Consider the following 42,664-nt stretch of genomic DNA (forward strand, 5'->3'; position numbering starts at 1 on the left):
CCACTACTGGTCATCGCCTTATCAGATCGAGCCGCTGCTGCCGGGCGCATGGGAGGCGCGGTTTGAGACACCGCTGGTGGAGGCGGCGCTGAAGCTGCTCACGCATGAGTCGGAGGCGGTGGTGCAGCTTGCCGGACAGCTCCTGGAAACGCGGGGGAAACCTGAGCATGCGCCCAAGCTGCTCGCGGTGTTGCAGCAGTCGCTGGACAAATACACACCGCCGCAGTCGGGCACCAAAGCGAACACGCTGGATTTGCCAAAGCCACAGCAAGCCTTGATGGGGACGCTGGACAGCCTGCGAAAGCGAGGCTGGCGGCTGGAAGAGGGTGCCGGTGGCACGGCGCATCTGGTGGTATGGTTCCGCCAGTTGGCCGACCCGGAGGTGCCGAAACCCAAGGAGGACAAATGGAAAACCAGCATGCTGACCTGGGTGGAGAACGGCCCTAAAGCGCTGAAGATCGCCGCCCTGCAGGCCATCCCGCAGCCGATGGGGGATGCGGCGGCGAAGGCTGTGATGCATGCGCTCGAAGATGCGGACTGGGGCGTGGTGAGCGTGGCCTGTGAGGTGGCTGGGGAATCGAAACGGCACGAGTTTGCGGCGCCGCTGGCGCACATCGTGGAAACGCTGCACGAGAACTTCGTCCAATACGCCGCACGAGACGCGGCCCAGGCCTGCGGAGCGCGGCTGGTGCTGTGGGAAGCGCTGGCGAGCACGATCCCTTTTCCTGAACGGCTGTCGGACGCGGTGGGCGTGTTGGTGAGCGGGACGATCCAACTGCCACCCTCCGACGGCGGAAGCGGCAACAGCAATTTCACCCGTGAACAAAGGTTCGCCATTCGCGATGCTTGGCGTGCCTTTTTGCAAAAGCACCGCGACGAACTCGCCGCCGGAAAGAAAATCGCGCCACCAGGCGACCTCACCACCGCAAAGCTGACGGGCATGAATTTTCGCCCCGGTGAACCCGTGATCGAGATTCACTTCAAAGACGGCACCCACTGGCCTGCACGACAAGGCAAATGACATGAATAGTCATGTTGCACCGTTTGAAGCCCACCACCATGAAACGCACGCTCTCCCTGCTCCTCACCCTTTGCCCTCTGCTCTCCGCCTTTGCTGACAACTGGCCCATGTGGCGTGGTGCCAACGGCGATGGCACCACTGCGGAATCCAATCTGCCGCAGACCTGGAGTCAGACGGAGAATGTGGTGTGGAAGGTGGCGCTGCCGGAGCGGGGGAACTCGACGCCGGTGGTGTGGGGAGACAAGGTGTTCGTGACGCAGGCGATTGAGAAGGAAGGGAAGCGGCTGCTGCTGTGCTTTGACCGCAAGACTGGCAAACAGCTCTGGGATGCGGGCACGATCTACAAGGAGCCGGAACTGACGCATGGCACGAATCCATATTGTTCGGCCTCACCGGCGACGGATGGCGAACGCGTGATCGTGTTTCACGCATCAGCGGGCGTGTTTTGCTACGACATGAACGGCAAGGAACTGTGGAAGCGGACCGATTTGGGCAAGCAGCAGCACATCTGGGGCAACGGCACCTCGCCGGTGCTCGCGGGGGATCGCGTGTTCCTGAACTTCGGTCCCGGCCCGACGGTGATGCTGCATTGCTTCGACAAAAAGACCGGCAAGACCCTCTGGCGGCACGAGGAGCCTGCCGGTGCCAGTGGTGATGCCGCTGTGAAAGCTTATCGCGGTTCCTGGAGTGATCCGCTGCTGCGGAAAATCGATACGCATTACGAACTGCTCATGAGCTATCCCACGCGAGCTTGCGCCTTTGATCCGCTCAATGGCAAAGAGCTGTGGACCTGCGCTGGCCTGACCGATCTCGTTTATAACTCACCGCTGTATGCCGATGGCGTGATGATCGCGATGAGCGGCTACGGCGGCGCGGCGCTGGCGGTGAAAACCGGCGGCAAGGGCGATGTGACCGAGAAAAACCGCGTCTGGCATCTGCCGAAGGTCAGCCAGCGCATCGGCAGTGGTGTCGTGCATGGCGGTTATCACTACATCCTGAGCGATGGCGGCATCGTCGAGTGCCGTGACCTTAAAACGGGCGAGATGGTCTTCAATGAACGCCTCAAAGGCAACAACTGGTCCTCGCTCGTGCTCAGCGCTGATGGCAAGTGCTATGCGGCCAATCAAATCGGTGACTGCTTTGTCTTCAAAGCGAGTCCGAAGTTCGAACTGCTGGCTACGAACTCGCTCGGCGAGAAAATCATCGGCTCCATCGCCGTGAGCGACGGGCAGTTGTTTATTCGTGGGTATCAGAACCTGTGGTGCATTGGGAAGAAGTAGCGTCGCGCCTCAACGCGGCCGTTCGTCCCCCGCCCGCAACGCTTCGCGTAGCGTTGCGGGCGGGTCGTCCTCCTACTCGAACTCGTCCTCGTCCTCGTTCTCGTTCTCGTTCTCGTTCTCGTTCTCGTCCTCGTTCTCGATCATGGCGGGTGTTGATGGCGAGAGACGGCCGAGTAACTGAGAAGCGGTCTCGGTGGCGGTTTGGAGACGTTGGCAGGAGCGGCGCTGAAGGATCGAGGACGAGTAGGAGTAGGAGGACGAGGACGAGGACGATCTTGGGGCTGTCCGCCTCTCGCATTTCCCTTTGACCCCACCGTGGCGAGACGCTAACGAAAGCGCCCCGTACCGCCTATGGCAGCCTCCGACCGTCAACACACCCTCGCCAAAGCCGTCTCGATGACGGGCACCTCGCTGCATACCGGCGAGCAGGTCACGCTGACCTTGCAGCCAGCGCCTGAAAATTTCGGCTTCAAATTCCGCCGCATCGACCTGGAGGACAAGCCGTTCATCCCGGCGTTGGTCGAAAAGGTGCAGAAGGTCGAGCGCGCCACCACCATCGCCGAAGGCGGCGTCAATGTTCACACCGTCGAGCACGTCATCTCCGCGCTCGCCGGCATGGGCGTGGACAATGCGATCATCGAGATGGACGCGAACGAGCCGCCCATCGCCGACGGCAGCTCGATGCCCTTTGTGCAGTTGATCAAATCCGCCGGACTGCAGGAGCAGAAGGAAGCGCGCAAAGTTTTCGAGGTGCGTGAGCCGATCTACCAGGAAACCCGTGACGGGACCATCCTCACCATCGTCCCCGACAAGAAATTCCGCATTTCCTGCACCAACGTCGGCCCCGGCGGACGCTTCACCCAGTATTTTAGCACGGAGATCAACCCCGAAACCTACGAGAAGGACATCGCCGCCGCCCGCACCTTCGTGTACTACGAGGACATCGCGCCGCTGATGGAGAAGGGCCTGATCAAAGGCGGCACGCTGGAAGCGGCGGTCGTGATTCGTGGTGACACGCTGCTTTCCAAGCAGCCGCTGCGGTTTGCCGACGAATTCGTGCGCCACAAGATTCTCGACATCGTCGGCGACCTGATGCTGTCCGGCAAACGCATCCTCGGCCACGTCATCGCCGTGCGGCCTGGCCACGGGCCGAACACCGAGCTGGCCCGTGCCATCGTGCAGCAGTACAACCAGATGCGCAGCATGGTGCCGGCCCCGGTGCATATTCCAGGTGGTGAGTCGGTGCTCGACATCAACGAGGTGATGAGCATCCTGCCGCACCGCTATCCCTTCCTGCTGGTGGACCGCATCATCGGCTTCGAGGGCGAAACGAAATGCACTGGCATCAAGAACGTCACCATCAACGAGCCGTACTTCCAAGGCCACTTCCCCGGCCATCCGATCATGCCCGGCGTGCTGCAGCTTGAGGCGATGGCGCAGGTCGCCAGCATCGTGCTGCTGCGCATGCCCGGCAACCAGGGCAAGATCGGCTACTTTATGAGTGCCAATAATGTGAAATGGCGCCGCCCCGTGCTGCCTGGTGACACGCTCGTCATCGAAACCGAAATCCTCAAGACCAAGCGCAGCATCGCCAGCGGCATTGGTCGTTGCAGCGTCAACGGCCAGGTCGTCTCCGAGGCCGAACTCATGTTCAGCGTGGTGGATCGGTGATGAACGCTGAACATTGAACATTGAACGCTGAACATTGAACGTCCAACTGCGAAACTTGAACTTGATTCACCCTACCGCCATCATTGATCCATCTGCTAAAATCGGGGCAGATGTGCAGATTGGGCCGTATTGCATCATTGGTGAGGGCGTGGAACTCGGCGACGGTTGCTGGTTGCAACATCATGTCACGATCATGGGGCCGTCGAAGATCGGGAAGAACAACAAATTCTTCGCCTACGGCTCCATCGGGCAGCAGACGCAGGATTTGAAGTACAAGACCGAGCCGACGTGGCTCGAAGTCGGCGACGACAACACTTTCCGCGAATTTTGCAGCGTGCATCGTGCCACTTCGCCCGGCGACAAGACGATCATCGGCAGCCACAACCACTTCCTGAGCTATGTCCACATCGCGCATGATTGCATCGTGGGGAATCACGTCATCTTCTCCAACAACGGCACGCTTGCCGGGCATGTCGTTGTCGAAGATCACGTCATCGTCGGCGGTCTCACCGCCGTGCATCAGTTCTGCCGCATCGGCACGCGCTCGATCATCGGTGGCTGCGCCAAAGTGGTGCAGGACATCCCGCCTTTCTGCACGGCGGATGGCAACCCGGCACGTGCGCGTGGCTTAAATATCGTCGGCCTGCGCCGTGCTGGATTTACTCGCGAGCAGATTCGCGCGCTGCGTGACGCATTCCGCAAAGTCTATCGCAGTGGTTTGAACAACGCGCAGGCGGTTGAAGAACTCCGCGCCGGCGAACTCACGCCCGAAGCGGCCGCGTTTACTGATTTCGTTGCCACCACGAAGCGCGGCATCATTCCCGGCGGCAAAGCGGCGGCGGACGAGGAGGAGTAGCCACGTTCACCACCTGCCCGCAGTTGCTACAGCGTTGCAGGCGGGGAAACGTGGAGCGTGCCGCTCACGCCTGCCCCACCACGTTCTGGTGAACGTGGCTGCGATCAACGGCCTGCAATGAGCGCAGCGTGAACTGATACCGCTTCGGCCACAGCACGCAGGCGGCGGTGATCATCGCGAGGCTGAAATGCGGCACCTCGATGCGGCCTTGACCGAACGGCGTGTAGGCGATGAGGGCGAAGATGAGGTAACCGGCTTGCCCACCCGTCAGCACGCTGCGCGTGATGAGCCACAGCCATGTTCCCGCAAACAAGACCAGTCCTGGGATGCCTAGCTCCAGCCAGAGGGACACGTATTCGTTGTGCGGCGCAAAGATCGTCCCAGAAATGCCCGTGCCATGGCCCAGCAGTGGTTTTTTTGCCGCCATCTCCCAGGCATCGTTCAGATCCTTGACGCGCTCGGGTGACTTCAGCTTGTCGAAATCGAGGTTGTAGATGGCTTCCAGGCGGTCAGCGGTGTTTTTGTCCTTCATCACGCCTTGCTGTGTGCCGCTTTGCAGCACCGCCACGCCGATGCCGAGCAGTGGGACGGCGATGATGGTCACAAGAAGCAGAAAGCCGAAATTGCGGCGCGCATTCAGCAGCACATAGGCACCGCACAGCAACGCAAGGATGACCATGCCACTGCGACCGTAGGTAAGGGCCACGCCCGGCACCGCCACGGCGATCATGAGGCAGTTGAAGCGAAAATTCTTCGAGAGAGCAAAGATGATGCCCAGCATTTCGCAGAGCAGCACCGGCGGGAAATTGGGATGGCTGTTGAAGCCGGCGAAGCGGCCCGGAATGCTGGTGAACTTCACCATGCCGAGCATTTCGCAGATTTCCGAGCCGGTGGTGAGCAGCATCGCGCTCACGGCGGCCCACAGCGCCGTTTTCTGCCACTTCTCCGTCGATAGCACGGCCACGATGGCGATGAACACGAGCAGCATGCGCATGAGATCCATCGCGATTTGATCCTGATACGAGGAGTCAAAGCGCCGCAGCACCGCTGCATCAAACAAACGCACTGCTGGCAGCAATGCCACGCCAAGCACCGCCAGACAGAGGCGTGGCTTGTTGACGAGCGAAACGCAGATGCACACGAACACCGCCGCGAGTGTGAACAGGATCGGTTTGATCGGTGAAATGCCCGCTTCGTAGCTGCCGATGGCCGCATCCGCCGCCAGGGCGCCCAGCATGCCACCACACACCCACACCAGCACCCACTCGCGCAAGCGGGTCCAGCCGGTGGGACGAAGCATGGGGTGTGGATAGTTCATGCGCGGTTGTGTTGCAGCCAGGCCTGGAACATGAGCACGTCCCACAGATAGAAATGCCAGTTTCGTGTGCCGCTGAGATGCTCCTGCCACTTCTGGCGGATCGGGGCGGCGTGGAAGAAGCCTTCGCGCTTCAAACGTGACTCGCTGAGCAAATCCTCCGCCCACTCGCGCAGCGGACCGCGCAGCCAGACATCGAGCGGGATGCCGAAGCCGCGCTTCGGGCGGTCGATGAGCGTCTTTGGCACATGGCGGTAGAGCGTCTCGCGCATCAGCCACTTGCCTTTGCCATCGCGCACCTTCATCGAGAACGGCACACGCCACGCGAACTCGATCAAATCGTGGTCCAGCAGCGGAATGCGGCCTTCAAGGCTCACCCCCATCGCCGCACGGTCCACTTTGGTCAAAATATCGCCCGGCAGGTAGGTCTCCATGTCGAGATGCATCATGCGATGGGTGAAATCACTCACCCGCGGCCATGCCGCCGTGTCGGTGATGGCCGTGACGGGATCTTTGCCGTCGATGACGATCTCCTGCGGCCTTTTCCAATGGGACATGAGATTGAGGTAAAGCGTCTCCATGCCCGGCGCGGCCACGACTTCGGCCAGCTTGTGCAGTTTGTCACCGAGCGGGATGTGGCGCAGGCGTTTGGGCAGTACTTTGGCTCCCAGGCCGTTCAGCATCTTCGGCGGCAATGCCGTGAGTGCCGCAGCGGTCATTTTCTTCATCACTGGCGGCATCCAGGAAAATTTGTTCCAGAGGCTGCGACCGACGAAGTAGCGCTCGTAGCCGCCAAACAGCTCATCACCCGCGTCACCGCTCAGCGCGACGGTGACATGCTGCCGCGCCATTTTGCAGACGAGATACGTCGGGATCTGCGAGTAGTCCGAAAACGGCTCGTCGTAGAGCGAGGGGAGCTGTGGGATGACATTCAGCGCGTCTTCGCCGGTGACATACATCTCGGTGTGATCGGTGCCGAGGTGTTTGGCCACGTCTTTGGCAAATTCGGCCTCGTTGTGCTCCTTCTCGTGAAATCCGATGGTGAACGTGCGCACGGGTCGCGTGCTTTGCTGCTGCATCATCGCCACGATGAGCGAGGAATCGACGCCGCCGCTCAAGAATGCGCCCAGCGGCACATCGGAGACCATGCGCATGCCCACGGCCTTCTTGAGCATCGCCTCAAAGGTGTCGATGGCTTCGGTCTCTGTGCCGGTGAACGGGTTGTCGAGGCCGCGCTCGACGACTTGGGGCAAACTCCAATACCAGCCGGGTTGCGGGCGCTCCGAAGGTGCGCGCAGGGTGAGCATGGCGGCCGGCGGGAGCTTCTTGAAGCCTTGGTAGATGCACAGCGGGTCGGGGATGTAATTGAAACGCAGCAGCGCGGTGAGCGCCTCGCGATCAATCGTCGCGTTGAAGTCGGGGAAGCGCTGGATGGCCTTCAATTCGGAGGCGAACACGAACGTTTCGCCCACCCAGCCGTAGTAGAGTGGCTTTTCACCGAGTCGGTCACGTCCGAGATGCATGACGCGTTCTTGTTTGTCCCACACCGCGAAGGCAAACATGCCGTTGAAGCGCTTGGTCGCTTCCACGACGCCCCACTGGCGAAACGCGGCCAGCATGATCTCGGTGTCGGAGTGCCCGCGCCAGGTATGTCCGAGCGGTTCGAGTTCGGCGCGCAGGTCTTGGAAGTTGTAGATTTCGCCATTGAACACGATGACGAAGCGGCCATCCGCGCTTGCCATCGGCTGATGGCCGAGTGGCGAGAGATCGAGGATGGAGAGGCGGCGATGGCCCAAGGCGATGCCGCTTTGTGAATCCACCCAAGCTCCCGCATCATCCGGCCCGCGCAGCACGATGGCGTCTGTCATCGTGGTGACGATGGCGTGCATCTCGTGCGCTGCGCGAGACTTGGAGGGCGTGAAGAAGCCGGCTATTCCACACATGGCTGGTAGGTTGGTAGATCGGTTGGACGGTGGGACGGTTGGACGGTGAGCGGGGTCGTGAGCAAGTTCTCGAACTGTTTGAGCGCACTCGTCAGCGAGAAGTGAGTTTCGATGCGCTGGCGGGCAGCGAGGTCTTGCGTGATGCCGGAGTCGATAATTTCGAGGCAGGCATTCGCGAGAGCCTGTGGATCACGTGATGGAACGATGTGGCCGGTTTTGCCCATGACCCAACGCGTGTCGCCGATGTCAGTGGCAACGACGGGCACGGCGCAGGCCATGGCTTCGCCGACGACGTTGGGAAAACCTTCGCCGAAGGCCGAAGAAGAGACGGCGATGTTGAGCGAGGCGGTGAGTTCGGGCAGATCGTGGCGTTCGCCAAGCAGCTGGATGTTGGGAGGAACGTCGAGTGTTTCAGTTTCAGCGCCGACGATGATGAACTGAGCTTCAGGATGCTTCACCGTGATGAGTTTCGCGGCGGCGATGAAGGTGGCGTAGTCCTTCATTGCGGCGTTGCGGCCAAAGCGGCCGATCAGGGGCGTAGGTTGGGTGTGTTCGGCGAGTTGAGCCGTCATTTGCAATTCGATCACCTTCGCCGAACCGCCCGACTCTTGCGCGTGATCGCGGGGTGGTGGTGGAGCGTCCGCAGACGGGCGGGCTGTCGCCACACCCGTCCTACAATCACGCGGCTGCCATTTCGTGAGATCGAAGCCATTCGGGATGAGCTGTGTCTTGCTGGAGCGATAGCCGATGGCTTCATGCTGCTTCGCGCTGAGTTGCGAGTTGTATGTGATGCGTTGCGGCAGCCAGGAGAGCGACGCGAGGGAGCGGATGACGAGCGCGGAACCGCGCTTCTCGAGTTTGAGGTCGTAGAGGCTCTGGCGGATGTTCCAGAGGATGGGAATGCGTTTGAAGCGCATGAAACGTGCAATCGTGGCAGCGAAGCAGCCGTGATACATCCAGCCCATGAGCACATCAGGCTTGGTGCGGCGCACGATTTTGAACAAGCGCCACATTGAACGCAGTGTGGGCTTGCCGGCAGGCAGGTCGAGGCTGTGGATTTGGATTCCGGCGTTGCGCAGGGCATCGGCGTGTTTGCCACCGCCGGTGAGGCTGATGACGATGTGTTGTAGGTTCGGCAGGCCGAGGATGAGTTGCACCAGCATCATCTCCGCGCCGCCGCTGCCGAGGCCGGTGGTGAGCCACATGATGCTTGCCGTAGGTCGGGTGGGTTCGGCGGGTGACGTATGATCCGCGTGCAAGGCCTGCTGCGCCGAACCGCCCGACTTTTGGGCGCTCTTGGTGCCAACGGGCGCACAAGCAGACGGGCGGGCTTGCGCCACACCCGTCCTACGGTCGGTGGTGGCGAGCAGGCGGCTGGTGCGCTCGATCAGTTTTTCGACGCTGAATTCATCGACGATGCGCTGACGCGGATTGTGCGGATGGAAGGCGAGCATGCATTGCGCGAGGGCTTCGTGATTCTCGGCGGGGAAGATTTGTGATTTGTCGCCGATGATCCAGGCGCTGTCGCCGACATCGCTGGCGATGCAGGGGATGCCGCAGGCCATGGCTTCGCCGATGACGTTGGAAAAACCTTCGCCGAAGGCGCTGGAATTCACGAGGCAGTCAAAGCTGGCATAGACCTTTGGCATGTCGTTTTGCGCCGGCAGCCAGGTGACGCGGTCAGCAATGCCGAGGCGTGCAGCGAGTTCGTGCATTTGCTGCGCGTAGGCGGCATCACCGGAGCCAACGATGACGAATTTGGCATGGGGATCGAGCGCGGCGGCGTGGAGGAAGGTGGCGTGATCCTTCATCGGGCTCAGGCGGCCGACGATACCAAAAATGAGCGTTTTGGAGTTTGATTTGGGAGCTGGCTTGAAGCGTGCGGTGTCGATGCCGTTGGGGATGACGTGCATCCGGTGCCGTGGGTAGCCACGCGCGGCGTAGTAGTCGTGTCCGGCCTTGGAATTGCAGATGATGAGGTCGGCAAAGCGGGCAAGCAGGCAGTTTAGGCGAAAACTGAGCCTGCCGAGGAGGCCCCAAAGGTGTGCATCGGTCTGTGAGTCACGCACACCCCAGACGATGCGCGGAAAACCGCAGAACGGCTTCAAGAGCAGTGCCATGAGGTTGGATTCGGCCAGATAGCCGTGGAGAATCTCAGGCCGGATGCGGCGTGTGGCCCGGACAAGGCGGAAGAAGAAGCCGAGTAGGTCCCAGCGGCTGTTTTTGCCGACGCAGATGGTTTGGATGCCTGCGGCTTCGAGTTCGGCACGGAAAGCGCCGTCATAGAAGTGAAGCACGCTCACTTCATGGCCTTCGCTTTTCAGCCCTTTGGCAAGGAGCACGAGCTGACGCTGTGCGCCACCATGACCGAGGTCGCGAATGAGGAAGGTGAGCTTCATGCCGTCTCCTTTCGACGAATGACGACGAGACATAACGCACAGGTGGCGAAGGCGCAGAGGCAATGCACGATCACGGTCGAGAGCGCGATGCCCGCCACGCCGAGATGGCGCATGAGCAGCCAGTTCAGTGTGATATTGAGCACGAGTGCGCTGAAGGAGATCAGCAGCATCAAGCGTGAAGCTTGCAGTGAAACAGCGACACGGGCGGCCACTGTGCCGAGGATGTAGAACGGGATCTGAAACGCGGCGAAGCGCAGCACTTCGGCGACGCGCTGCGTGTCCTGAGGGCCAAAAGCACCGCGCTCAAACAATGTGCTGACGATCCACGGGGCAAATAGGCAAAGAATCAGCGTCATGGGCAGCGCAGCACTGACGATGAGGCCAGCGCTGGCGAAGAGGCGTTTGCGCAGACCGTTCCAATCACGACGCGCGACGAGTTCGGCAAAGTGAGGGAACAAAACATCCGAAGCAGGACCGGCGGTGACGGCTAGCACGATGGCGCAGAGTTTGTCCGAATAGCCGAGCACGGCGACGGAGCCGGCGGTCAGCCACGCGGCCATCGTTTGATCAATGACGACCGCACTGCCAAAGGCGACACCACCGAGGAGAAACGGCAGCGCATTGTGCAGCACCACGCGCAGTCCCGGCTCCCAATGTTGCAGCGCACAGCGCCACCAGCGCAAAGAACGCGGCAGACGGCGAGTGATGGCGATGATGAGCACCGTAACATGCCCCACAGCGCCCCAAACGGTGCCGGAGACGAGCGTCCAGGCGTTGACCTGATCACCCGCAAGCAGGAGAGCCGTGACAATGCCGAACGGAACGAGCATCGGTGCCGAAGCGGCGAGCAGGAAGGATTTACCGGCACGGAGCCAGGCGGAGAGGTGCTGTGCGAGTCCGAAGCACAGCAGAAAGGGCAGCAGGCCGCGCATGAGTTTCACCGCGAGCGCCTGCTTCTGCGGCGTGAAGCCCTGCGTCGTCCAGGCGATGACAAGCGGTGCGGCGAATGCGAGTGCAATGCCGCAGACCAGCAGCGCGGCGAAATGCCACGCGGCGCATTGTACGCCGAGGCGCTCGGCACGTCTCAAGCCGCGTCGCTCACGCAGTTCGGCGTAGGCAGGCACAAAGGACTCCGGTAAACCACCCGCCAGCACGGTGGCAGCAAAGGAGAAAAAGCCGAACACGAGCATGAAGGCGTCCAGCTCGTCCGCCGTGCCGAGTTTGGCCGCGACGACGGCGTCTTTGGCAAAGGCAACGATCTTGCCGACCACCGTGAGCATGGCCACCAGCAGGAAGCCCGAAACCATGGCCGATCCGGCCCCTCTGGCGAGCAGGGAGCGAAGGGGGATGGGCAGGGCGATGCGGATTGCAGGCATTTAAATAAACTATAAACACCATAAAACATTTGAGCAAACCTGGCTTTGGGTTTTTCGGGGTAAAAAGCTGGTTTACCGGCCGCCTGATCTCAGCCGTAACCATGCAGTTGGGTTTGCGCTGAGCGCGGCAGCGTCCTGGAGTGCTCCAGCCCTCTGGAGCTTGTCGCAGGCCCGGGGACGCTCGAAAGCGCCAGAGGACTGGCGCACTCCAGGACGCTGCCGCGAGCCTTCAGCTGCGGGTGTTTGAGTCTGTCTTCGTCCACTGCCTTTGACTGCATCGTTCCGACTCAGACGATCCCGCAGGGATCAAAGAAGGTGGCCGGGGGGTCGAGCGAGGCACGAGCGACCACCCCCGGATCACGAATCAAACGCAACGTTTTCAAAAGAGCATCCCGGCAGGGATGCAAGAAGCGCGCATCGGCTCCTCGTTCACGCCGGATTCGCGAACACCTCTCGCATACCTCCGGCATGCGCCCATGAGAGAGCTGGAGAGCCTCGCGTCATCCAGGGGACATTCGACCCCTGGCTACCATCTTTGCTCCCTCCGGGAGCCATGCAATTCTTCTGCCAAGGCAACTACAGCCGCACCGGCACACCGCGTGCGCCCAGATACTTTTTCACGTCGCCCACGGTGAACTCGCCGAAATGGAAGATGCTGGCGGCGAGGACGGCGTCGGCTTTGCCGTCGCGGAGGACATCGACCATGTGGTCGAGATTACCAGCGCCGCCACTGGCGATGACGGGAATCGTCACCGCTTCGCTGACGGCACGCGTCAGTGCGATGTCGTAACCGGCCTTGGTGCCGTCGGAGTCCATGCTGGTGAGCAAAATTTCGCCTGCGCCACGTTTGCAGACCTCGGCGGCCCATTCGACGGCATCGAGTTCGGTGGCGTTGCGACCACCGTGCGTAAAGACGGTCCAGGAGCCGCGGTCGTTGCGTTTGGCGTCGATGGCGACAACGAGACACTGGCAACCGAAGGCGTTGGCGGCTTCGTCGATGACCTGCGGTGTTTTAACGGCAGCGGTGTTGATGCCGACCTTGTCGGCACCGGCCATGAGCATCTCGCGCATGTCGGCGACAGTGCGGATGCCACCACCGACGGTCAACGGCATGAAGCAGCTCGCAGCGGTGCGGGCGACGACATCGACCATCGTTTTGCGCTCCTCATGACTCGCCGTGATGTCGAGGAAGACGAGTTCATCGGCTCCCTGCGCATTGTAAACCATCGCGCACTCCACTGGATCGCCGGCATCACGCAGTTGGAGGAATTTCGTGCCTTTGACGACACGGCCTTCCTTCACGTCGAGACAAGGGATGATGCGTTTCGTCAGCATGGAGAGGGAACAGTCAAGGAGTGGTCAAGAGGTCAAGAAATCGTCAAGAGGTGGCCGTCTTGACCTCTTGACCACGCCTTGACCATTGCTTGACGCTTTGGGCCTCAGCCCAAAGCCGTCTTCACCATCGTTTCGAGCTTCACGATGTCCTTGGCGAAGTTGCGGATGCCTTCGGCGGTCTTTTCAGTCGCCATGGCGTCTTCGTTGAACAACCAGCGGAAGGTTTTTTCATCGCTGCCGATGCGGTCGATCTTGAGAGATTTCGCGTTGGCGGCGTTGAGCTTCGGCGTGATGGCGTCTTCGCTCGCGGCGAGTTCGCCGAGCAGGCCGGGGCTGATGGTGAGGAGGTCGCAGCCGGTGAGTTCGGTGATCTCGCCCTTGTTGCGGAAGCTGGCACCCATGACCTCGGTCGTGTAGCCGAAGTGCTTGTAGTAGTTGTAGATCTGCGTCACGGACAACACGCCGGGATCTTCGGTGGCGGCGTAATCCTTGCCAGTGCTCTTCTTGTGCCAGTCGAGAATGCGGCCCACGAACGGCGAGATGAGTTTGATGCCGCCTTCAGCGCAAACGACGGCCTGCGCGAGGCTGAAGAGGAGCGTGAGGTTGCAGTTGATGCCTTCCTTTTGCAGCACTTCAGCGGCTTTGATGCCTTCCCAGGTGGAGGCGATCTTGATGAGGATGCGCTCGCGGCTGATGCCGGCCTTCTCATACATGCCGATCAATTGGCGGGCCTTGTCGATGTTCGCCTGTGTATCGAAGGACAAACGGGCATCGACTTCGGTCGAAACGCGACCGGGGACGATCTTGAGGATTTCGAGGCCGAAAGCAACGACGAGGCGGTCCATCACGCCGTCCACACCGCCGGATTTGCCATCGGCGATGGCCTGATCGACCAGCGCTTTGTACTCGGCCTTCTGGGCGGCGGCGAGGATGAGGGAGGGATTGGTCGTGGCGTCCTGGGGCTTGTAGGCCTTCATGGCTTCGAAGTCGCCAGTGTCGGCGACTACCACGGTGTGCTGCTTGAGCTGATCGAGCTGGGTCATAGTCTTGGGGGTTTTGGGGCGGCGAGAGTAAGGGCTGTCGCGGGTTAATCAAGCGCGAGGAAACGCACGCAGATGCTGCCGGGAACGTTCACCTTGGTGCCGGTGAAGGTGAGCTTGCCGCTGTCCTGATCGACCTTGAAAAGCGCGGCCGTGTCGCTGTTTTGATGCGCGGCGATGAGCCACTTGCCGGTGGGGTCGAGACAGATGTTGCGGGGGATTTTGCCTTCGACGGGCACGTTCTGCACGAGCGTGAGCTTGCCGGTCGCCACATCGACGGTGAAGACGGCGACGGTGTCGTGCGTGCGATTGGAGACATAGACGAACTTGCCATTCGGATGCGCCACGGTCTCGGCGGTGCTGAGGCCTTTCATGCCACGATCGGCTTCAGGCAGCGTGGAAACGGTTTCGATCTCGGTGAGCGTGCCTTTTTCCGCGTCGTAGGCGAAGCTGGTCTCGGTCATGGCCATTTCGTTGTTCACGAAGACGTATTTGCCGCTGGGATGGAAGGCGAGATGACGCGGGCCGCCGCCTGCGGGTGTTTTGGCAAAGGCGGGTTCGTTGGGCGTCAGCTTGCCGGTGGCGGCATCCACTTTGTAGATCAGAACTTTGTCCAAACCGAGGTCGCAAGCGAAGGCGAAGCGGTTGTCGGGGCTGAAATTGATCGAATGGGCATGCGGGCCGGCCTGACGCTTGGGATCGGCACCCGAGCCTTCGTGCTGGAAGAAACTGGCGGCGTCGGAGACGGAACCGTCCTCTTTGATGGCATAGGAAGCGACGCTGCCACTGCCGTAATTCGCGAGAGCGGCCATCTTGCCGGTTTTATCGACGCTCACATGGCAAGGGCCGCTGCCGACGGCGCTGGCTTGATTGATCGGCGTGAGTTTGCCCGATTTGAGCTCGATGCTGAAGGAACTGATGCCGCCACCTTTCTTGCCATCGGGCGTGGTGACATCGCCAATCGCATAGAGATATTTTTTCGACGGATGGATCGCGAGGAAGCCGGGATTGCCCGCCTCGACGGCGAGTTCAGGCTGCGTCAGTTCGCCCGTGGCGGTGTTGAAGCGGGAGACGTAGATCCCCTGGCTGCCGTTCTTGGCGTTCGTGTTGGTGCCGAAATAGACGAGGAAATTTTCCCCGGCGATGGCGGTGGTGGTGAGGGCGGCAAAGGTGAAGGCAAGGGTGGCGCGTGTCATGGCGCTCCGATGCTGACGGCGTGTGGCGCTGCGGTCAAGCCTACACTGCGACCAGCGCATGAGCAGATTTCATGTCGTTGATTTGAACGCTTGCTCCGTCTGGAGGAAGGCGCATCTTCGGCCCATGAAGCTCAACTTGTCTCTTTTTGCCGTCGTCCTTGTGGTGCTTGCTGGCTGTGACGGCTTCAAACCCGTGAAGGTGGAGCATGATGAAAAAGAACGGCTCGACTATCGTGACGGCGATTGGATGCCGAAGAACAGTTAGTCGCCTGGCGGCGGCTCAAGAGCCGTGCGATGCGCGCATTTGACCGCGCCCGTTGCCACCGCCACGATGTGCCATGCATCCCGCCTGGTTCCACGTCGAAAACGAAGCTGACATCCCTTCTCCCGCGCTGCTGTTTTATCGCAGCCGCATTGAGCACAACCTGCAGCTCATGCTCAAGATCGCCGGCGACGCGAAACGCCTGCGCCCGCATGTGAAGACGCACAAGACGGCGGAAGTCATCGCGATGCAGATCAGGCTTGGCATCACGCGGTTCAAGGCCTCCACCATCGCCGAGGCGGAGATGTGCGCCGCCGTGGGGGCCAGCGATGTGCTGCTGGCCATGCCCTGTGTCGGCATCAATGCGCATCGTCTCGCCGAACTCGCGCTCAAGTTTCCCGACACGCAGTTCTCCAGCATCGCCGATGCCGAGGAAACGATCACCTTCCTCGCCTCCGCCGCGCAGCAGCACAATGTCACGCTCGGCGTCTTCATCGAGATCGACTGTGGCATGGCTCGCACCGGCATCGTGCCCAGTGATGAGGCCGCCATGCTCGCGCATGTCATCAAAGACACACCGCGCCTCCAATTTCGCGGCATTCACGCCTACGACGGTCACATTCACGATGAAAGCCTCGATGTACGCCGCGAACGCTGCGACGCCGCGTTTGGTCCTGTGCATCAGTTCCGCTGCCGGTTGCAAGGCGAAGGCATCATCGTCAAAGAATTCGTCGCCGGCGGCTCACCCACCTTCGGCATTCACGCCGCGCATGAGGACCGCACGCTCAGCCCTGGCACCACCGTGCTGTGGGACTTTGGTTACGGCGACAAATACCCCGCCGATCTGCCCTTCCAGCCCGCCGCCGTGCTGCTTGCCCGCGTCATCAGCAAGCCAGGCAAAAACAGAATCACGCTCGACCTCGGCCACAAAGCCGTCGCCCCCGAGCAGCCGCATCCCCGCGTCCGCTTCGAGGAACTGCCCGATGCCGTCGCCGTGATGCAAAGCGAGGAACACCTCGTCCTCGAAACCGACCGCGCCCACTAATTCACCATCGGCCAGGCCCTGCACGGCATCCCACGCCACGTTTGTCCGACCGTTTCCATGCACGGCGAGGCTTACGTCATCGAAGGCGGCCAAACGACCGAACGCTGGCCGATCACGGCACGGAACCGGCGTATCTCGGTGTGAGGCGGATCAAGCAATCGGACCAACGCGATTGGTCAGCCCGAGCCAAGCGGAGGTGAGCCGCATCCAGTCCACAAAAGTAATCTCGGACGGCTCCAGCCGGGCATGCTTCAAACGGGAGGGCAGCTCCAGGGTGAACTCGTTGTAGAGCTTGCTCAAGGCCGCACCGCCCATGAGCGCAGCATTGGGAACATGGGTGTTGAGCCAGTTGCGCACCTGGCTCATGGCCTTGAGCGGATCACCCATGTGCGCACGAATGTCCTGACCCGCAATGTCCGAGATGAATTTTTGATAGCGGTAGGGCTCGGCATCGAGAATCAACGTGGGCCTCGGTTTTTTCAGCGCCCGTCCCAGTCCCAGAAACAGACCCAGCTCAAACGGCATGTTGAACCGCGGCAGCTTGCTCACTGCGTCCAGTTCCGTGCGGGAAATATCGTGCAGGCTGAACTGGCACGACTGCATGAGGCGATAAATTTTTTCCAGCCGCACCTCGCTGCCGTCGTCGATCTCCAGGGCACAGCGTGGTTTGAACCCGCAGGCGAGGATCGCGAAGGCAAGCGCTCGAAACAGCGGCTCGTACTCCGCGTCAAAGGGGCAATTAATGAACACCTCCCCCAGATGCGAAGGAGCGGACCGCTTTGACTTCATGGCGGCAGCACCGGCTTGGTGCGCGCGGCGACGATGTCTTCCATGATCGCGTCGATAACCCTCTGCGGAATCTTGCCCTTGCCCGGCGGTGGCTGGCCAATGTAGTGCTTCACGCCCCTGTACGTGAAGAACGGAGGTTCGGCCTGTTTCACTTTACGGGTCTTGGCGGCGGCGTTCATGATGGGGAATCAATGCCCGAAAACATGCCGGGTGCCAAGCAGGAAGTGGGTTGCGTGAGGCTGTCGCAACGCTCGCAAGCGCGAAACCGACCGCGCCCACGAATTCACCATCGGCCAGGCCCTGCACGGCATCCCCAAACACGTCTGTCCGACGTGTTTCGATGCACGGCGAGGCTTACGTCATCGAAGGCGGCCAAACGACCGAGCGCTGGCCGATCACAGCGCGGAACCGGCTGATCACGGTGTGAGAGGCAAGTTCGCTTTCCCTTTCCGTGCCTTCCGTGTATTCCGTAGGCCATCCTCATGAACCACTGGCTCCTCAAATCCGAACCTGATGTCTTTTCCTTCAACCATCTGAAGGCACGCCCGAAGCAGACGGAACCGTGGAACGGGGTGCGGAATTATCAGGTGCGGAACATGATGCGGGATCAGATGGCGGTGGGCGATCTCGGGTTCTTTTATCACTCAAGCTGCGACGTGCCGGGCATCGCAGGCGTGGTGAAGATCGTGAAGGAGGCGTATCCCGATCACACGCAGTTTGAGCCGTCATCCGAATACTTCGATCAAGGCAGCAAACGCGAAGAACCGCGCTGGCTGATGGTGGATGTGAAGTGGGAGGCCGACTTCAAGACTTTCGTCACGCTCGACATGCTGCGCGCGGACCCGAAGCTGGCGGACATGCTCATCCTGCGACGCGGGAACCGGCTCTCCATCACTCAGGTGGAGGCGAAGCACTGGGACCGCATCTGCAAGCTGGGCGGGATGTAGATTCGAGTGGCAGTCGAATCCGAGCATCCCAGCGGCTTCGATTGCCAATCGAAGCTAATTTTCCACCATCACATTCTTCACGCTGACGGTGCCGAAGCTGAAACCGACGCTCAGATTCGTCTTGGCTCTCGCGATGGAGGCGTGCTCGTAGGTTTGGGTGAACTCGCCGGCTTTGACGGTGGCTTTGGGGCCGCGGAGTTCGACGCTGACATTCGTCCACTCGCCGGGTTTGAGCTTGAGCGTGGGTTCGGTGCCGAGGGCGATGGACTTGTGGTCTTTTTCATCGGGCGGAAAGGCGCGGATGCTGGCTCCTGTCGCGCTGAAGACGATGCGGAAGATGTGACCTTCGGCACCATTGGCGGTGAAGACGAGTGTCTTGTTGGCGGCGTCAGGTTTGACGGCGAAGCGGATCGCGGCGTCGGTGTAGGCGAGGTCGTAGAAGAGGATGGGGCCGTGATCCTTGTTCTTCTTGTAGAGTTCATCGTCCTGCGTGCAGGTGGCGGTGTTGTCGGCGAATTTCCAGTCGCCGCGTGAGGCACGGCGTTGTTCGAGCTTGGGGTCGGAGAAGTCGTCTTTGAGCAGCGGAGCGTCGGCAGCGAAGGCGGCGGTTGCGGTGAGGAGGAAGAGAAGGGCTTTCATGGGAGAGGTTGTAGCTGCGTTCGCCAGAACGCGGAGGTTTGGGTGTGGCGGCACGTCCACGCTCTGGCGAGCGTGGCTACGGCAGCTTTTTGGCGATCTTGTCGAAGCCGGGACGCACGGTACCGTCGGTGGCGATGAGGGGCTGCGGATTTTCGACGCGGCCGAGCTGGCGCACGCCGGGGGCGTCCTTGGTTTTGTCGCCAAGGTCGGCTTTCATGGCGTCTGCGTGCTTTTGGAGCTGTGCGACGATGTCGGCGTGATCTTTGGCCACGTTGGTGGCCTCGCCGATGTCGGTGTCGAGGTTGAAGAGCTGTTTCGTGGCGAATTGATACTTCCACGGGCCGCTGCGGACGGCCTGGAGGTTGAAGCCGCTGTAGTAGTGGAACACATCGTGACCGGTGGCGTCTTTTTGGCCGAGGAGGACGGGGGAGATGTCTTTGCCGTCGAGCTTGAGTTTTTCGAGGCTCTTACTGCGGGCCAAAGTGCCGAAAGTGGGCAGCCAGTCCATGTGGGAGGTGATGGCGGCGGTTTTCGTGCCGGCGGCGATCTTACCGGGCCACCAGGCGAGGGTGCAGACGCGCATGCCGCCTTCGAGGGTGCTGCCTTTGCTGCCACGCAGCGGGGTGTTGTCGGCACCTTGGTTGACGGGGCCGCCGTTGTCGCTGGTGAAGATGACGAGGGTGTTCGCATCGAGCTTCAGCGCTCGCAAAGTGTCGAGGATCTGGCCGACGGACCAGTCCACTTCGAGCACCCAGTCTTTTTGCAGGCTGAGGCCGGATTTGCCGATGAAATCCTGATGCGGGTAGTGCGGGAAGTGGACGGCATTGTGCGGGAGGTAGAGGAAGAAGGGCTGCTGCTGGTTCTCACGGATGTATTTCACCGCACGCTCGGTGTAGCGGCGGGTGAAGGTGTGCTGCTCGGCGGCTTTGACGCGTTCGATGACGTTGCCGCCATCGAGCAGCGGCAGCGGCGGCTGCGCGTTGCCTTTGAGGCCGGTTTCGTCGTTGTCGCCGCCATCTTTTTTGCCCGCCTTGCCTTTGTCGTTGGTTTTGGGCAGCGGTTTGTCGGGATTGCTCTTGGAGCCTTCGGAGGCAGGGCCCATGTCGTTGGAATACGGGATGCCGAAGTAGCTGTCGAAGCCTTGCGCGGTGGGGAGGAACTCGGGCTGGTCGCCGAGGTGCCATTTGCCGATGCAGGTGGTGGCGTAACCGGCCTGTTTGAGGACTTCGCCGACGGTGACTTCAGCGGGGTGCAAACCGACGGCGGCAGCGGGAAACAGCACGCCGGGGATGGGCAGGACGCGTTTGGGGTAGCAGCCGGTCATCATGGCAGCGCGGGAAGGGGAGCACACGGGCGCGGCGTAGTGACTGGTGAGCTTCAGGCCCTCTTTGGCCATGCGGTCGAGGTTTGGCGTGGGGATTTTGGCGCCGAACGGGCCGATGTCGGCGTAGCCGAGGTCGTCGATGTTGATGAGGATGAAGTTCGGCCCGTCCTTCGCCAAGGCTTCGGCGGGCAGGCAAAGCAGAGGGCAGAGGGCGAAGAGGAAGAGAAGCGATTTCATGAAGTCGATTTGAAGAAATGGTAAGCAGCCGGGTTTCGGGAGTTGAGGGGCGGAGTGGCGCGGGCGAGGGGAGGTGGGGAAGGATGGAGGAATGGAGAATGGAAAACTGAGAATGGTAAATGGCCGGAACCGGCTACTGCGAAGCCGCGAAGCGAACCCGGGACTACGGAACAGCGGTGGGTGATTCGGGGCCGTGGGGTGTGGCGGAGCGCTGGGATCGAGGACGAGGATGGGTGTTGCGGCACTTACTCTTGGCCCTTTGCCTTTCGCTCTATGCCGACTTCACGGATCGACGAGTTCGGGGGCGTACATGATGTTGCCTTCGGGGATTTTGGGGGTCACGCCATCGGCGGGGAAGGTGGTTTTGACGGCGGCGTGGAGTTGGTCGGCGAGTTTGGCCTGGGCTTCGGCGTGTGCGGGTTGGTCGGCGAGGTTGGTGAGTTCCGTTGGGTCTTTTTCGTGGTCGTAGAGTTCTTTGCCGGCTTTGCCTTCGTCCCACTCGATGTAACGCCAGCGGTCGGTGCGGAGGGCGTAGCCGAAGATGCGTTTGCCATCGTCGCCTTTGGCGGCACTGGCACCCTGGCGTTTGAAGCCGCCGCCACGGACGACCTGGCTGAGCACCCAGCCGCGGCCTTTGGCGTCGGGGTTTTTGAGGATGGGGACGAGGCTCTGGCCCTGGAGGTTGGCGGGGGATTTGACGGCGCAGAGTTCGGCGAGCGTGGGGTAGAGGTCGATGAGGCCGACGGGGGTGTTGGCGATAGCGCCTTTTTTGGCACCGGGACCGGCGATGAGCAGGGGGACGCGGGCGCTTTCCTCGAAGAGGCTTTGTTTTTGCCACAGGCCGTGTTCGCCGTTGTGGTAACCGTGGTCGCTGGTGAAGACGACAATGGTGTTGTCAGCGAGGCCGAGGCGGTCGAGAGCGTCGAGGACTTTTCCAGCCTGGGCGTCCATGAAGGAGATGGAGGCATAGTAGGCCTGAAGAGCCTGACGGCGGAGGTCGTCGGTGAGCTTGTCCTGCTCTTTTTTGTAGCTGCCGAGGGCGGGGGCAGGGAGATCGGCCTGGTCTTCCTTCACGCCTTGAACAACGGGCATTGTTTCGACGGGATAGTCGGCAAAACGGGTCGCGGGCGAGACATATGGCGTGTGCGGGCGGAAAAAGCCGAGGGCGAGGAAGAAGGGGCGGTCTTTGTCCTTCGCGCAGCGTTCGAGGACCCACTCGGCGTCCTTGGCCTGGAGGCCGTCGGTGTGTTGTTCATCGGGGCGGGGGGAGGCGTACCAGCTCAGGGTGCCGCCGAAGTTGCCGGGAAGGAGGGAGAAGATGTCGGGGTGCTCCAGGAGGCGGTCGCAGCCGGCGGGGTTGAGTTCCAGCTCCCAGGAGGCTGGGTCGTCGTGACCGTTGGTGCCGATGGAGTTGGGCACGCCGTAGTGGTAGAGCTTGCCGATGCGGGCGGCGAAGTAGCCGTCGCGCCGGAAGGCCTGCGGGAGGCTGACATGTTTGGGGATGGTCTGGCGAAAGAGCTGGGAGTTGGTGAGGATGCCGGTGCTGTTCGGGTAGAGGCCGGTGAGCATCGAGTTCCGGCTGGGGCCGCAGAGGGGGAACTGGCAGGCGGCGTTCTGAAAGCGCACGCCACGGGCGGCGAGGCGGTCGAGATTCGGCGATTTGACGAGCGGATGGCCGTAGCAGCCGAGGCTGTTGTTCAGGTCGTCCGCCATCATGAAGAGGACGTTCGGACGCGGGGCGGCGTGGGTGAATGTGGTGGCAAAAACGAGGGCGGTGGCAAGCAGGGTCGGGAGTCTCATGGCGGCGGGCTGGAACGAGAGCGGCAGGGGGCTTCTTGCGGCAGGTCAGGCCTCGTTGGGCTCAGCCGTTTCGTGTGGCCGCTTTGTTACCGTCCTGTGTCGAATTTTTTATTCGCATAACGAACAAAAACTTGCCTCGGCACTCAAAGGTTTGCTATTCTCCCGGCTCCCCCAGCCAGTAGTTTACTATGAAGCAATTACGCGCCTACCGCCGGTCCATCGGCATGGTGATAATCACCCTGCTGCTCATTCTCATGCTCACCTGGCAGATCGGTCAGCCCTTGCAGGGGGCGACTATTTTTCTGGATGTGAATGGTGCTACGGTTGGAGCAGGTGAGGATGGCGGGGGGAATATTACCACGACTTGGGACACTTCCGCGATCTGGAGCACGGACTCCACGGGCAACAGCGCCAGTGCGGCCTGGAACAACGTCTCCAACGACACCGCTGTCTTCAGCGCAGGCGCTGGGGCCACGGGTACCCTGGGCATAACGGTCTCAGGCACGCAAATCATCGGCGGACTCACGTTTGAGGAGGGTGCCACCACGCTCACGGGTGGTACGCTCAATCTGGGGGCGGCTTCTAGCTTCAATGTGGCGAGCGGTCTCACGGCCACGGTCAATTCCGGCATCACTTTCACGAATAACCTCACGAAAACAGGCGGCGGCACCCTGGTGCTGGGCGGGTCTAGCACGGGTACGGGACTGACGATCATCAGCGGCGGCACGCTCTCCATCGCGGCGGACAACAATCTGGGTGACGCGCCGGCTGCCGTGGTCGCGAACCAGTTGCAGATTGGCGGCGGCGGCAGGCTGCTGGTGAATACCGGTTTCACCATGGCCACCAACCGGGGCATCACGATCAACGCAGGCGGGGCCACGATTGATGCGGGTACGAATACACTCATTTACGGAGGGGTGATCACATCTACAGGCTCCAACACCTTCACGATTACCAGTGGGGCGGGCGGGCGTGTGACCTTGACCGGGGCCAACTCGATTGCTACGAACACACTCACCATTTCCAGCGGCAGCACGTTGCGCTTTGGCGCGGGGACGGCTGCGGGTGGTATCGGAGCCTCAGCAAATAATCTTTATGGGAATGTGGCCATCGTGAACAACGGCACGTTGGAATTCAACCGCAGCGATGAACAGGCTTTCAGCGGGGTCATCAGCGGCAGTGGCAGTTTGCTGAAAGTGAGCGGATCCGGCACTGTGAATCTGACCGGAGCCAACACCTTCACGGGGGATGTCACTATTGCCAGCGGTAGCTTGCGCATGGGGAACAACGGCGCTGCGGGCACCCTCGGCAGCGGCAGCACGGGCATGGTGTTCAACTCAGGCACGCTCATCTTTGGCCGCACGGACGGCACGATCGCCGCGCCGGTCACGGTGGACAAGAAGATCACCGGCACGGGTGCCATCACGAAGGACCGTGGCGGCGTCATCCGCCTGACCAATGCCAACGACTCCGCTGGCACCGTGACGATCAACACGGCCGGGGTCATCGTTTCCGGCAACAATGCCACGCTGAACGGGAACACCACCTTCAACATCGGCGACTTCAATGGGGCGGATGAATTCATGATCTTTGGCGCGACTACGGATGTCGTCGCTGGCACGCTCAACCGCATCAATGACGGAGCGTCTGTGAACCTGCGTAGCGGTGGCTATGTGGACTTCAATGGTCCGGCGGCAGGCTCTGGCGGATTTGAGGAAACATTCCTCACACTGGCCACCGATGCGGGGCGTGCCCAAGTGACGCTCACACCGGCCAGCGGTCAGGAGATTCAGGTCAGTGCCACGAACCTCACCCGCACGAACAGCGGCACCATCATGTTCCGGGGTACGAATCTGGGTGGCACCGGAGCGAGCTCTAGCCGCATTATCTTCGGCACTGCGCCCACGCTTACGGGCGGCGGCGGTGGCTCCGGCACGCAGACCATCAGCGTCCTTCCTTGGGCCGTGGGGGACATCAGCGCCACTGGGGCGGGCAGTGCGCATGTCACGCATGGAGCGACGGGCATCCGCCCGCTGGCGAATGGGGAATACGACAGCCTCATTACCGGCACGACAGCCAGCAGGAACGTGAGCGTGGCGGGCGGCGAGTCAGTCAACAGCGACCAATTCATCAATGCCCTACGGGTTACGGCTGGCACCACCACCTTGGCGGCGAACAGCAGCGTCAGCGTGGCCAGTGGTGCGCTCCTGTTCACCGGAGCGCACACGATTGGTGGTGCATCCGGCAGTCTGGACTTTGGCGCAACCAACGGCTCCATCTTTGTCTCCAGCAACACGGCGGTCTCAGCGACCATCAGCTCCCGGTTGAGTGGCAACGCCGGGTTCATCTTGAGCGGCTCTGGTTTTGCCTCAGGCGCTGCCGTTGTGAACACCCTGGTTCTCAGTGGGGACAACAAGCTCATTGGTGGCATTCGCGTCCATAACGGCAGCATCCTTCAGCTCGGCAGCACCACGGCGTTGAATGATAACTTCCTCAACGCGGTGAACCTGCAGACCGGCTCCCGACTGCGCTTGAATGGCAACAGCGTCTCCATGCTCAACCTCAATTCGCTGGCAGGAGGCACGACCCAGTCCACGGCGGGCATCTTGGAGAACAACAACGCCACGGCGGCGACCCTGCGTATCGTGATGACTGCCAGCCAGAATTTTGAAGGCCAGATCATCAACGGCACTGGTGGCGCCCTCTCGCTCGTGAAGACGGGTGCCAACAACCTCGTGTTCACCGGCACCAACCACACCTACACAGGGAGCACGACCATCAACCAGGGGCTTGTGCAGTTGACGGGTAACGGCAACGGCACCAATGGCAGCCTTACCGGGACGACAGCCATCATCATCGCCGGTGGCAGCACATTGCGAGCCACCTATGGAGACAGCAACAACAACAACAACCGCATCAACAACAGCGCAACCTTGACGCTGCGGGGCGGCACATTCGACTTTGATGTGGGGGGTACTGTAAGCACCGTGGATACGATCGCCACGCTGATCATTGACCGAGGATTCAACACGGTCACGGTGGATACTGCGGCCTCCGCCCAGACTTCGGTGCTGACCTTCACGAATGCCCTGGCTCGCACTGCGGGGGCGATCGTGAACTTCACTCCCACGGACGCCAATGGACTGAGCACCTTCGCCGCCACCCGCGGCCGCCTCGTCTTCACCACTGCCCCTACGCTTGATGATGGCATCATCCGTGGGGCCACGTTCGGCACCGAGCTGGCGACCTATGAGACAGGTGCCGCCGCATCTGTTCGTGCGCTCGCCACCTACTCGGCCAACAGCAACGACCAGACCGCATGGGTGGTTGCGGACAACGTGAAGCCCACGGCCGCCACAACGCTGACTGCCGGCCGCAACATCAATGCCGCTGTGCTCAACGCCGGATTGGGATTGGCGCTGGGCACGTTCACCCTGAACGTGGAAAGCGGGATGCTGCTTGGCAACGGCAACGCAGGGGACATCACTAACGGCACACTTACGGCCGGCGGGGCAGCAGTCGGTGAACTCATGCTCCGCGTGGATACGGGGGACACCCAGGACTTCGCCACGAACAGCGTCATCATCGCTGACAACGGGACCAGCGCGGTGTCCTTCACGAAATTCGGCGCGGGCACCCTGGTACTCAACAACAGCAACACTTACACCGGGGCCACCTCCTTGATTGGCGGCATCGTCACGATCAACAGCGACAACGCCTTCGGTACCACGCCCCCCGGTGCGGTCGCCCTGCGGCAGTATGCCACGACGCTGAACGTGAACTCCAGCATGACCCTCAACGCCAACCGCGCCTGGGAATTCGGCGGCGGGAACAGCATTGTCAGCATCGCGGCTGGCACGGCGGGCAACGGCAAGACCCTGACCTACAATGGCACCATCGCCAGCAGCGGGGATGGGAACGTGACTTTCCAGAGCAACGCCACCACCACGAATGTGGACCCTGGCAAGTTAAACGCGACTCTCGCTGGAGTGCTCGTCACTGGCGGAAACTTCACTGTTGAGGCTGGCACTGTGGCTCTCGCTGCGGGCAATAACGTCATCGGCCGCAGTCTCATCATCGGCTCGAACGGCACCACCACCCTGACCCAGACCAGCGGCAACCTCACTGTCGGTTCCGGTGTGGCTGGGGACACATTGGACGTGGGAATCAGTGGTGCGGATACCATCAGCAAGTCGGGCACTTTGACGCTCACTGGAGTGACCCAGTTCACGGCGAATGTGGATACCGTGCGTCTGGCCCTCATCAACGGCGGCACTGTCAGCGTCCCTTCCAGCACGGTGACTCTTGCGACCAATAACGACATCACCGCAGGCACCTCGATCATTCAGAGTGAAACTAGCACAGGCGGCGCTGGTCCCGGGAGTTCGAGCCTAGTTTTTGGTTCGGGCACCAACAACGTGACCACGCCGCTTTGGACAGTAGGCGGGCGCAAAGGCGCGGGCAGCGTGACCATCGCCGCCGGAGGCACGCTCAACATCATGGGCTTTGCGGACTACAGCACGCAATTGTTTGTGGGCCGGAACAATGTCGCCACAGGAGGATCCGGCACCCATACCTTCAATATGACGGGAGGCACGCTGAATGCGAATCTGTCGCTGCTGACACTCGGCCTAAAGAGCACCGGCACCGGCGGAATTGGCGGTTCCACGGCAACCTTCACTTTGGACAACAATGTTAATCACCGCCTGGAGACATTGAACATGTCGTTAGGGGACATGAGCGGTGCGAGCGGAACTGTGACGGCAATTACACAGGCATTCGGCACCTTTACCATGGCCAACGGCACGGTCTCCGTTCTGCAAAGTGTGGCGATGGGCACTTATGCAGGAACCCTGGGCACTGCCAAGGGCATCATCAACCTCAGCGGCGGCACTTTCACCGTGGCTGGCGACATCACCAAGACGGCCAATGACCGTAGCGGTGCGGTCATCACCATCACTGGCGGTACATTGGATTTGCAGAATCAGGCCATCGGCGACACGACGGCGGGTAACATGACCCTCAGCCAGCTTATCTGGCGTGCTGGTGCGGTGCAGGATGTGGGCACGGTCACGCTGGATGGTCGCGGGGTAACAGACGGCATCAGTTTTGCCAACGAAGCCAACGCCCTCGTCCTGCGGGATGTGAGCGCGAACTTTGCCATCGCCCTCACGAACGGCGCGGCTAATGCGGGCGGCATTCTTTATGAAGCTGCCGGGGCGGGTGCAGGCGGCACCCTCAGCGGCACGCTCAACCTGGGCACTGTGGCACGAACGATCAATGTGGAGGATAATGGCTCTGCGGCGAACGACCTCACCATCAGCGGCTTGGTGAGCGGATCGGGTAACGTGACCAAGTCTGGATTGGGCAGGCTGGTGCTCAGCAACGCTTCGAACAACTACACCGGGAAGACTCTCATTACCGCAGGCACCGTCCAGATTTCCGCAGATGGCAACCTGGGCACGGCTCCCGGTGCGGCGGTGGTTGACCAGTTGACCCTGAGCGGCGGCGGCATCCTCGCCAGCACGGCGGATGCAACGCTGAGCACGAACCGTGGCATCACCATCGGCGTTGGTGGCGGGGCGGTGGATGTGGCGGTCGGCACCACGCTAACGTCCTCCGCCATTGTCGCTGGCACCACGGCGCTGAGCAAGACCGGAGCAGGCACGCTGGTGCTAGGCGGGGTGAATGGGCACAGCGGCACCTTAGCCGTGAGCGCGGGCAAGCTCTTCGTGAATGGCTCCACGAATGCGGGCAGTGCCGTGACTGTTTCCGCCCTGGCCACCCTCGGCGGCACCGGCACGGTGAATGGAGCTACTACCGTGGCGAGCACCGGCATCATTGAGGCCGGTTTCCTGCAAAGCGGCTCTCTGAATCTGGCGGGTGGAGTTACTTTTGGTTCAGGAGCGACCGACACAGCCACCATCAACTTGGCGAATGTTTTTGGTGGCAGTCCCTCCATTCTCAATGCCGGGGCGCTGACCATCAATTCCGGCACCGCCATGATCACCATCAACATCGCCAACAGCGGCTCGGTTAGCAATAACACCTATACCCTTTTCGATTACAGCGGCAGCATCGGGGGCAGTGGCGCAGGGTTCGCGGCTTTCAAGAAAGGCACGATCGGTGGCCTAGGTGGGCGACAGAGCGCTCTTTTGGTTGATGATGCGACGAATTCACTCGTGGCACTGACGATTTCGGGCGATTCGCCGAAGTGGACTGGATTTGACGCGACCGCTTCCGCCAACAGCTCTGTCTGGCATCCGAGCAATAACCTCTTGCTGAACTGGAAGCTCATTTCGGACAGCTCTCCGACGGATTATCGCTCAGGCGATCAGGTTCTCTTTGATGATGACGCCACGGGATCCTATGTGGTTGACATCTCCAGTGGCAACGTGGACCCCGTGAGCGTCGAGTTCAACAACAGCAACGGGGTAGGCAAGACCTACACCCTGCAGGGCAGCAACGGCATCACCGGCAGCACGGGGCTGACCAAGAGCAACACCGGGACACTGATCATCAACAACGCCAACAGCTTCACGGGTGGCATCACCCAGAACAACGGCACCATCACCCTGGGCAATACCACCGCCCTTGGCACCGGGAACAGCTACACCTTCGGCGCCGCCGCCCCCGCAGGCACCAGGCTCCAGCTCAACGGCAACAACGCCACCGTCACCGGCCTGCTTTCCGCCGGGACGAACGCTGCGGTGGAGAACAGCCACGCCACCCTCGCCTCAGTGCTCACGGTGAACCTCGCCGCTGGGACCAATACTTTCGCAGGCACCTTGCAGAACGGAGCGGCAGGTATCCTCGGCCTGACCAAGCAGGGGGCAGGAACCCTCATCCTCACCGGCACCGGCAACACGAACACGGGAGGAACCACCATTTCCGCAGGCATTCTCCAGGTAGGCAACGGCACCAGCAACGGCAGCCTCAGTGGCGATGTGACCGACAACGCCACGCTCACCTTCAACCCGAACACCACCATCACCTACGCGGGCATCGTCTCCGGCAGCGGTGTGGTCAATGTGACCACCGGCACCCTCGCCCTCACCGGCACGCTGGGCAGCTCCGGTGGCAATGTCATCTCTGGCGGGGCCACGCTGAACATCGGCAATGGCGGCACCACTGGTTCGGTGACCAGCGCCATCACGGCCAATGGCACGCTCATCTACAACCGCACGGACACCTCCACGTTGGGCGGGAACATCACTGGCACCGGCAGCTTCACTGTACAGACCGGTACGGCTGCCATTACCGGAACAAACAGCTATGGGGGTGGCACCACGATCAACGCTAGCGCGACCCTCCAGGTCGGAAACGGCGGCACTGCCGGTTCCTTCACCGGCGCAGTCACGGACAATGGCACGCTCACCTTCAGCCGTTCCGATGCCGTCACCTATGCTGGGAACATCACCGGCAGCGGTGCGGTGAGGCAGAGCGGCACCGGCACTACCACCCTCAGTGGTACCAACGGCTACGCTGGTGCTACTATCATTGACAACGGTATCTTGCGTCTCGGTTCCGCCGGAGCCCTGCCTGTCACTACAGCTTTGACCATCGGTGCCACTGGCAACAGCTCCACGCTCGACCTCAACAGCCTGAACACTACAGTCACCAGCCTGGCCACCGCCGGCACTGCCGCGAATCAGACCATCACCAACAACGGCAACACTGCGGCGTCCGTGCTGACGGTGAGCAGTGCTGTGGCGAATACTTTCGGCGGTCTCATCAAGAACGGAGCGACCCGCACCACCGGAATCACAATCGCCGGGGGTGGCATCCTGACCCTGACGAATGCGAATACCTACACCGGTGGCACCATCGTCAGCCTCGGCACCGCGAAGCTCGGGGTGGATGATGCATTCGGCCTAGGAGCACTGACCTTGGGCAGTGTGGGCAACGTCGGCATCCTCGACCTCAACGGCAACGACCAGTCCTTCACCACCATCGCCACCGCAGGCACTGCGGCCAGCCAACTTATTGGGAACAGTGCCAATGGCACCACATCCGTGCTCACGGTGACCGCCACCAGCAACTTCGGCGGTCTCATCCAGAACAATTTCGGTGGTGGGCAGACCGGCATCACCGCTGTGAACGTAGCCAGCGGCACCCTCACGCTCAATGACGCCCCCGCGACCTATACCGGCAGCACCTCAGTAGCCTCCGGTGCGGCCTTCCTGCTGGGCTCCGTGACCAACCACACTTTTAGCAGCAATGTGAGAGGGGCGGGTGTTTTCGGCGTCAGCGGCACCAACATTGTCACCTACACCGGGACCGCGACACAGACGGGCGACACCCGTGTTACTGGGGGTGGAACGCTGAAGTCGGACACGGACAACAACCTCTCCTCCACCGCCGTGCTCAATCTCGGCAATGCAGGAACCACAGTGGGTCATGTGGACTTTACCAACTCGATCCAGAGTGTGGCGGGTTTGGTTGTCTCCACCAATACCGCCACCGCCAATACCATCACCATAGGTGCTTCTGAAACGCTGACATCCACGGGAAACGTGACGCTGGGAACCAACGCCAACGCCAATCCAACCACTACCAACGTGAACTTTCTGGGCGGCGGCAGCTTTGTCGTGAATGCCAACGGGGGCAATTTCCAAGTTGGGGGTGCGACGACTTCTGGCCGCTCCAACGCCGTGAATGCGAACCTCAGTGGGCTGACCACCTTCACCGCTGATCTGGGCACGAGTGGCATTTTCCGCCTGGGGGACACCGCGGATACATCGCAAACGGTGGTGACTACGCTGACCCTCGCCGCCAATAACACCATCACGACGAATCTGCTCGGCATCGGCCAGAACACGGGATCAGGCGCGGGGGCTAAAACGCTCAACCTGGGTGCCACCACCAACGTCATCAATGCCAACACCATCAGCATCGGGGAAACCGGCAACCAGCGTGGCAGCGGCATCTTGCAGTTTGCTGGCAGCACCGGGACACTCACGGTCCGCTCTGCTGCCGGAGCCACTGGCCTGACCAATCTGAACATGGTCAACAACGCCAGCAGTACCGGCACGCAGTTAACCTCCCAGGTTCTGCTCGCCGGGCACACCGTGGATGTGTCGCTCAATCAAATCGTCATGGCCGCACGCAGCAACGGAAGCACGCAGGGTGCGGATGCCACCCTCACCTTTGACACCGGCATCTTTTCCGCCAACAGCACCAGCATGGTCACCCGCACTGGCGCTGCGCTTACAACGGGCTCCAGCACCGGCACGATCACCATCGGCACCACCACCGCCAGCACCGGCACCGCCAGCCTTGGCTCGCTCACCATGGCAGTGAACACCGCGACGAGTGCCACCGCTAGTCCCGGCACCGCCACCGCCCTGCTGACCATGAACGGCGGCACCCTCAACACCGGGGCCATCAACATGGCCAATGCGGTGGTCACCGGCATCAGCAAGGCCGCCACCGCCACCATCAATCTGCTCGGCGGCACTACCAACATCAGCGGCAGCATCACCCGCAGCAACGGTGGCGGCACGGAGAACACCACGCTCTCCCTCAACGGCGCGACCGCCATCCTGAATCTGAACGGCAACAGCATCGGCAGCGGCACCGCCGCCATCGGCTCCGGCAGCGGCATCCTGAACATGCAGGCCGGCACTTTGCGCAATGTGGGTGAGATCAATGGCGGCGCCACTTGGTCAAAATCAGGTGCTGCCACCGACATCCTCACGCTCGACACCAGCAATGCCTTCACCGGGACGCTCAACGTAACCGGCGGCATCCTCCGCGTGCAGCATGGCAGCGCTCTCGGCGGCGTGACCAACGGCACCAGCGTCAGCACCGGTACAGCCCTTGAAATTTCTGGCGGCATCACCACTGCGGCGGAAGGCCTCACCCTCAGCAGCGACGGCATCTCCAGCGCAGGTGCGCTGCGCAACACCAGCGGCAGCAACACCTGGGCCGGTCTCATCACCCTGGGGAGTGATGTTCGCATCAACTCCGACTCCGGCACCCTCACCCTCGATGTCGCCTCCGGGGATGCCGTCACCGGCGCGTTCAACCTCACCATTGGCGGCGCGGGGAATGTGACCGTGGCAGATGCGATTGCCACCGGTGCGGGCACCCTGACCAAGGATGGCGCGGGCACACTCGTGCTCTCCGGGGTGAACTCCTACACCGGCACCACGACGCTCACGGGTACTGGCAAGCTCTATGTGAACGGCAGCTTGAATGTGGCCAGCGCCGTCAGTGTCGGTGGAGGCACGACCTTCGGCGGCAGCGGCACGGCGAATGGAATCGTTACCGTCGCCAGCACCGGCATTATTGAGGCGGGTCAAAATCAGGTTGGCTCACTTACTGCCGGTTCGCTGGTGTTTGGCGCTACGGCCACCGACACCGCCACCATTATGCTGGCGGACATCAACACCGGCTCCGCCTCGATCCTGAACGCCGGGGCCTTGGTCGTGAACACCAACGCAGGCACCATCACGATCCATATCGCTAATACGGGCGCGGTGGTGAACGGCACTTACCTGCTCATTGACCACACTGGGGCCATCACTGGCACTGGGGTTGGCTTCAGCGCATTCACCTTGGGCACCATCTCCGGCTTGGGCGCGCGCCAGACCCCCACGCTCGTGCAGAATGCCAGCAATGCGGACAGCATTGACCTTATGATCGTCGGGGACACCCCGAAGTGGACCGGTGCTTTGAGCAATGAGTGGAGCACTTTTGAGTTGGGGGGATCAAAGAACTGGAAGCTCGTCACCGCAGGCACCGCCACTGACTTCAGGCCCAACGACACGGTGCTCTTCGATGACACTGCCTCCAGCGGCGCGGTGGACATCTCCGTGGAGGACGTGACGCCCACCAGCGTCGAGTTCAACAACAGCACGCTGCTCAGCTACACTCTCACCGGCACTTCGGGCATCACCGGTGCCTCCGGCATCATCAAGAACGGCACCGGCACCGTAACCATCAGCAGCGTGAACGCCTTTACCGGAACCGTCGCCATCAATAGCGGCGTCATCCGCATCGCCAGCGCCAGCGCCCTTGGCGGCGTCGCGGGTGGTACCACGGTGTCGTCTGGCGCGGCACTGGAGATCAGCGGCGGCATCACCACGGCGGCAGAAGGTCTCACATTGAACGGCAGTGGCGTCAGCAGCGGTGGTGCGTTGCGCAACATCAGCGGCAGCAACACCTTCACCGGTGCCGTCACGCTTGCCAGCGCCACCCGCATCAATGCAGACGCGGACACGCTGACCCTTGATGTGGTCTCCGGCAGCGCCATCACCGGAGCCTTCGACCTCACCCTTGGCGGCGCTGGCAATCTTAGCATTGCTGATACCATCAACCTCACCACCAATGCCCTTGTCAAAGACGGCACCGGCAACGCCACTCTCGGCGCGGCCAATACCTTTGGGGCCGTGACTGTGAATGCTGGCACCCTGCGCATCACCCATGCCAGCGCCCTCGGCAGCACGGCTGCTGGCACTACAGTGAACATCAACGCCGCCCTCGAAGTCGTCGGCGGCATCACCACTGCCGCAGAGCTGCTCAGCCTGGATGGCACTGGCGTTGCCAATGGCGGCGCACTCCGCAACGTTTCCGGGAGCAACACCTACGCAGGCAACATCACCCTCGCGGGCAACTCCCGCATCAACTCCGACGCCGACCTGCTCACTCTGAACGTTGCTGGCGGGAATTCCGTGAGCGGCAGCTTCAATCTCGCCCTTGGCGGTGCCGGAAACATCACCGTGGCCGATGCCATGAACCTCGGCACCGCCACCCTCACCAAGGATGGTGTGGGTACGGTGACCCTCACCACCGCGAACACGGTGGGGGCGGTGGTAGTGGATGCTGGTGCGCTGCGCATCACCCAGGCCAACGCCCTCGGCAACACCGGCACTGGCACCACGGTGAACTCTGGGGGAGCGCTGGAGCTACAGGGCGGCATCACTACGGCGTCGGAGCCGCTCAGCCTTGGCAGCGCGGGTGTCAGCAGCAGTGGCGGCTTGCGCAATGTCTCGGGCAGCAACACCTATGCAGGCAGCATCACTCTCGCTGGCAACTCACGCATCCACTCGGATGCAGGTGTCCTGGCACTCAATGTTGCTTCTGGCCCTGCGGTTTCTGGTGCGTTCGATCTCACCTTTGGCGGAGCGGGGAATATTACTGTCATGGACGATATCGCAATTGGCGCTGGTGCCATTACCAAAGAAGGAGCTGGCACGCTTATTCTAAGCGCCGTCAACACCAACACCGGCACCACGACGGTCAATGCCGGCGTCCTTGGCGGCACGGGTGCCGTCGGTGGCAATGTCATCGTGAACAACACCGGCACGCTCGCTCCCGGAGCCAGCGCGGGCCGGTTCACCATAGAGGGCGGCCTCACGGTCAATGATGGCGGCACGCTGCTCCTCGAGATCGGCGGCGTGACCTTCAATGACGAGGCCAATGTTCGCAGTTATTTCAACAGCAATGGCAACCTCACCAACCTGTCCATTCTGCCGGCCTATGAAACCTACAACAACGGCGTGACCCTGCATGATCACATCTTGGTGAACAGCACCACGCTGTTGCCAACCATCGACGGCACGGTCAAGCTCACCAATCTCGGCCACACCTTTGCCTACGGCGACATCTTTGACCTGATGGACTGGGGCGCGGCCGGCTCGATCGGCGGAATCGATGGGTTAACGTTTGATTACGGCAGCGTGACACTTGGCAGCGGTCTGGCTTTCAATTTCGATCTGTTCGCGTCCCAAGGTCTCGTCGTGGTTGTCCCCGAGCCATCCCGCGTGGTCTTCCTCATGCTCGGCCTCTTCGGTCTCATGCTCCGCCGCCGCCGCCGGTAGCAGTTGTCACAAATCGCAAACTGCGGCCGGGTGAAAGGAAAGGTTGCCTTTCCCCCGGCGTTTTGGCTAGGCTCAAGAAATGAGCACCGCTTTCGGTGCCATGATTTCATTCAACCCTCTCCATCCCATGCAAACAAACCCAACCCAAACCACCCGCCGCACCTTCATTCGCGGCACCGTCGCCGGCGCTGCTGGCCTTGTCGCCCACCGCTCTTTTTCCGCACCCATCGGTGCCAATGGTGACGTGCGGGTCGCGGTCATCGGCTTCAACGGTCGTGGTTCCGGCCACATCAAGAGCCTGGAGGAAATCCCCGGTGTGCGCATCGTTGCTCTCTGTGATGTGGACGCCAATGTGCTCGCCAAGGGCGTCGAAAATCAGGCGAAGAAAAACAACACCGTCACCGCTTACACCGATTACCGGAAGCTCGTGCTCGACCCGGAGATCGACGCCGTCACCATCGCCACGCCGAACCACACGCACACGCTCATCGCCATGACGGCCATGGCCGCCGGCACGCACGTCTATGTGGAAAAACCCGTGTGCCACAACATCTGGGAAGGCCGTCAGCTCGTGAACGCCGCCGAAAAGGTCGCGAAGAAGGGCATCGTCGTTCAGCACGGCATGCAGCGCCGCTCTAGCCCCGGCTGGCAGCAGGCCATGGACTGGGTCAAGGAAGGTCACATCGGCAAAGTCACGCTTTCCCGTGGCATCAATTTCAAAAAACGCGACTCCATCGGCAAGCTGGCCGCCGCAGTCGAGGCCAAGGATGGTGTCATCAAGGGCACGTTCCATGATCGGCGTGACATCAAGTCCGATCCCGCTGGCAAACCGCAGAACGTGGACGTGGACTACAAGCTTTGGGCGGGGCCACGCGGCCTCAGCCCGGTCAACCGGACGCAGTTCCACTACGACTGGCACTGGCAGTGGGCTTTTGGCAACGGCGACATCGGCAACCAAGGCCCGCATCAGACCGACGTGGGCCGTTGGGCGCTCGGCAATCCCGAACTGCTGCCCAAGCGCGTCATGAGCCTCGGCGGCCGCTGGGGCTACAAAGATGACGGCGAGACCGCCAACAACCAGCTCGCCTTTTACGACTATCAGCCCGCGCCGTTCATCTTCGACAACCGCGGCCTCCCCTTGAAGGACATGGACTGGAAATTGGAGCCGGTTTACCGCGTGAACGGCAAGACCGCCGCCGCACGCGTTGGCAACGTCATTCACTGTGAGGGCGGCTACGTCATCGAGTCCAAGGCCTATGACAACGAAGGCAACACCCTCATCAAGTTCGACAACTTCAATGACGGCCCGGACCACATGCTCAACTTCATCAATTCCGTGCGCGCCGGGAAGCTCATCAACCCGAACCTCCACGTCTCCCACGGCTTCCACGCCGCCTCCCTCGCACACCTCGCCAACATCTCGTACCGCCTCGGCGTCGCCACGAGCGTCGGTGAGGTCAAGGAGCGCATCAAGAACGACAAAGCCGGCACGGAAACCTTCGAGCACTTCGTACAGAACCTCGTGGACAACAAGATCGACCTCAACGTGGACAAGATCAGCGCCGGTCCTTGGCTCGACTTCGACCCCGTGGCCGAGAAATTCATCGGCGAGTTCGCCGTGGAAGCCAACAAACTCGCCACGGAGAACTATGTGGAGGAGTTCAAACTGCCGGAAGTGTAGCCAAACCTAACACGAACCTCCGAGTTCGTTTTCCAAGGAGCCGGGGTCTCTGACCCCGGCTCTTTTCATTTGGCCTCTGCGTTCTCCGCCTTACGCTCTGCGCCGTCATGGAAACACCCACACCACCCCCGTCCCTGCCATCATCCGCCACGCAGGATGAAAAGACCCTCGGCATCGTCATGCATGTGCTCTGCCTCGTCGGGTTCCCCATTCTCGGACCGCTCGTCGTCTGGCTCATCAAAAAAGATCAAAGCCATTACCTCGACCTTCAAGGTCGTGAGCTGCTGAACTTCCAGATCAGCTACCTCATCTACGGTGTTGCGGCCTTTCTGCTGTGCTTTGTGCTCATCGGGTTCGTGCTGTTGCCGGTGATCGTCATTGCCACGATCATTCTGACCATCATCGGCATCGTGCGTGCCTCGGAAGGCCAAGTGTATCGCTTCCCTCTGACGATTCGCCTGCTGTGAGGCAAAACGGTTGCGACTCCAGTGTCGCGGTGGTAGCAGAGCGCCCCAATTTCCCAACCCCAGATGCGCCCCAACCAACTTCTTCAAGCCATCGGCCCCGAACTGCGTGAGCAGATCATGACCTACCTGCAGACCGATCAACGTGCCGCCTACAAGGCCGTCATCGATTCACTCGCACCAGCACGCAAACTGCGCCCTGCCTTCATCTTGGAAAAATCCCGCGCCAAGCAGGCCGAATGGCTCCTGGAGCAGCTCAACACCAAGTCCAACGAGGAAGTCACCGCGCAGATCTTCCAGATCTGGCTGCTCAAAGGCCAGCCGCAGATGCTCATCACCTTCCTCGATGCCGCTGAGATCGCGCACGACGGCAAAGGCGAAGTCACCGAACTGCCCGAAGTGATTGCTGACGACAAGGCCGAGGCCTCCGTCACCGCCTTGCTCGCACAATTTCCCGCCAAGCAGGTCGCATTGTATCTCTCCATGTTCCAGCAGCAGCGTCCGGGCGGATGGGATTCAATCACCAAGGCCATCGAGGCCCGCCCTGAGCTGAAACTCGCAGCCTGATCAACCGTGTCATGATGGACGCCCTCGACAGCGCCATCGCCAGCACGCAGGCTCATCTGGAGTCGTTGCGCAACGCACACGGCCACTGGGAAGGCCGCCTTTCCAGCAGCGCCCTGTCCACGGCGACCGCCATCGTTGCGCTGTCGCTTGTGGATCGCGACAAACACGCCGCACACATCGCCAACGGCGCTAAATGGCTCAGCGACCATCAGAACGCCGATGGCAGCTGGGGCGACACCACGCTCAGCAAAAGCAATCTTTCCACCACGCTGCTTTGCTGGAGTGCGCTGCATCTGGTCGGGACACGTTGCGCCGAGGCCGATCAATGGATCACTACCCAGGTCGGTTCTCGTGAACCACAGGCCATCGCCAAAGCCGTCGTCACTCGCTACGGCAAAGACAAGACGTTCTCCGTCCCCATTCTCATGCTCTGTGCGTTGTGCGGCACGTTGGGAAACAGACCGTGGCAGCACGTCATCGCCCTGCCCTTTGAACTCGCCGCGTTGCCACGCACTTGGTTTGGTGCCATCGGCCTGCCTGTCGTCAGTTACGCGTTGCCGGCGTTGATCGCCATCGGCTACACACGCTTCAAAAATGCCCCGCCCGCGTGGTGGAATCCGCTGCGCTGGGTTCGTGCGCTCACCTGGCCGCGCATTCGCCCGATGCTGCAGACCTTGCAGCCCAGCAGCGGCGGTTATCTCGAAGCCACGCCCCTGACGAGCTTCGTCACCATGGCGCTCGCCGGTGCTGATCAGCTTGATCATCCCTGCCTGCCACTTGCCGTTGAATTTCTCCGCAGATCCATGCGCGACGACGGAAGCTGGCCCATCGACACCAATCTCGCCACCTGGGGCACCACGCTCTCCATTCGTGCGCTTCAGCATTCAGCCCCTTCGCCCTCCGCCCTTCGCCCTTGGCTCCTCAGCCAGCAATACCGCGAAACTCACCCCTTCACCAACGCCCCGCCCGGCGGCTGGGCCTGGACCGACCTCCCCGGCGGCGTCCCCGATGCCGATGACACCTCCAGCGCTCTCATCGCGCTCAAACATCTTCTCCCTCTCCCCGCCGAAGTTGACGACACAAACTCGAATCATCTTCGGAGAGAGGGCCGGGGTGAGGGGGCATCCACCGCAGCCATTCGTCATTCGTCATTCGTCACTCGTCATTGCATCCCCGGCATCACCTGGCTCCTCAACCTCCAGAATCGCGATGGCGGCATTCCCACCTTCTGTCGTGGCTGGGGCGCGCTGCCATTTGATCGCAGCACACCGGAAATCACCGCCCATGCACTGCTCGCATGGTGGACGTGGCACGACGAACTGCCTTCCGCGCTTCAAACCCGCATCGTCAAAGCCACTCAGCGCGCGTTGCGCTACCTCAAAACCTCGCAAACACCCGAACACGCCTGGATTCCCCTCTGGTTCGGCAACGAGCATACTCCCGACGAAAACAATCCCGTCTATGGCACCGCCCAGGTCATCAACCACCTCAGCGGCATCGCTCAACTCTCCGCCCAAGCCCACGCTTTGATCCAAAGCGGCGCCGGCTACCTCCTCACCGCCCAAAAACCCGACGGCTCCTTCGGCGGCGACAGAAACGCCCCATCCAGCATCGAAGAAACCGCCGTCGCCCTCCAGTCTCTGTGTGCAGCATCCAGCATCCAGCATCCAGCATCCAGCACTCACCTGCCCGCAACGCTTCGCGTAGCGATGCAGGCGGGGCATCCAGCATCCAGCATCCAGTGGCTCCTCACCGCCACCCGTGACGGCACCCACTTCCCCCCCGCCCCCATCGGCCTCTACTTCGCCCGCCTGTGGTATCACGAGCAGCTTTACCCCGTCGTCTGGACGCTCGGGGCCTTGCAGGCCGCACGGCGTGTGCTGGAGCGTGAGAAGCATTGACAAGCACGGCGTGGCTCCTAGAATCGGCCTCGAATTCACCCAGCAACAACAGCGCATCGTCAGGCAGTGGAGGTTTACCGGCATGAGGAACACAGAATTTGAAGATGAACGGCGTCCGCCCAATCCGCCGCTGCATTCCGAAAAGATCGTCACCGACCGGAAGATTTTCTTCCTTGATCTCAAGGAGAACGACCGCGGCAAGTTCATCAAGATCACCGAGGACGTGCGTGGTCGGCGAGACACGATCATCCTGCCGATCGATGCCGCCCAGGAGTTCATGGACGCCATGATGCGTACCTTGGACGCCGCCGGTGTGGATGAGTGAAAATAAGACCGACACTCACGTACGACGATGGCACGTCACAATGCCAGGCGATCAACCAACTCGCATGAGGCTCCGATCTGCATGATCAAGCATTTGCACTCGTTCCCCTGTTACAAACTGGCGTGACATGAAAACATTCGCTCTACCCGCCGCCGTCTTTTTTTGTCTGCTATCCCAGGCGGACGCCCGCATCTTCACCGACACCGCCGGGCGCAAGCTGGAGGCGGAGGTGGTGGCGGTGCAGCAAGGGCAGGTGCGCATCCGGTGTGCGGACGGAATGGAATTCACGTTGCCGGTGACGAACTTCTCAGCGGCAGACCAGACTTATCTACAGCAGTGGAAACCACCTGCTGCAGCGGTGTCGGGGGCAGCACCCACCGTGCCCACGAACGCCCGCGAGGCGGCGGCGGCGAAGATCAAGGAGCTGCCCAATGGCGACGTGCTGATCCCGGACGACACGCTGCCGCAGATGCCGGAGGCGGGGGAAGATGACCCGCAGGCGCTGTCCCTCTGCCAGTTCCTCACGAAGTACTACGCGTGGAAGGCGGACCCGCTGGAGGCGATGAAGGGGACGGAGAAGCTGGATGAGTTTGAGAAGCACGAGGCGGCGCTGAAGAAGCTTATGAAGCTGGCGGGTACGCGGATGAAGAAGATGGACAAATTCGACTTCAACGACATGAAGCGGGAGCTGGCGAAGGGGCGCGTGGTGGCGGTGATCTACGCCCACAACGACCTGCGGGAGGAAGCTTGGTTTGAATATGCGAAGGCGCTTCAGGCCGATCCGAAACTGCCGCCGCCGGACTCGAAGGATCCCGCGCTGCGCAAGAAGTGGCAGGAGCCGGAATCCGCCTCCTACCACAGCAGCCTGATCATTCACGGCTACAACACGCAGCGCGACGAGCTGATCACGCGCGTGATGGGCTTCAGCTCGGAGGTGTACAGCCCGCGCCTGAGCATTGAGGAGATGAAATACATCACCTACCAGGTCTTTACCTTCTCACCGGAGTGAGCGCGGGAGCTGGGGTCAGTGTCGACCCTGTTTCCCCTGACCCAGTTTCCAGCACTCATCTTTGTTCAGCTTGGCCTTGCACTACCGATCTCACTCCATTCAGGCAGCATGCTTGGCATCTTGCCTTTTACTGGCGTCTTGGGTTGACGCTCAAGACGAACCTCTGCCAGCGTCAGTTCGCGACCCGTTTGCCACGGTTAAAGACGCCCGACTTCATTCGGCACTCTCGACGCTGGCAGGTATTCAGCGGCAGATATCGCGTTTAGGTGGAGGACCACAACAGGTTGAATTTTACAATAGTCCTGAAAACTTGAACGCCATCAGTGTTGTGCTGGCAGCATCCGAGTCGTCAAATCTCAGTGAATTTTCCGAGTTTGTTCGATATTTCATCATTGAAGCAGTCGAGGCTGCGGTGATCAGTGGAGCGAAAGAACATGTTCCCGCGCTCAAGAAGCTGGCGCATAGCGCGGACAATGACATTCGTGACGCGGTGGCCAGTCCTCGGTGCCTGTCATTGTCTCCATCTCCTTCGTTTGATGTAATCAGAGAGAGCATCCTGAGAGCCTGTCCGTTAAAACTTCATAATCACTAGTTTTGAGACGCCAGATGGCGAGCGCTATGGCCGATCATTGCCAGATAAACGAAGGCTTCGTGGTGGCGTGCGTTGCGCTCGTGGTCACGCACGAGGCGGCGTGCTTTAACGAGCCAGCCGAAGGTGCGCTCAACCACCCAGCGTCTGGGCAAGAGGACGAAGCCCTTGGCCTTGTCGCTGCGCTTGATGATCGAAAGCACCAGTCCCTCCACCTGCCCATAGACCGCCGCTGCTGCGGTGACAAAGGCTTCGAGCTTCCCTGCGTAACCGCCATCCGCAAAGATGATGCGTAGGGTCAATAGCAGCGGGCAGAAGAGACCAAACACGACCTTGGCCGCATCTCGATCTTGCACGCTCGCTGGCGTCACCAAGACGCCCAAGAGAAGCCCCTGCGTATCGGTGAGGATATGCCGTTTGCGACCTTTGATCTTTTTGCCCGCATCGTAGCCACTGCTGCTGGGAGCCACCGTGTCGGCACACTTCACGCTCTGGCTGTCGATGATCGCGGCGCTGGGTGTGGCGTTTTTTTTAGCGCCACTCGCCGCCGCTCGCGTAGCGCGCTGTTGAGGCGCTCCCACAAGCCGTTCTTGGTCCATCGCGTAAAGGTGTCATGCACGGTGGTGCGCGGTGGATACTCCTTGGGCAACATGCGCCACTGGCAGCCGGTCTTGAGCAGGTAGCGCATCGCGTTGAGCGACCGCCGCGCCAACGTCGGCGTCTCGCAGCGGCCTCGCTTGCGCGGCGCTGAAGGGTCAATAATGAAGGGTTCGAGCAAGGCCCATTCGGCATCACTCACATCGCTGGGATAGTGGCGTTCCATCCA

The 42,664-nt window shown here is 61.3% G+C and carries 27 protein-coding genes and 1 pseudogene; 15 read left to right on the forward strand and 13 right to left on the reverse strand.

Annotated elements, in window-relative coordinates; all coding sequences use genetic code 11:
• The 4 genes from ACKVY0_RS20645 to lpxA all read left to right on the forward strand — a co-directional run.
• On the forward strand, positions 1–1,021 hold a 1,021-nt coding region (locus ACKVY0_RS20645), incomplete at its 5' end, for a hypothetical protein (RefSeq protein WP_409216738.1).
• Between the two features lie 38 nt (positions 1,022–1,059).
• Entirely contained in the window at positions 1,060–2,301 is a 1,242-nt protein-coding gene (locus tag ACKVY0_RS20650; protein WP_409216739.1) for a PQQ-binding-like beta-propeller repeat protein, read from the forward strand.
• Positions 2,302–2,652: 351 nt separating this feature from the next.
• A complete protein-coding gene (locus ACKVY0_RS20655) occupies positions 2,653–3,972 on the forward strand; it encodes a bifunctional UDP-3-O-[3-hydroxymyristoyl] N-acetylglucosamine deacetylase/3-hydroxyacyl-ACP dehydratase (RefSeq protein WP_409216740.1) in 1,320 nt (439 codons plus the stop codon).
• A 46-nt stretch (positions 3,973–4,018) separates the two neighbouring features.
• A complete protein-coding gene (gene lpxA / locus ACKVY0_RS20660; RefSeq protein WP_409216762.1) occupies positions 4,019–4,828 on the forward strand; it encodes an acyl-ACP--UDP-N-acetylglucosamine O-acyltransferase in 810 nt (269 codons plus the stop codon).
• A 64-nt stretch (positions 4,829–4,892) separates the two neighbouring features.
• On the opposite strand, the gene ACKVY0_RS20665 is transcribed toward lpxA, so the two are convergent.
• The 7 genes from ACKVY0_RS20665 to ACKVY0_RS20695 all read right to left on the reverse strand — a co-directional run bounded on the left by ACKVY0_RS20665 (position 4,893) and on the right by ACKVY0_RS20695 (position 15,432).
• On the reverse strand, positions 4,893–6,128 hold the full coding sequence (locus tag ACKVY0_RS20665; RefSeq protein ID WP_409216741.1) for an O-antigen ligase family protein: 1,236 nt from the start codon (positions 6,126–6,128) through the stop codon (positions 4,893–4,895).
• Positions 6,129–6,142: 14 nt separating this feature from the next.
• Positions 6,143–8,086: an asparagine synthase (glutamine-hydrolyzing) gene (gene asnB / locus ACKVY0_RS20670; RefSeq protein ID WP_409216742.1), complete on the reverse strand. Its 1,944-nt coding sequence runs from the start codon at positions 8,084–8,086 to the stop codon at positions 6,143–6,145.
• Positions 8,074–10,485: a glycosyltransferase gene (locus ACKVY0_RS20675; protein ID WP_409216743.1), complete on the reverse strand. Its 2,412-nt coding sequence runs from the start codon at positions 10,483–10,485 to the stop codon at positions 8,074–8,076. Before ACKVY0_RS20675 ends, asnB begins: the two co-directional genes overlap by 13 nt.
• A complete protein-coding gene (gene murJ / locus ACKVY0_RS20680) occupies positions 10,482–11,861 on the reverse strand; it encodes a murein biosynthesis integral membrane protein MurJ (protein ID WP_409216744.1) in 1,380 nt (459 codons plus the stop codon). The genes ACKVY0_RS20675 and murJ overlap by 4 nt, the downstream gene beginning before the upstream one ends.
• A 576-nt stretch (positions 11,862–12,437) precedes the next feature.
• Complete coding sequence (hisF, locus tag ACKVY0_RS20685) at positions 12,438–13,196, reverse strand: imidazole glycerol phosphate synthase subunit HisF (RefSeq protein WP_409216745.1); 759 nt, start codon at positions 13,194–13,196, stop codon at positions 12,438–12,440.
• Positions 13,197–13,300: 104 nt separating this feature from the next.
• A complete protein-coding gene (gene tal / locus ACKVY0_RS20690; protein WP_409216746.1) occupies positions 13,301–14,239 on the reverse strand; it encodes a transaldolase in 939 nt (312 codons plus the stop codon).
• Between the two features lie 44 nt (positions 14,240–14,283).
• Complete coding sequence (locus ACKVY0_RS20695; RefSeq protein WP_409216747.1) at positions 14,284–15,432, reverse strand: lactonase family protein; 1,149 nt, start codon at positions 15,430–15,432, stop codon at positions 14,284–14,286.
• 124 nt (positions 15,433–15,556) lie between these two features.
• On the opposite strand from ACKVY0_RS20695, the gene ACKVY0_RS20700 reads away from it, so the two are divergent.
• Both ACKVY0_RS20700 and ACKVY0_RS20705 read left to right on the forward strand, forming a co-directional pair.
• Positions 15,557–15,697 carry a hypothetical protein gene (locus tag ACKVY0_RS20700; RefSeq protein ID WP_409216748.1) on the forward strand — a complete coding sequence of 47 codons (141 nt, stop codon included), beginning with the start codon at positions 15,557–15,559 and terminating at the stop codon, positions 15,695–15,697.
• A 73-nt stretch (positions 15,698–15,770) separates the two neighbouring features.
• A pseudogene (locus ACKVY0_RS20705) lies at positions 15,771–16,883 on the forward strand (D-TA family PLP-dependent enzyme).
• Positions 16,884–16,889: 6 nt separating this feature from the next.
• Here the strand turns inward: ACKVY0_RS20705 and ACKVY0_RS20710 are convergent.
• Entirely contained in the window at positions 16,890–17,528 is a 639-nt protein-coding gene (locus tag ACKVY0_RS20710; protein WP_409216749.1) for a hypothetical protein, read from the reverse strand.
• Complete coding sequence (locus ACKVY0_RS20715; protein WP_409216750.1) at positions 17,525–17,707, reverse strand: hypothetical protein; 183 nt, start codon at positions 17,705–17,707, stop codon at positions 17,525–17,527. Before ACKVY0_RS20715 ends, ACKVY0_RS20710 begins: the two co-directional genes overlap by 4 nt.
• Before the next feature lie 303 nt (positions 17,708–18,010).
• On the opposite strand from ACKVY0_RS20715, the gene ACKVY0_RS20720 reads away from it, so the two are divergent.
• A complete protein-coding gene (locus ACKVY0_RS20720; protein WP_409216751.1) occupies positions 18,011–18,475 on the forward strand; it encodes an EVE domain-containing protein in 465 nt (154 codons plus the stop codon).
• A 54-nt stretch (positions 18,476–18,529) separates the two neighbouring features.
• Here ACKVY0_RS20720 and ACKVY0_RS20725 read toward each other — a convergent pair whose 3' ends face one another.
• From ACKVY0_RS20725 to ACKVY0_RS20735, 3 genes are all read right to left on the reverse strand, one after another.
• Positions 18,530–19,114 (reverse strand): hypothetical protein, encoded by a 585-nt coding sequence (locus tag ACKVY0_RS20725; protein ID WP_409216752.1) that lies wholly within the window; start codon positions 19,112–19,114, stop codon positions 18,530–18,532.
• Between the two features lie 76 nt (positions 19,115–19,190).
• A complete protein-coding gene (locus ACKVY0_RS20730; RefSeq protein ID WP_409216753.1) occupies positions 19,191–20,675 on the reverse strand; it encodes a sulfatase in 1,485 nt (494 codons plus the stop codon).
• A 282-nt stretch (positions 20,676–20,957) separates the two neighbouring features.
• A complete protein-coding gene (locus tag ACKVY0_RS20735; protein WP_409216754.1) occupies positions 20,958–22,475 on the reverse strand; it encodes a sulfatase in 1,518 nt (505 codons plus the stop codon).
• 188 nt (positions 22,476–22,663) lie between these two features.
• Between ACKVY0_RS20735 and ACKVY0_RS20740 the strand changes: the two genes are divergently transcribed.
• From ACKVY0_RS20740 to ACKVY0_RS20775, 8 genes are all read left to right on the forward strand, one after another.
• Complete coding sequence (locus ACKVY0_RS20740; RefSeq protein WP_409216755.1) at positions 22,664–35,302, forward strand: autotransporter-associated beta strand repeat-containing protein; 12,639 nt, start codon at positions 22,664–22,666, stop codon at positions 35,300–35,302.
• A gap of 127 nt (positions 35,303–35,429) precedes the next feature.
• Complete coding sequence (locus ACKVY0_RS20745; RefSeq protein ID WP_409216756.1) at positions 35,430–36,983, forward strand: Gfo/Idh/MocA family protein; 1,554 nt, start codon at positions 35,430–35,432, stop codon at positions 36,981–36,983.
• A 107-nt stretch (positions 36,984–37,090) separates the two neighbouring features.
• On the forward strand, positions 37,091–37,450 hold the full coding sequence (locus ACKVY0_RS20750; protein ID WP_409216757.1) for a DUF4870 domain-containing protein: 360 nt from the start codon (positions 37,091–37,093) through the stop codon (positions 37,448–37,450).
• Positions 37,451–37,513: 63 nt separating this feature from the next.
• A complete protein-coding gene (locus ACKVY0_RS20755) occupies positions 37,514–38,014 on the forward strand; it encodes a hypothetical protein (RefSeq protein ID WP_409216758.1) in 501 nt (166 codons plus the stop codon).
• Between the two features lie 11 nt (positions 38,015–38,025).
• A complete protein-coding gene (locus ACKVY0_RS20760; RefSeq protein ID WP_409216759.1) occupies positions 38,026–39,915 on the forward strand; it encodes a prenyltransferase/squalene oxidase repeat-containing protein in 1,890 nt (629 codons plus the stop codon).
• Between the two features lie 82 nt (positions 39,916–39,997).
• Complete coding sequence (locus tag ACKVY0_RS20765; protein ID WP_184344133.1) at positions 39,998–40,240, forward strand: DNA-binding protein; 243 nt, start codon at positions 39,998–40,000, stop codon at positions 40,238–40,240.
• Positions 40,241–40,367: 127 nt separating this feature from the next.
• Positions 40,368–41,249, forward strand: coding sequence for a hypothetical protein (locus ACKVY0_RS20770; RefSeq protein WP_409216760.1), 882 nt, complete (start codon positions 40,368–40,370; stop codon positions 41,247–41,249).
• Positions 41,250–41,361: 112 nt separating this feature from the next.
• On the forward strand, positions 41,362–41,841 hold the full coding sequence (locus tag ACKVY0_RS20775) for a hypothetical protein (RefSeq protein ID WP_409216761.1): 480 nt from the start codon (positions 41,362–41,364) through the stop codon (positions 41,839–41,841).
• Here ACKVY0_RS20775 and ACKVY0_RS20780 read toward each other — a convergent pair.
• Positions 41,838–42,661, reverse strand: a protein-coding gene (locus tag ACKVY0_RS20780) for an IS5 family transposase (RefSeq protein ID WP_409216763.1) whose coding sequence is annotated in 2 segments (ribosomal slippage) — positions 41,838–42,370 and positions 42,370–42,661 — 825 coding nt in all. Because the reading frame shifts where the segments join, the coding sequence is not laid out codon by codon here. The genes ACKVY0_RS20775 and ACKVY0_RS20780 overlap by 4 nt on opposite strands.
• Positions 42,662–42,664 lie beyond the last annotated feature (3 nt).

This window comes from Prosthecobacter sp., from assembly GCF_046154365.1.
Classification (GTDB): domain Bacteria; phylum Verrucomicrobiota; class Verrucomicrobiia; order Verrucomicrobiales; family Verrucomicrobiaceae; genus Prosthecobacter.

Excerpts from the sequence above, each read along its gene's own strand:
- ACKVY0_RS20675 (WP_409216743.1), bottom strand. The coding sequence starts at position 10,485 with ATGAAGCTCACCTTCCTCATTCGCGACCTCGGTCATGGTGGCGCACAG.
- ACKVY0_RS20750 (WP_409216757.1), top strand. The coding sequence starts at position 37,091 with ATGGAAACACCCACACCACCCCCGTCCCTGCCATCATCCGCCACGCAG.
- ACKVY0_RS20715 (WP_409216750.1), bottom strand. The coding sequence starts at position 17,707 with ATGAACGCCGCCGCCAAGACCCGTAAAGTGAAACAGGCCGAACCTCCG.
- ACKVY0_RS20740 (WP_409216755.1), top strand. The coding sequence starts at position 22,664 with ATGAAGCAATTACGCGCCTACCGCCGGTCCATCGGCATGGTGATAATC.
- ACKVY0_RS20695 (WP_409216747.1), bottom strand. The coding sequence starts at position 15,432 with ATGACACGCGCCACCCTTGCCTTCACCTTTGCCGCCCTCACCACCACC.
- ACKVY0_RS20755 (WP_409216758.1), top strand. The coding sequence starts at position 37,514 with ATGCGCCCCAACCAACTTCTTCAAGCCATCGGCCCCGAACTGCGTGAG.
- ACKVY0_RS20665 (WP_409216741.1), bottom strand. The coding sequence starts at position 6,128 with ATGCTTCGTCCCACCGGCTGGACCCGCTTGCGCGAGTGGGTGCTGGTG.
- ACKVY0_RS20760 (WP_409216759.1), top strand. The coding sequence starts at position 38,026 with ATGATGGACGCCCTCGACAGCGCCATCGCCAGCACGCAGGCTCATCTG.
- ACKVY0_RS20650 (WP_409216739.1), top strand. The coding sequence starts at position 1,060 with ATGAAACGCACGCTCTCCCTGCTCCTCACCCTTTGCCCTCTGCTCTCC.
- ACKVY0_RS20655 (WP_409216740.1), top strand. The coding sequence starts at position 2,653 with ATGGCAGCCTCCGACCGTCAACACACCCTCGCCAAAGCCGTCTCGATG.
- ACKVY0_RS20735 (WP_409216754.1), bottom strand. The coding sequence starts at position 22,475 with ATGAGACTCCCGACCCTGCTTGCCACCGCCCTCGTTTTTGCCACCACA.
- ACKVY0_RS20765 (WP_184344133.1), top strand. The coding sequence starts at position 39,998 with ATGAGGAACACAGAATTTGAAGATGAACGGCGTCCGCCCAATCCGCCG.
- ACKVY0_RS20745 (WP_409216756.1), top strand. The coding sequence starts at position 35,430 with ATGCAAACAAACCCAACCCAAACCACCCGCCGCACCTTCATTCGCGGC.
- ACKVY0_RS20720 (WP_409216751.1), top strand. The coding sequence starts at position 18,011 with ATGAACCACTGGCTCCTCAAATCCGAACCTGATGTCTTTTCCTTCAAC.
- tal (WP_409216746.1), bottom strand. The coding sequence starts at position 14,239 with ATGACCCAGCTCGATCAGCTCAAGCAGCACACCGTGGTAGTCGCCGAC.
- hisF (WP_409216745.1), bottom strand. The coding sequence starts at position 13,196 with ATGCTGACGAAACGCATCATCCCTTGTCTCGACGTGAAGGAAGGCCGT.
- ACKVY0_RS20710 (WP_409216749.1), bottom strand. The coding sequence starts at position 17,528 with ATGAAGTCAAAGCGGTCCGCTCCTTCGCATCTGGGGGAGGTGTTCATT.
- ACKVY0_RS20730 (WP_409216753.1), bottom strand. The coding sequence starts at position 20,675 with ATGAAATCGCTTCTCTTCCTCTTCGCCCTCTGCCCTCTGCTTTGCCTG.
- ACKVY0_RS20770 (WP_409216760.1), top strand. The coding sequence starts at position 40,368 with ATGAAAACATTCGCTCTACCCGCCGCCGTCTTTTTTTGTCTGCTATCC.
- asnB (WP_409216742.1), bottom strand. The coding sequence starts at position 8,086 with ATGTGTGGAATAGCCGGCTTCTTCACGCCCTCCAAGTCTCGCGCAGCG.
- ACKVY0_RS20725 (WP_409216752.1), bottom strand. The coding sequence starts at position 19,114 with ATGAAAGCCCTTCTCTTCCTCCTCACCGCAACCGCCGCCTTCGCTGCC.
- ACKVY0_RS20700 (WP_409216748.1), top strand. The coding sequence starts at position 15,557 with ATGAAGCTCAACTTGTCTCTTTTTGCCGTCGTCCTTGTGGTGCTTGCT.
- murJ (WP_409216744.1), bottom strand. The coding sequence starts at position 11,861 with ATGCCTGCAATCCGCATCGCCCTGCCCATCCCCCTTCGCTCCCTGCTC.